At 34.6% G+C, this 57,671-nt stretch carries 63 protein-coding genes, 1 pseudogene and 1 riboswitch (1 of these 65 running past the window's edge); of the genes and pseudogenes, 22 read left to right on the forward strand and 42 right to left on the reverse strand.

Translation table 11 applies throughout. The features are described from left to right. Positions 1–382 precede the first annotated feature (382 nt). Positions 383–1,903: an aldehyde dehydrogenase family protein gene (locus ACOQFO_RS12125; RefSeq protein WP_421689928.1), complete on the forward strand. Its 1,521-nt coding sequence runs from the start codon at positions 383–385 to the stop codon at positions 1,901–1,903. A 40-nt stretch (positions 1,904–1,943) separates the two neighbouring features. Continuing rightward, positions 1,944–2,222: a DUF779 domain-containing protein gene (locus ACOQFO_RS12130; RefSeq protein ID WP_421690014.1), complete on the forward strand. Its 279-nt coding sequence runs from the start codon at positions 1,944–1,946 to the stop codon at positions 2,220–2,222. Between the two features lie 58 nt (positions 2,223–2,280). Here ACOQFO_RS12130 and ACOQFO_RS12135 read toward each other — a convergent pair whose 3' ends face one another. Beyond that, on the reverse strand, positions 2,281–2,817 hold the full coding sequence (locus tag ACOQFO_RS12135; protein ID WP_421689929.1) for a GNAT family N-acetyltransferase: 537 nt from the start codon (positions 2,815–2,817) through the stop codon (positions 2,281–2,283). A 124-nt stretch (positions 2,818–2,941) separates the two neighbouring features. Here ACOQFO_RS12135 and ACOQFO_RS12140 point away from each other — a divergent pair, with 124 nt between their 5' ends. From ACOQFO_RS12140 to ACOQFO_RS12150, 3 genes are all read left to right on the forward strand, one after another. Beyond that, positions 2,942–4,150: an MFS transporter gene (locus ACOQFO_RS12140; RefSeq protein WP_421689930.1), complete on the forward strand. Its 1,209-nt coding sequence runs from the start codon at positions 2,942–2,944 to the stop codon at positions 4,148–4,150. A gap of 61 nt (positions 4,151–4,211) precedes the next feature. Next, a complete protein-coding gene (locus ACOQFO_RS12145; protein WP_421689931.1) occupies positions 4,212–4,949 on the forward strand; it encodes an HAD-IIB family hydrolase in 738 nt (245 codons plus the stop codon). 127 nt (positions 4,950–5,076) lie between these two features. Further along, a complete protein-coding gene (locus tag ACOQFO_RS12150) occupies positions 5,077–5,805 on the forward strand; it encodes a DUF2087 domain-containing protein (RefSeq protein WP_421689932.1) in 729 nt (242 codons plus the stop codon). Positions 5,806–5,853: 48 nt separating this feature from the next. Here ACOQFO_RS12150 and ACOQFO_RS12155 read toward each other — a convergent pair whose 3' ends face one another. The 5 genes and pseudogenes from ACOQFO_RS12155 to ACOQFO_RS12175 all read right to left on the reverse strand — a co-directional run bounded on the left by ACOQFO_RS12155 (position 5,854) and on the right by ACOQFO_RS12175 (position 9,720). Then, positions 5,854–6,702 (reverse strand): GNAT family N-acetyltransferase, encoded by an 849-nt coding sequence (locus ACOQFO_RS12155; protein ID WP_421689933.1) that lies wholly within the window; start codon positions 6,700–6,702, stop codon positions 5,854–5,856. 78 nt (positions 6,703–6,780) lie between these two features. Next, positions 6,781–7,194, reverse strand: coding sequence for a hypothetical protein (locus ACOQFO_RS12160; RefSeq protein WP_421689934.1), 414 nt, complete (start codon positions 7,192–7,194; stop codon positions 6,781–6,783). A gap of 254 nt (positions 7,195–7,448) precedes the next feature. Beyond that, positions 7,449–8,401: pseudogene (locus tag ACOQFO_RS12165) on the reverse strand (ATP-grasp domain-containing protein). 187 nt (positions 8,402–8,588) lie between these two features. Then, positions 8,589–8,873, reverse strand: coding sequence for a DUF2564 family protein (locus ACOQFO_RS12170; RefSeq protein WP_421689935.1), 285 nt, complete (start codon positions 8,871–8,873; stop codon positions 8,589–8,591). Positions 8,874–9,171: 298 nt separating this feature from the next. Then, positions 9,172–9,720: a hypothetical protein gene (locus ACOQFO_RS12175; RefSeq protein ID WP_421689936.1), complete on the reverse strand. Its 549-nt coding sequence runs from the start codon at positions 9,718–9,720 to the stop codon at positions 9,172–9,174. Between the two features lie 798 nt (positions 9,721–10,518). Here ACOQFO_RS12175 and ACOQFO_RS12180 point away from each other — a divergent pair. Further along, positions 10,519–10,602: a putative holin-like toxin gene (locus tag ACOQFO_RS12180; RefSeq protein WP_408056607.1), complete on the forward strand. Its 84-nt coding sequence runs from the start codon at positions 10,519–10,521 to the stop codon at positions 10,600–10,602. Here ACOQFO_RS12180 and ACOQFO_RS12185 read toward each other — a convergent pair. The 3 genes from ACOQFO_RS12185 to ACOQFO_RS12195 form a co-directional block, all read right to left on the reverse strand. Next, positions 10,586–10,708: a hypothetical protein gene (locus tag ACOQFO_RS12185; protein WP_421690020.1), complete on the reverse strand. Its 123-nt coding sequence runs from the start codon at positions 10,706–10,708 to the stop codon at positions 10,586–10,588. The two genes, ACOQFO_RS12180 and ACOQFO_RS12185, sit on opposite strands and share 17 nt — an antisense overlap. 130 nt (positions 10,709–10,838) lie before the next feature. After that, positions 10,839–11,306 carry a hypothetical protein gene (locus tag ACOQFO_RS12190; protein ID WP_421689937.1) on the reverse strand — a complete coding sequence of 156 codons (468 nt, stop codon included), beginning with the start codon at positions 11,304–11,306 and terminating at the stop codon, positions 10,839–10,841. Then, positions 11,296–12,156 (reverse strand): ParA family protein, encoded by an 861-nt coding sequence (locus ACOQFO_RS12195; RefSeq protein WP_421689938.1) that lies wholly within the window; start codon positions 12,154–12,156, stop codon positions 11,296–11,298. Before ACOQFO_RS12195 ends, ACOQFO_RS12190 begins: the two co-directional genes overlap by 11 nt. A gap of 249 nt (positions 12,157–12,405) precedes the next feature. Between ACOQFO_RS12195 and ACOQFO_RS12200 the strand changes: the two genes are divergently transcribed. After that, positions 12,406–12,624: a hypothetical protein gene (locus ACOQFO_RS12200; RefSeq protein ID WP_421689939.1), complete on the forward strand. Its 219-nt coding sequence runs from the start codon at positions 12,406–12,408 to the stop codon at positions 12,622–12,624. 57 nt (positions 12,625–12,681) lie between these two features. Here the strand turns inward: ACOQFO_RS12200 and ACOQFO_RS12205 are convergent, their stop codons facing one another. Together ACOQFO_RS12205 and ACOQFO_RS12210 are read right to left on the reverse strand one after the other, a co-directional pair. Continuing rightward, a complete protein-coding gene (locus ACOQFO_RS12205) occupies positions 12,682–13,920 on the reverse strand; it encodes a YcaO-like family protein (protein WP_421689940.1) in 1,239 nt (412 codons plus the stop codon). A 37-nt stretch (positions 13,921–13,957) separates the two neighbouring features. Further along, positions 13,958–14,470, reverse strand: a complete 513-nt coding sequence (locus ACOQFO_RS12210) for a hypothetical protein (protein WP_421689941.1) — start codon at positions 14,468–14,470, stop codon at positions 13,958–13,960. A 332-nt stretch (positions 14,471–14,802) separates the two neighbouring features. On the opposite strand from ACOQFO_RS12210, the gene ACOQFO_RS12215 reads away from it, so the two are divergent. The 3 genes from ACOQFO_RS12215 (at position 14,803) to ACOQFO_RS12225 (ending at position 16,227) form a co-directional block, all read left to right on the forward strand. After that, a complete protein-coding gene (locus tag ACOQFO_RS12215) occupies positions 14,803–15,054 on the forward strand; it encodes a helix-turn-helix domain-containing protein (protein ID WP_421689942.1) in 252 nt (83 codons plus the stop codon). A gap of 413 nt (positions 15,055–15,467) precedes the next feature. Further along, a complete protein-coding gene (locus tag ACOQFO_RS12220) occupies positions 15,468–16,073 on the forward strand; it encodes a tetratricopeptide repeat protein (protein ID WP_421690015.1) in 606 nt (201 codons plus the stop codon). Continuing rightward, on the forward strand, positions 16,066–16,227 hold the full coding sequence (locus tag ACOQFO_RS12225) for a hypothetical protein (protein ID WP_421689943.1): 162 nt from the start codon (positions 16,066–16,068) through the stop codon (positions 16,225–16,227). The genes ACOQFO_RS12220 and ACOQFO_RS12225 overlap by 8 nt, the downstream gene beginning before the upstream one ends. 181 nt (positions 16,228–16,408) lie before the next feature. On the opposite strand, the gene ACOQFO_RS12230 is transcribed toward ACOQFO_RS12225, so the two are convergent. The 4 genes from ACOQFO_RS12230 to ACOQFO_RS12245 form a co-directional block, all read right to left on the reverse strand. Next, positions 16,409–16,957, reverse strand: a complete 549-nt coding sequence (locus ACOQFO_RS12230) for an NADPH-dependent FMN reductase (protein WP_421689944.1) — start codon at positions 16,955–16,957, stop codon at positions 16,409–16,411. Positions 16,958–17,083: 126 nt separating this feature from the next. Then, complete coding sequence (locus ACOQFO_RS12235; protein ID WP_421689945.1) at positions 17,084–17,650, reverse strand: NUDIX hydrolase; 567 nt, start codon at positions 17,648–17,650, stop codon at positions 17,084–17,086. A gap of 243 nt (positions 17,651–17,893) precedes the next feature. Next, positions 17,894–18,337 carry an NUDIX hydrolase gene (locus ACOQFO_RS12240; RefSeq protein ID WP_421690016.1) on the reverse strand — a complete coding sequence of 148 codons (444 nt, stop codon included), beginning with the start codon at positions 18,335–18,337 and terminating at the stop codon, positions 17,894–17,896. Between the two features lie 798 nt (positions 18,338–19,135). Beyond that, a complete protein-coding gene (locus ACOQFO_RS12245) occupies positions 19,136–19,363 on the reverse strand; it encodes a hypothetical protein (RefSeq protein WP_421689946.1) in 228 nt (75 codons plus the stop codon). Between the two features lie 161 nt (positions 19,364–19,524). Between ACOQFO_RS12245 and rlmD the strand changes: the two genes are divergently transcribed. Further along, the gene (rlmD, locus tag ACOQFO_RS12250; RefSeq protein WP_421689947.1) at positions 19,525–20,973 is read left to right on the forward strand and encodes a 23S rRNA (uracil(1939)-C(5))-methyltransferase RlmD; all 1,449 of its coding nucleotides are present in this window, start codon (positions 19,525–19,527) and stop codon (positions 20,971–20,973) included. Between the two features lie 52 nt (positions 20,974–21,025). Here the strand turns inward: rlmD and ACOQFO_RS12255 are convergent, their stop codons facing one another. After that, a complete protein-coding gene (locus ACOQFO_RS12255) occupies positions 21,026–21,289 on the reverse strand; it encodes a hypothetical protein (protein WP_421689948.1) in 264 nt (87 codons plus the stop codon). Positions 21,290–22,042: 753 nt separating this feature from the next. Between ACOQFO_RS12255 and ACOQFO_RS12260 the strand changes: the two genes are divergently transcribed. Both ACOQFO_RS12260 and ACOQFO_RS12265 read left to right on the forward strand, forming a co-directional pair. Beyond that, positions 22,043–22,669, forward strand: a complete 627-nt coding sequence (locus tag ACOQFO_RS12260; RefSeq protein ID WP_421689949.1) for a DUF4760 domain-containing protein — start codon at positions 22,043–22,045, stop codon at positions 22,667–22,669. A 318-nt stretch (positions 22,670–22,987) separates the two neighbouring features. Next, the gene (locus tag ACOQFO_RS12265) at positions 22,988–24,298 is read left to right on the forward strand and encodes a sensor histidine kinase (RefSeq protein ID WP_421689950.1); all 1,311 of its coding nucleotides are present in this window, start codon (positions 22,988–22,990) and stop codon (positions 24,296–24,298) included. A gap of 88 nt (positions 24,299–24,386) precedes the next feature. Here ACOQFO_RS12265 and ACOQFO_RS12270 read toward each other — a convergent pair whose 3' ends face one another. Continuing rightward, positions 24,387–24,971 carry a nitroreductase family protein gene (locus tag ACOQFO_RS12270; protein ID WP_421689951.1) on the reverse strand — a complete coding sequence of 195 codons (585 nt, stop codon included), beginning with the start codon at positions 24,969–24,971 and terminating at the stop codon, positions 24,387–24,389. A 133-nt stretch (positions 24,972–25,104) separates the two neighbouring features. Further along, a complete protein-coding gene (locus ACOQFO_RS12275; RefSeq protein WP_421690017.1) occupies positions 25,105–25,635 on the reverse strand; it encodes an amidase domain-containing protein in 531 nt (176 codons plus the stop codon). Positions 25,636–26,035: 400 nt separating this feature from the next. Between ACOQFO_RS12275 and ACOQFO_RS12280 the strand changes: the two genes are divergently transcribed. Next, complete coding sequence (locus ACOQFO_RS12280; protein WP_421689952.1) at positions 26,036–27,058, forward strand: DUF2804 domain-containing protein; 1,023 nt, start codon at positions 26,036–26,038, stop codon at positions 27,056–27,058. Between the two features lie 213 nt (positions 27,059–27,271). Beyond that, positions 27,272–28,579 carry an MFS transporter gene (locus ACOQFO_RS12285; RefSeq protein WP_421689953.1) on the forward strand — a complete coding sequence of 436 codons (1,308 nt, stop codon included), beginning with the start codon at positions 27,272–27,274 and terminating at the stop codon, positions 28,577–28,579. Positions 28,580–28,638: 59 nt separating this feature from the next. Here ACOQFO_RS12285 and ACOQFO_RS12290 read toward each other — a convergent pair whose 3' ends face one another. After that, complete coding sequence (locus tag ACOQFO_RS12290; protein WP_421689954.1) at positions 28,639–29,364, reverse strand: glycerophosphodiester phosphodiesterase; 726 nt, start codon at positions 29,362–29,364, stop codon at positions 28,639–28,641. 143 nt (positions 29,365–29,507) lie between these two features. Continuing rightward, positions 29,508–30,080, reverse strand: coding sequence for a TetR/AcrR family transcriptional regulator (locus tag ACOQFO_RS12295; protein WP_421689955.1), 573 nt, complete (start codon positions 30,078–30,080; stop codon positions 29,508–29,510). A gap of 107 nt (positions 30,081–30,187) precedes the next feature. On the opposite strand from ACOQFO_RS12295, the gene ACOQFO_RS12300 reads away from it, so the two are divergent. Then, positions 30,188–30,712, forward strand: coding sequence for a hypothetical protein (locus ACOQFO_RS12300; protein WP_421689956.1), 525 nt, complete (start codon positions 30,188–30,190; stop codon positions 30,710–30,712). Positions 30,713–30,790: 78 nt separating this feature from the next. On the opposite strand, the gene ACOQFO_RS12305 is transcribed toward ACOQFO_RS12300, so the two are convergent. Next, on the reverse strand, positions 30,791–31,360 hold the full coding sequence (locus ACOQFO_RS12305) for a hypothetical protein (RefSeq protein WP_421689957.1): 570 nt from the start codon (positions 31,358–31,360) through the stop codon (positions 30,791–30,793). A 262-nt stretch (positions 31,361–31,622) separates the two neighbouring features. On the opposite strand from ACOQFO_RS12305, the gene ACOQFO_RS12310 reads away from it, so the two are divergent. Next, positions 31,623–31,928: a DUF3784 domain-containing protein gene (locus ACOQFO_RS12310; RefSeq protein WP_421689958.1), complete on the forward strand. Its 306-nt coding sequence runs from the start codon at positions 31,623–31,625 to the stop codon at positions 31,926–31,928. Between the two features lie 54 nt (positions 31,929–31,982). On the opposite strand, the gene ACOQFO_RS12315 is transcribed toward ACOQFO_RS12310, so the two are convergent. From ACOQFO_RS12315 to ACOQFO_RS12330, 4 genes are all read right to left on the reverse strand, one after another. Continuing rightward, a complete protein-coding gene (locus ACOQFO_RS12315) occupies positions 31,983–33,104 on the reverse strand; it encodes an ABC transporter permease (protein WP_421689959.1) in 1,122 nt (373 codons plus the stop codon). Further along, a complete protein-coding gene (locus tag ACOQFO_RS12320; protein WP_421690018.1) occupies positions 33,091–33,792 on the reverse strand; it encodes an ABC transporter ATP-binding protein in 702 nt (233 codons plus the stop codon). Before ACOQFO_RS12320 ends, ACOQFO_RS12315 begins: the two co-directional genes overlap by 14 nt. A 325-nt stretch (positions 33,793–34,117) precedes the next feature. Next, positions 34,118–36,268 carry a heavy metal translocating P-type ATPase gene (locus tag ACOQFO_RS12325; protein ID WP_421689960.1) on the reverse strand — a complete coding sequence of 717 codons (2,151 nt, stop codon included), beginning with the start codon at positions 36,266–36,268 and terminating at the stop codon, positions 34,118–34,120. Next, positions 36,261–36,632, reverse strand: coding sequence for an ArsR/SmtB family transcription factor (locus ACOQFO_RS12330; protein WP_421689961.1), 372 nt, complete (start codon positions 36,630–36,632; stop codon positions 36,261–36,263). Before ACOQFO_RS12330 ends, ACOQFO_RS12325 begins: the two co-directional genes overlap by 8 nt. A gap of 420 nt (positions 36,633–37,052) precedes the next feature. On the opposite strand from ACOQFO_RS12330, the gene ACOQFO_RS12335 reads away from it, so the two are divergent. From ACOQFO_RS12335 to helD, 3 genes are all read left to right on the forward strand, one after another. After that, positions 37,053–37,658: a copper resistance CopC family protein gene (locus ACOQFO_RS12335; RefSeq protein WP_421689962.1), complete on the forward strand. Its 606-nt coding sequence runs from the start codon at positions 37,053–37,055 to the stop codon at positions 37,656–37,658. 3 nt (positions 37,659–37,661) lie between these two features. Further along, a complete protein-coding gene (locus ACOQFO_RS12340; RefSeq protein WP_421689963.1) occupies positions 37,662–38,753 on the forward strand; it encodes a copper resistance D family protein in 1,092 nt (363 codons plus the stop codon). 150 nt (positions 38,754–38,903) lie between these two features. Next, positions 38,904–41,159, forward strand: a complete 2,256-nt coding sequence (gene helD / locus ACOQFO_RS12345; protein WP_421689964.1) for an RNA polymerase recycling motor HelD — start codon at positions 38,904–38,906, stop codon at positions 41,157–41,159. Positions 41,160–41,255: 96 nt separating this feature from the next. On the opposite strand, the gene ACOQFO_RS12350 is transcribed toward helD, so the two are convergent. The 8 genes from ACOQFO_RS12350 to ACOQFO_RS12385 form a co-directional block, all read right to left on the reverse strand. Beyond that, entirely contained in the window at positions 41,256–41,396 is a 141-nt protein-coding gene (locus ACOQFO_RS12350) for a hypothetical protein (RefSeq protein WP_421689965.1), read from the reverse strand. Positions 41,397–41,560: 164 nt separating this feature from the next. Then, complete coding sequence (pstB, locus tag ACOQFO_RS12355) at positions 41,561–42,331, reverse strand: phosphate ABC transporter ATP-binding protein PstB (RefSeq protein ID WP_421690019.1); 771 nt, start codon at positions 42,329–42,331, stop codon at positions 41,561–41,563. A gap of 68 nt (positions 42,332–42,399) precedes the next feature. Then, on the reverse strand, positions 42,400–43,224 hold the full coding sequence (gene pstA / locus ACOQFO_RS12360; protein ID WP_421689966.1) for a phosphate ABC transporter permease PstA: 825 nt from the start codon (positions 43,222–43,224) through the stop codon (positions 42,400–42,402). A 1-nt stretch (position 43,225) separates the two neighbouring features. Further along, positions 43,226–44,119 (reverse strand): phosphate ABC transporter permease subunit PstC, encoded by an 894-nt coding sequence (gene pstC, locus ACOQFO_RS12365; protein WP_421689967.1) that lies wholly within the window; start codon positions 44,117–44,119, stop codon positions 43,226–43,228. 43 nt (positions 44,120–44,162) lie between these two features. Then, positions 44,163–45,008: a phosphate ABC transporter substrate-binding protein gene (locus ACOQFO_RS12370; protein ID WP_421689968.1), complete on the reverse strand. Its 846-nt coding sequence runs from the start codon at positions 45,006–45,008 to the stop codon at positions 44,163–44,165. 266 nt (positions 45,009–45,274) lie between these two features. Continuing rightward, complete coding sequence (gene thpR / locus ACOQFO_RS12375) at positions 45,275–45,850, reverse strand: RNA 2',3'-cyclic phosphodiesterase (RefSeq protein WP_421689969.1); 576 nt, start codon at positions 45,848–45,850, stop codon at positions 45,275–45,277. Between the two features lie 63 nt (positions 45,851–45,913). After that, positions 45,914–46,231: a DMT family transporter gene (locus ACOQFO_RS12380; protein ID WP_421689970.1), complete on the reverse strand. Its 318-nt coding sequence runs from the start codon at positions 46,229–46,231 to the stop codon at positions 45,914–45,916. Beyond that, positions 46,231–46,578 carry a DMT family transporter gene (locus ACOQFO_RS12385; protein WP_421689971.1) on the reverse strand — a complete coding sequence of 116 codons (348 nt, stop codon included), beginning with the start codon at positions 46,576–46,578 and terminating at the stop codon, positions 46,231–46,233. Before ACOQFO_RS12385 ends, ACOQFO_RS12380 begins: the two co-directional genes overlap by 1 nt. A 55-nt stretch (positions 46,579–46,633) precedes the next feature. Next, positions 46,634–46,727: riboswitch (guanidine-I (ykkC/yxkD leader) on the reverse strand. A 119-nt stretch (positions 46,728–46,846) separates the two neighbouring features. Between ACOQFO_RS12385 and ACOQFO_RS12390 the strand changes: the two genes are divergently transcribed. Further along, the gene (locus ACOQFO_RS12390) at positions 46,847–47,689 is read left to right on the forward strand and encodes a S1C family serine protease (protein ID WP_421689972.1); all 843 of its coding nucleotides are present in this window, start codon (positions 46,847–46,849) and stop codon (positions 47,687–47,689) included. Between the two features lie 953 nt (positions 47,690–48,642). Here ACOQFO_RS12390 and ACOQFO_RS12395 read toward each other — a convergent pair. From ACOQFO_RS12395 to ACOQFO_RS12420, 6 genes are all read right to left on the reverse strand, one after another. Beyond that, on the reverse strand, positions 48,643–49,647 hold the full coding sequence (locus ACOQFO_RS12395; protein ID WP_421689973.1) for an LLM class flavin-dependent oxidoreductase: 1,005 nt from the start codon (positions 49,645–49,647) through the stop codon (positions 48,643–48,645). Positions 49,648–49,987: 340 nt separating this feature from the next. Beyond that, the gene (locus ACOQFO_RS12400; protein WP_421689974.1) at positions 49,988–50,749 is read right to left on the reverse strand and encodes an amino acid ABC transporter ATP-binding protein; all 762 of its coding nucleotides are present in this window, start codon (positions 50,747–50,749) and stop codon (positions 49,988–49,990) included. Then, a complete protein-coding gene (locus ACOQFO_RS12405) occupies positions 50,746–51,429 on the reverse strand; it encodes an amino acid ABC transporter permease (RefSeq protein ID WP_421689975.1) in 684 nt (227 codons plus the stop codon). Before ACOQFO_RS12405 ends, ACOQFO_RS12400 begins: the two co-directional genes overlap by 4 nt. 62 nt (positions 51,430–51,491) lie before the next feature. After that, entirely contained in the window at positions 51,492–52,337 is an 846-nt protein-coding gene (locus tag ACOQFO_RS12410) for a transporter substrate-binding domain-containing protein (protein WP_421689976.1), read from the reverse strand. Next, complete coding sequence (locus ACOQFO_RS12415) at positions 52,334–52,873, reverse strand: thioredoxin domain-containing protein (RefSeq protein WP_421689977.1); 540 nt, start codon at positions 52,871–52,873, stop codon at positions 52,334–52,336. Before ACOQFO_RS12415 ends, ACOQFO_RS12410 begins: the two co-directional genes overlap by 4 nt. 285 nt (positions 52,874–53,158) lie before the next feature. After that, the gene (locus ACOQFO_RS12420) at positions 53,159–53,587 is read right to left on the reverse strand and encodes a MarR family winged helix-turn-helix transcriptional regulator (RefSeq protein ID WP_421689978.1); all 429 of its coding nucleotides are present in this window, start codon (positions 53,585–53,587) and stop codon (positions 53,159–53,161) included. 146 nt (positions 53,588–53,733) lie between these two features. Between ACOQFO_RS12420 and ACOQFO_RS12425 the strand changes: the two genes are divergently transcribed. Continuing rightward, the gene (locus tag ACOQFO_RS12425) at positions 53,734–54,249 is read left to right on the forward strand and encodes a CarD family transcriptional regulator (protein WP_421689979.1); all 516 of its coding nucleotides are present in this window, start codon (positions 53,734–53,736) and stop codon (positions 54,247–54,249) included. 133 nt (positions 54,250–54,382) lie between these two features. Here the strand turns inward: ACOQFO_RS12425 and ACOQFO_RS12430 are convergent, their stop codons facing one another. From ACOQFO_RS12430 to ACOQFO_RS12440, 3 genes are all read right to left on the reverse strand, one after another. Continuing rightward, entirely contained in the window at positions 54,383–55,300 is a 918-nt protein-coding gene (locus ACOQFO_RS12430) for a 1,4-dihydroxy-2-naphthoate polyprenyltransferase (protein ID WP_421689980.1), read from the reverse strand. A gap of 238 nt (positions 55,301–55,538) precedes the next feature. Then, positions 55,539–56,420 (reverse strand): GNAT family N-acetyltransferase, encoded by an 882-nt coding sequence (locus tag ACOQFO_RS12435; protein ID WP_421689981.1) that lies wholly within the window; start codon positions 56,418–56,420, stop codon positions 55,539–55,541. 98 nt (positions 56,421–56,518) lie between these two features. After that, a protein-coding gene (locus ACOQFO_RS12440; RefSeq protein WP_421689982.1) for an ABC transporter ATP-binding protein crosses the window boundary here: on the reverse strand, positions 56,519–57,671 show its 3' portion. It continues 680 nt past the right edge of the window; only the last 1,153 of its 1,833 coding nucleotides appear in the window; its start codon lies off the right edge, out of view; it ends in the stop codon at positions 56,519–56,521.

Below are 57,671 nucleotides of genomic sequence, written 5' to 3' on the forward strand. Positions count from 1 at the left end.
CAGTTCGGGAATTTGCCTCCGGCTTCCTTCAGATTCCACCTCACGGTGGACACCCTTGCCATTAGCTAACAGTTCCTACTGCCAAGCCTGTAGTGGACTTTCACCACCAAGTTATAGCCCATGCCGGGCGCACAATAAAAGCTACCCTTTTATGTTATGCACAAAAGGGTAGCTTTTTTCATCGTACCGCCTTCACTCGTATTGAAATTACATCTTAAAAACTTTTGTTTGAAAAATAACAAACACACAGACTGAAATGAAAAATTTTTTTCATATGTAAACGATTGTATTTTATTAAAAACTACACATTATAAATGCATAAGTATTTGCAACTAAAATGAGGCAAATACTTATAATCTAATTTATAATGGAGTGAAATAGTATGATATATGCAAATCCAAATACAGATGGTGCTTTAGTACATTTTAAAGAACAATATGAAAATTTTATTGGCGGCGAATGGGTTCCTCCAGTAAAAGGGCAATATTTAGATGTTATTACTCCTATCACAGGAAAAGTTTTTACTCGTGTACCCCGTTCTTCATCTGAAGATGTGGAGTTAGCTCTTGATGCTGCACATAAAGCTATGGATTCCTGGGGGAAGGCACCTGTTGCTGAACGGGCAAATGTTTTAATTAAGATTGCTCAACGCATCGAAGAAAACCTAGAAAAAATCGCCGTTGCAGATACTTGGGACAATGGTAAAGCAATTCGAGAGACACTCAATGCAGATATTCCTTTAGTAGTTGATCACTTCCGCTACTTTGCAGGAGCAATCCGCGCACAAGAAGGACGGATTAGTGATATTAACGAAGAATTAGTAGCGTATCACTTCTATGAGCCAATTGGTGTTGTTGGACAAATTATTCCTTGGAACTTCCCGCTTTTAATGGCCGCTTGGAAAATCGCACCTGCTCTTGCAGCAGGTAACTGTATCGTCATGAAACCGGCCGAACAAACACCAGCATCAATTAGCGTATTACTTGAAATCATTCAAGACGTATTACCAAAAGGTGTTCTAAACATCGTTCAAGGTACAGGTCTTGAAGTCGGTAAACCACTTGCAACAAATCCACGCATTGCAAAGGTTGCATTTACTGGATCAACTGAAGTTGGTCGTTCCATCATGCAATATGCAACGGAAAACATTATTCCTGTTACATTAGAGCTTGGTGGTAAATCACCTAACATCTTTTTCGAGGATGTAATGGATGCAGATGATCAATATTTGGATAAAGCAACTGAAGGTTTTGCCATGTTTTCTTTAAACTCTGGTGAAATTTGTACAGCTCCTACCCGCGCATTAATTCATGAATCGATTTACGATAAATTTATGGAAAGAACGTTGGAGCGCGTTAAAAATGTCAAAATAGGTAACCCACTAGACACAGAATCAATGATGGGTGCTCAAGCTTCGAAACAGCAATTAGATAAAATCTTATCTTACATCGAAATTGGTAAAGAAGAAGGAGCACAACTTCTAATTGGAGGTCACCAAAACAAATTAGAAGGGGAATTAGAAGGCGGCTACTATGTGGCACCAACAGTGTTTAAGGGGCATAACAAAATGAGAATCTTCCAAGAAGAAATCTTTGGACCAGTATTATCTGTCGCAACATTTAAAGACTTCGACGAAGCAATCCAAATTGCTAACGATACAGTATACGGTTTAGGTGCAGGGGTTTGGTCTCGTAGTGGAGAAATTGCATATAAAGCTGGTCGTGCTATAAAAGCAGGTCGTGTTTGGACAAACACTTATCATCAATACCCTGCTCACGCAGCATTCGGTGGTTACAAACAATCAGGTATCGGTCGCGAAAACCACCTTATGATGCTTGACCACTATCAACAAGTAAAATGTCTGTTAGTCGGATATAACGAAGGAGCAATGGGCTTCTACTAATACGGAAAAAGTAATTGCAACCGAAGCAGCAACAAAACTGATCGGGCAGTTACAGGCACAACATGGTGATTTGATCTTCATTCACTCTGTAGGCTGTTGTGATGGAACGTCACCCATTTGCATGACTAAGGGTGACTTCTATCTAGGCAGTCGAGATGAACAAATCGGAGAAGTTGTCTATATGCACAACTCAAACTTCTCTTACTGGCAACACTTACAGATTATCATTGATGTGTCAGACGGTTTGGGGAATTCCTTCTCTCTCGAAAGTACGGAGAATAAATCCTTTATTATTTGCGTAAAAGCACTTCAAGACTAATAAAACACCCTTCCAATATGAGTTGGAGGGTGTCATTTTATTTTTAACCAGGTCGGCATTAGACAATATAAGCCATTTCTAATCTTACTTCCTTACTTTTCACATCATCGTTTGTGTAGGACATTGTATTAAACCCAATGACCTCAAAACCATTCTTTAGATAGAATTGGATGGCTGGATAATTCGATGTCTGCGTTTCCAATGTAACTAGCCTAGCACCTAATTCAATCGCTCGCCTCTTAGCGGTTTCTATTAATTTCGTTCCAATTCCATTGTTCTTATACTCAGGATTTACATACAAGTCATGGATTAATAACGTATTATTCCATTCCATTTCTTGAATTACCACAATTGCAGCTTCTTGCCCTTCAATTTCTGCAATATAAACTTCTGAACCCTCTTTATAGGGCTCAAAGATTTCTTCTTCCATCTCTTTTACAAAAGGTGTCTCAAATGCTTCTTCCACTAAAGAAAAGTACCATCCATTCTCGACTTTTTCAGAACGGACTTTGTAATACTTTTCGGAAGTGTATTGAAAAATTACCTTCTTCCCTACCGGATATTCTTCTACATATATTTGTCGAATTGATACCATGAGTTTCACTCTCCCTATTCTTATAAGCACTTTGCAGTTTCATAATTTTCAGTTTATTATAAATTTAACACTATTCATAGTTAGATAGATAAATACACAAGTCAGATTCGTTAGGAGAAACCCGATGAATTATCCTAAAAATTATATTCTACTATTATTTGGATTTGGTGTTTCAAATCTTGGCAACTGGATTTACCTTATTGCACTAAACTTAGCTGTATGGCATTTAACTCATTCACCAGCGGCCGTTGCTGGGATTTATGTCGTTGGACCGATTGCTCGGATTTTATGTAGCTTTTTTGCAGGGTCTATTATTGATCGTTCAAATAAGAAACAAATATTAATATGGACTGATATTTTTCGAGGGATCATCGTATGTATCATGCCCTTTATTTCAACAATTTGGTTGATCTATACACTCATATTTCTTGCCAATATGGCTAGTTCATTTTTCGGACCAAGCAGTACTTTTATGATTACAAAAATTGTAGAGGAACAGGACCGTAAACGATTTAATGCCATCAACAGTATTCTAAGCTCTGGTTCCTTTATGATTGGCCCTGCTTTAGGTGGAGCAATCATTGCTTTGAGTAATACGTCTATAGCGATGTGGATTAATGGTTTATCTTTTTTCATCTGTGCAATTGCCTTATCATTTCTTCCTAATATTGAAGCAAACCAAAGCAACGCTAGACAAGTTATCACATTTGGAATGATAAGGACAGATTTTCTATATGTACTTCGATTTATTCGAGAAAATCGTTTATTACAGACATTTTTCATTGTCTATTCTCTCGCTTTAATGATTGCACATGCACTAGACTCTCAAGAAATGACCTTTTTAAAAGACCACCTTCTTGTTTCAGATACAATCTACGGAGTCGTTGTAAGTGTTGCAGGGGTTGGTGCAATATTAGGGGGAGCAGCAGCTGCAATCTATGTAAAAAAGATTTCCCTCGTCTCTTATATTGGCGCTGGATTTTCATTAACTTTATTAAGTTACTTAATTTTTTACATGTCACAAAACCTGTTGATAGCAATCATTTCATTCATTGCACTTGGATTCTTCATGGCATTTAGTAACACTGGTTATGCAACACTCTATCAAAAGTCTATACCGACAGAAATTATGGGGCGTTTCGGCAGCATTCTTAACCTGTTACAAGGTATTCTACAAATTGTATTTACGTTAGCACTTGGCTTAATAGCAGAATGGTATTCTGTACAAGCCGTGACAAGTATATTCGCATTTATAGGATTATTGCTGACAATCTATCTTTATATCCATCTAGTTAAACATAGACTTTACTTTCAATCAGGAGAAGAAAAGTAACACTTTCTCCCTTACTATATTTCCAAATTCTATTTATACTTATTAAAGGGAGGCGATTCAATTGAACTTTGTATTCGATATCGATGGAACACTTTGTTTTGATGGCAAGACAATTGACGGATCCATCATTGAAGCTTTAAATGAACTTTCAGATGAAGGACATGAAATTATCTTTGCATCCGCTAGGCCCATACGAGATTTAGTACCTGTAATTCCACCAAATTTCAAACAGGGAAAATTAGTTGGTGGAAATGGCTGCTTTGTTTCAGACAATGGAGAAATCACATCCAGCTTTTTTGATTCACAACTAGTAGAAAAATTGTACAAAATAATACATACATACGAGCTTACTTATTTGGCAGACGGAGAATGGGATTATTCATTTACTGGTCATAAGGACCACCCCATTTATAAAAATATCGATCAGAGTTCAGCTCAAAATCGAGAATTCACAAGTCTTTCGAAAATTTGTAAATTAGTTTTATTCAATCCAACGGAAGCTGTCATAGAGAAAGTAAGTAAATTACCCGTTACGGTGACGCCATATAAAAATGAAAATGCAATTGATCTAAGTCCTTTAGGGATAAATAAAGTCCATGGACTCGAAACCTTACATATTACAGATTTCATCGCCTTTGGGAACGACAGTAACGATCAATGTATGTTTGAAAAATCAGTATATAGTGTATGTGTCGGGAACAACGATGTGCGAACATATGCATCCCGATCAATCACAAAAGACCAAGTTGCCGAAACTATAAGAGAAGTGAAAAACAATTTAGTAGAAACAATTAAATAAAATCATTACAACCTCCAAAACTCACTTTCGGAGGTTTTTCCCTTTCAGAAAACAGATTCGACTGAATTCCCCATTTATAAACAAAGTATACATTCGTTTACAAATAAATGTTTATGGAGGTGCTGCTTTGAATATTCAAAACATAGCGATAGAAGAGCTGGTAAGAGGCTATCAATTACAAGATTCCCAATACCATTGTTTATTTTGTAGCGAAAGCTTTCATACCGACGAAATTTACCCCTATGAAGAAAAGCTTCTAATAGCAGAAGGAAAAATGAAGAAACATATTTTAACTGCCCACGAATCACCCTTTCATGCCATCCTTCAATTAGACAAAAAAACGACTGGGCTCACAGAAGTTCAAGTTGAAATGCTACAACATTTCTATGAACAAACACCTGATCAGGAAATTGTAAACAAAAGTAGCGTAAAAAGTATCTCTACTGTAAGGCAGCATCGCTTCAAGTTACGGGAAAAAGAGCGACAAGCAAAAATGTTCTTAGCACTAATGCAATTAGTTAATGACCCTGAAAATTACATGATTCATAAAGGAGCAAAACAAGTGGATGAACGCTATGGTATTGACCAGAAAGAAAGAGAAAAGGTACTAAAAACTTATTTTAAGAATGGACTAGATGGTGGAATTGACTTAATTCCAAGTAAAGAGAAGAAAAAGTTAATCATTCTTCAACATATTTTAAAGCGATTTGAAATAGGAAAAACATACAATGAAAAAGAAGTAAATGAAATTTTAAAAACAGTCAACGTAGATTTTGTATCATTACGACGTCACCTAGTAGAGTATGGCTTTATTGACCGGAGTAACGATGGCGCTTCTTATTGGATGAAAGAATAAAAAAATGCAGGAGATTCACCGATCATAAATCTCCTGCTCATATCTTTTCTATCCGTTCATTATCTTCTTCATTTGATACTGCTCAGTATATACCTGTAACCCCTGCTCTATAAAGTAATTAGATACCGGATTTGAAGCAGAGAAATTAATTGTCGTAATATTCACAGGTTCAGTAGTAATACTTGCAATAAATTTAGGAATGTACTCCACTTTCTCTTGATCTAGCAATTCTAATTGATGAAAAACGATTCGATCTAATTTCTTTTCATCATTCCAAACTCTTCGATAGATTGCATATCCAATAGGCTCATCAGCTTGATTATAAAACACCTTAGCTTCACCTTGTTTTGCACTTTTCCAACTGCATTGCCATGGCACATCTTCTTTATAAAACGAAAATCCAGCAAGCTGTTCTGGTCGGACTAAATCCTCTTTTATCCCAAGAGAATCGCTGACTGGCTTATATTCCCCAGTGATAAACAATAAATGATCGGTAATTACATATCCATATTTTTCATACAGTTTTATTGCTCGTTCATTTTCTTTAATTACTTCAAGAGTCGCAATATCAACGTTCTCTTGCTTATAAACTTCTAACGTTTCTTCCATAATTGCTCTCGAAACGCCTTTTCCACGATAGTCCGTTGCAACACCTGTCCCGCCATTCCAAGCAATTTTTTTGCCATCCACCTGTCTAAATCCATTCAAAACGATGCCTACAGGTTTGTTTTCGTCAAAAGCAACAATGGATTGACTCGGAGACAACCCTTCTCCAACTAATCTAGTTAAAAATGCTTCTGCATTTAATTTGATTTGTACGAAATATCCTTCAAATCCATCATTCCAAGCTTGCAATACATCCTCTAACGTACACTGTGATAATCTTTTGATCTCCATGTTTTTTCCCCAATTCTAAAAAAGTGTAGTGATTCAACTATAGAGAATTCTTTACTGAAGTGAAAAATTCCTTCTACCTTACGTATACTTTAAAAGGACGTCCACGATTTGTTGAATAGTGGCCTTTGTAGATTCATCAAATTCCTCAAATTTAAACGAGATGGATTGTGATTTCGGGTTGGTTTGGGGGCCAAGAGTGGTATCTTTGCGAAACGAAGTGATCGATTCAAGCTCTTTTAATAACTCTGATGATAAAGCTTGCCGTTCAAATCTCCAGTTAACAAGATTAGGCTCTCTTTGAGGCGTATTACTTCCTTCGTATTGGATAATCCCGACTCGTATGGACCGATCTTCAAGTTGTTCGTGATTGATAAATAATTCTATTACTTGTTTGCGATTTGCATAATATGGATATAATCCGGCTTCCTTCGACTTATCCCGGATATAATGAAAAAGTGGCGTAATTTTAAATTCATTCATTATATCGTACATTTACATTTCCCCTTTATGTTGTATGTTGTTTGAAAATAAGTAGTTAATCTTTTATATATGTTGAAATATTTGTTTAGATTCCGATAAATCCAAGAAAATTTCATTATTTCTTATAAATTGGGGGCATTTGATGTAGTTGGGGCAAATTCTATGTGGAATGGAGCACTTTCTAAAAACAAGTAAAAAAGAAAGCCTGTAAAAACAAGCTTTCTCTTATCGGTCATATTGGTTAAATGTATTACGAACAAATACTTTTAATTTCCCTTAACAGGTTCGTTTAATTTTTCTAATTCTTTACCTAATAATTTTGCTAACTCAAGCATTCCAAATTTTTGTTCTAACTCTTCCGCATCAGAATTGTAGTTTGTATTCGTATTCACATCGTAAGTGTATACTGTTCCATCTCCATCGACGATAAATTCAATCCCCGCAACATCAATACCGTTACCTTTTAAGAATTGTTTATATTTCTCAATAAGCTCTGTACGTGGATTTTCAACGATTCTGAATTTCATTTGATCTTTTGGTTCTTCACCAACCGGGCAATATAGGTCCCCTATTTGACAAGCATCCGCTGGACATAATTCAAATCCTTCAGACGTATCAACTCGCACAGAGTAAACATATTCCCCACCAACACACGAGTAATCGATGAATCTGGAGATTGAACATACTCCTGAACAAGTGTGATTCCATCGACTGATTCTTCAAAAGTTGGTTTATCTAGATGTTCTTGAAGTGCTTCTAATGAAAAGAATAGTTGTACCCCTAGACCTTTACCAGCACGATTATGCTTTGTGATGAAAGGAACTTTATTCAACGCTTTTGCTGCTTCTAAAATTTGTTCTTTCCCAACTGCTGCAACAGTTTTTGGTACACGGATACCATACTTCTCTAACTGTGTGTATTGTTTTACCTTACTTATTTCAAGCAGCAATGCATTACTTCCATTTAACACTTTTCTACCGTAAAATTCTAACCAATCAATAACAGCGGTAGCAAGTTCTGGGGCAAAACGGTGATTTCGTGTATGAGAAGAAGCACTCATTCGATTATAGAATACGCCTTCTGGTGGCGCTTCGTTCAAATTCACAATTCCTTGATCTAAATGCCATGATTCATACGGTATGTTTAATTCATCTAATCGTTTCGTTAAGTGCACTGTCCAGTCATCGTTTTCATGTATAATATAGACTTTTTTTGTCATTTCAAAAACCTCCATTATTATATCCTATAATATGTATTAGTTTAGTGGGTAATTCAGAATACAATAACATTATACATGAAATTTGTCATCCAACTCACAATAAAAAACTCCCGCAAAATCATTATTTGTGGGAGTAAAAAATTGTTCGGAGGAAATACTTTTGTAAATGGCTTTTTTTATCGGTAATTTAATGCTCCTCTAAAATTTCTTCAACCTCATCTAATTGTTGCTTCACCATATCTAAATGTTCTTTATTTGACTCGACCATATCTAAATGTTCATTGTGTTGCCGTGCATTTTCATATGCATTTTCGGCATGTTCAATCGAGTTAAACGCATGTTCTACGGCAATTTCCTGCGGATGTGACATCGCTTGTTTTACCGCACGATCTGCTCTTTGAACAGCGTTACCAAACAAAGTACTTGGATGATCCTGTTTCCAACTTCCACTTGAATGTTTCGGTTTTGTCAAATTGCCTCATCCCTTCATTCAGATTTATTGACTTGCTAAGGATAGTATTGAATGAAAAAGGTTGAAATATGTACATCCGAAAAAGCCAATACTTAGTTGAATGAACAATTGATTCTTCATACATAAGATGTATTTTTGCGAATCATACTATTAGTAATAAAAAAAGATATTTCATCGAACATAAACAAATTAATGCGTCCATTAGGAACTTGAATCTAACCTGGAGTTCCTTATGACGAGGTGCGTTGTTTAGTGGAGTTGATCACTTTTTAGAAGAGCTCACTATCAAGGAACACCCCTACTCATTCTCACTCATCCAACCAATAAAATTATTCAATAAAAACTCTTTTCCTACATCATTGTAAACAACCTTTTCATATTCTCTTCCGTTAAAAGTTCTCTTTTCATTTTCAATTCCGTAGCCTTCAGAATTTTCATTTGTAATGGTATTCACTTTACCTTCTTCATCGACCATTTCACTTAATATGCCGAGCTCTTTTAACTTTTTATTAATCATGTGACCTGTTATCTTTTTACTAACCTGTGGATCTATCACTCGGTTAACTGCTTTAGCAAATTCGTTTATCCCGATTTTTCCTGAAGGCAGTACTACATTTGCTAGTTGTTCTTCTGTAATAATGAATTTGGTTGGTTTTCTTGGAAGTAATGTTTTTTGTTCTATTTGCTTTGTAATGTAATCATTGAGGTAGAAGAGTGTACGTACGATTTTTGGGTGATTTAAGAAACTTTCTTCAAATATTGGGGAATCATCTATTGGGTTTACACCATTTGATAATTTGCTTAATATGACTTTCGATTCTAACAGTTTTTGAGCGTCAACTACCATATTTCTCACCAGTCTCCCTATCCCAGTTTAATAATCGGCTATAGTTATAACCGCAATGACGACAGATGATTAACAAATGATCAGATAAATAATTGTCATCTATAACCGCAACCGAATGGCATGAAGGACATTTAATATAATCAATAATTGATACCAATTCACAACCTCCTAGTTTTGTTTGTATATTCTTTTGTTTGTAATCACATTTTTGGTAATATCGGATTGTTTCGGGGGGGAAATATGTGAAAGATGAATGAAGGTACTTTTATTTTAGTTCGTTTCTACTTTTTGTCAAACTCACCTCAATGACATAAATCTCCCCAAAATCACAATTAAAACCCATCATTTCTTCAAAATGAACTTTTCAATGGATGATATACGCCATTTTCTATTGAAAATATTTTTTTCACATACATTTCACTAGATAAAGTGGAGATTTCGCGATAAATATTTAATTGCGCATAAGCCAACCACAAAGAAGTTTCAAAAATATTTAATATTCATATCATAAAAATATAAGTTTACTAATAGAATAAAAATAATAAATATGACTTGTTCTAATATCTTTTTGCGTTTTATGTTTTCGGAATAAATAATGGCCGAACCCGTAATCATTGGATTCAACCTACATCTATACTATTTCCCAATGTCTTGTCGCCTATATATTAGATAACCTTTTCAATCCTTTAGTCCTATTGTAAAATTATTCAAAAATAGGAACCTTTGTGCTAATATTAAGTTATAATAGTTTCGGGCTCAAGGGTGGTTGGCTCACTTCTGGTAGAGAGGAGTGATGCCATGACAGTCTCAGAAGCACTAATGTTGGCAATTTCATTTTCAACATTAGTCATTGCGATCCTGTCTTTTAACGTAAAAAAATAACCCATCCTTGAGTTGGTAGCTCAGATGGGTTAGGTAATTCCTTCTTTTCTGGAGCCAATCCCTTATTGGGACCGACTATTGCAAGGACTGTTTGATGTTGCAGCATCAAGCAGTCTTTTTTATTATTTATATTGTTAACCTAATTATACTAATTTTCGACAGAATTAACAAGAATGTATCCCCAATGCACATTTTATGCGAGATTTTCCGCTCTTATTACAACAAATTTCATTTTTTTAATTAATTCTTCTAAATGCTTTCCCCTTTTGTATTCTGTTACTTGCAACATCCACAATATGAGAAATGACTTTCTCCTTCTTTCTTAAACGCATAACTCTTTTCCCAGGGTCCATACCGAATTCTGAAACAATATCTTTTAGTTGATCGACTTCTAATTGATTTAAGCTCTCCAGAAGTACACTTTCCCCTTGTTCTTCTAATAACGTTTCTGGGTTAAATAGCGCTGCATTTCGTTTCCGTGAGCGCTTCTTAGGAATAGTGCTTGAAGTTGCGGTATTCTCATAGTTTGCTGCATCTTCTGTAGATAATCCTCTATCTTCTGTTCTGCTCGAATCTCCACTAATTTGATCTGATGGTTCATCTGCATTGAAAATCCCCCTAATCTTCTTTGCAAATTCTTTATTCGAATCCATTTCGTGTAGAATTACTTCAAGTAACTGTGTCAACTGGATTTTAGTTTTCATAACGTTCATACCTCTCAATAATTTCAATCGCAAGGGTAAAGAAAGCATCGAATTGACCACCATATCCCCATTTTTGTCGGAACGTCCCATATTCCATCGTGAAATCTGCAGCACTAGCCATTTGATTGTTATCTTTAAAAATTGCACGAAATAGCGGTGCATCGATTTCTTTTCTTAATTTTGTCAGATTGGTTTTATGAATAGTTGAATTTTCTCGATATTTTGTTACGACAATTCCTAAAGAATCTATTTGATTCCCAATCTCCCATGCAAAATCATTTACGCGATTAATAATTTGCGGGATGCCGTATGTAGAAAGTACATCGGGAATCGTTGGAATAATATAGCCATTTGCAATGCGAAGACCGTTCAAGGTAATGACTCCTAAATTGGGTGGACAGTCAATAATAATATATTCATATTCATTCATAATGGGTTGGATAGCTTTCCTTAAAATATCGTATGGATTATTTGAATAAAATTTTCCCCTTGGTACTCTTGTTAAATCATCTTGAATATTGATTAAATCGAGGCTAGAAGGGATTAAATCAAGATTTTGACAGGAGAGAATATTGGATACGTTTTTTTGGAGAGTTCTATTTAGATCGAAACGTACCTCTTCTGGATGTATTGCACTTTCAAACAACCGCGCTAACGTGTAGCCATTGTCATTTAAATCCTTCCACCGATGTTCACCTATTAACATCGTTGTGGCGTTCGTTTGAGGATCAAGGTCAATGAAAAGCACCTTCTTCTTAAACTCTGATGTTAACATTTCTGCTAGTCCAACACTTGTAGTTGTCTTTGCCACGCCACCCTTTAAATTAATAATCGGTATTACGATTGCCAATGGCTTAAGGTCCCCTTTCAATTCTTTTCTTCTAACAATATATGGCGAGTTTAAGTGACTATGTATTATTTCTCTTTAGTAATTTCATCCAAAACTTATCTTTTTACCGGAAGGAAAAGGGCCATTCTTGAAGAATATTTTATCTAGCACATATTTAATGCAATTCGATTTAGTAAGTTGGTTCATAAGAGGCACTAAGAAATTTTTCTGTATTACGTGTAGCAAGCGACAGATAAAGGGAGGCATTGGATGAAATATTTTGCAATAGCTTTTATTGTTGGGGTGTTTTTATTTATTTACATTGTATTTCCGATTATGGATGCTTTAGAAGTTCCAGGTTTAAAGGAATTACTAGCCTTGGCTATTTCTAATAATCGTCTACTCTTTATTATGATACTTGCTCTAATTATCGTCATCGTACTACTTTATCTTTTAAATAGTGTTAAGAAAAATAAATATGTCCAATAAATTCAAAAAGGTCGAATCCAAAATGGATCCGACCTCTTTTTCACTTATTACCTAAAATCACGGATACGGATGGGGTTTGGGATTTAATTCTGCCCCATTAGCTAATTTCTGTAGTCTTGATGATTCTAATAATGCCACTTTTTCATAAGGCAAAATCAATAAACTTGGTGTTACGACTCTTAAACTCTTAAGATTTAACTCTTTAATATCATCCGAAGTTAAATCTTTATAAAAAATGTCTGTTTGATTTGCAACAGAATGAATCATTTCAGTAAAAGTATATTCCTGTTCGATTGACGATAGTTCCTGCAGATCGCCTTGTGGATTAAGCACTTCTGTTAATGCCTCGTCATCATGCCCTTGGAAATAGTAATAAACAGAATCTTCGTTTGCTGTTTGATCTCCAGTTTCTGATTGATAGTCGCCTTTTTCTTGTAATGTAACATATCCACTAATCGCTTCTTCTATCGATTTTTTTATTGCTTTATTTAACTTTCGATTTGTAGAAGCAGCCATATAAAAACCTTTTGAATCTTTAGCTTTTAGAACTGTTAATATAGTAAAGCTCTTTATATCCGGTTGAGAGATATCATAAATTTGGATTGAGTAGTTGAGACTTTCAACTGTTTCGATTAATTTATTAATTCTAGTTGTTTTTACACTATTTAAAGAGATCTCAAAGTTTACCTTTTTCAACAACCAGAACAACATGAATGCATCTTTTTCTATACATTCGTTTAAAGCATTCTCAAAGGCAACATCAAAACATGGTCCAGAAGCCAATCCAGTTGAGACAACATCTCGGAACGTTTTATGGTATTCTGGTATTAGTAAATAGACCGTTTCAAACGGTAAATATACTTTTTCCTCCGTCATGTAGTTATTTGCTAATACCCAATTACGTTCTTTTTTTTCATCGAATTCTTCAAATCTATGTTGAGCGGCATATTGTTCCTTCGTATAACGGTTGAAGTGAACAGGTGAAATGCTTCGGTATTTTAATTCACTCATCGTTTGGTTTACTATATCTGCCGGATTCATGATCCCTGCACAGTATCGTTCAATCGCTTCTCCTACTGCATATTGTCTTGCTACATGATAATCCATTGAAAACCCAATCCCTGGGAAGATTCTTTTCCCACATTGTTGTTTAATAATGGCCATATAACGATGAAATTGATTGTTCATTGTATATAAAGGAACACTCTCCAACGTATGGATTAGCCCTTCTTGAAAGTTGTTTTTATCTTCTAATTGTTCCATAATTAGCACCCTTTCTGTTTTGTTACGGTTCACTGGAATCTTCCTAAACTGCATCACAAAACTTACACGGCTATTCTTTTAAAAAAAGTGGTCCCATATATAACTTTTCATCAGCTATACTAAATTGAATCCATGGGATGTTCATTTCTCTAGTAAACTCAGAAACTTCACTATAAAAAATCATTTCATGACGATAATCAAATGCAACCATCATATCTAAATCTTCATCTATATCTATTAGAGATAATTCATCTTCTTGAATAACGAGAATATCTTGTGAAAAATTTGCTGATTGAATGAAATGGCTTATTTCTTCCATAAAATTTTTAGTAACAATCACAACGCGATTCATTTCTTTTGAATGGAACTTACTGAGTAGACCTTGACTAAATAGTTTATATAAGGTGTTGTTTACTAATGAAATTGACTTTTCTGATAGTCTAGCAATATTCACTATTGCGTTTGTACTTTGATCTCTTCCTATTGTAGTCATCCATGGTGTCCTTTCAGATATAAAATCCTTTGATGTTGGAATTGCTAGATAGTCATTTTCAATTTTTCGCTCTTGATGTTTTTCTAACATACTCATTCCCTCCATTTCATTTTTTCTTTTTATATAGGTAGAAAGCTAAAGATTTTCATTTTAGGTGACAAACAATTCTCCTATGCTTATATTTAATTATAGATTGTTTCTGAATTTTTCAAATCGAACAAATTTTATAGACTACCCCCACTTAATTTGATAGTTTTGAGCAAAGTTTAGGAAAGTAAATTACTTTTCCTTATTTTTTATGAAAGTTTGACTCGGAAACATAGGTTAAAGTGGTAAAAAAAATCTCATTTGTGAAAATGCTGAATTCGATTTATCTTCTACCAACTTTATGTAATAATGAGATTAATTCGGAGGGATTAACTATGAAAATAGGAGATGTCATTAGATTCAAACGAATTGAACAAGGAATTAGCCAAGAAGATTTAGCAGCTGGCATATGTACAAATTCCTATTTAAGTCGTATTGAAAATAATCACGTAACACCCGATGAAGAGATCTACCGTTTGCTTCTAGGGAAATTAGGAGCGGACTATGATCAAGTGATCTACGATTCAGTCGAAATCGAAAACGATTTAGATGACTGGTATGCTCACTTAACAAAAAAACTCCTTTAAAAAAGGAGCTGTCCCATTATTTAAAACTGGAGAATAAGCTTAACCAAAGCCTAGTTATTAAATATAAGATTATTTATTCTCGTTATCTATTAACCATTCGAGAGTATGACAAGTCGAAGGAAATTTTAGATGACGTATATAATATTCTCCCTAGTTTAAGTAGTTATGAAAAGTTTATCTTCATTAATACGTATGTAGTATGTTTTACTTTTTTAAACAAAAGTGAAGAAGCTATTAGAATTTTTGAAGAGTACACACAAGATCACAATATAGATTATGGTTCAAAAGAGGAAAACGGTAATTTATATTACAATATTGCGCTCTGTTACAAACGAATTCGTTCCTATAAACCATGTATTGAGTACGCAAAGAAAGCTTTATATGAATATAGTGATCAATATCACTTGAACCGTATGGTGAATACCCTTGTTTTATTAGGCATTGCCTACAACAATATTTATGAATGGGATAGGTCAATTAAATATTATAAACAAGCCTTACATATCGTTGAACAGCTTCAAGATTTTTCTGATTCTATAAAATTAATAATTTATAACGACTTAGGATATTGTAGTGAGTGCCAGAATTCACATTATGATGCGATTAAATATTATCAGTCTGCTTTAACAATTCACCCTGATAACTATAGCGTACTCTCTAATTTAGCAAGAACCTTTTATAAAATTGGTGATTTTACAGAAGCAAAAAATTATTTAAACAAAGCAAATCATGTTATGAAACCAAATGAAGTTGATGACTTATATATTATTTCAAATAATCTATTAAGCTGTTTATTATTTGTTGAATACAAAGATATGGATGAAATTTTCACGATCTTGAATACCAATTTCCCGTTAATAATCAAAAATCGGATATATGAAATTATCATTTTTTATTCAAGGGAATTTGGTGCCATTCTAGAACAACACAAGTTTTATAAAAAAAGTAATGAACTATATAAATATGCATTCGACGCATATCAAAATCTCTTAAAAGGAGGTGAAAAGAACAATGTCTAAAAAATTCAAAAAAGTAGTTCTAGCACTTGCTTTAGTTAGCGGATTTGCAGTATTCACTGCTTCTCCTTCAGAGGCTTCTATTTATGAAATGGATCCAGGTCCAGCTTTAAAACCAGCAAGTATTGGTATTGGCGGGTTCACATTAGACCGCTAATTATTATTAAACCTTCTAAATTAAATTAATGCCACATTTCGTTAAAATGCCGATTTAGTCTGAACTCTAACCAAGTTCAGACTCTTTTTTGTTCTCATTAAAAAGCAATAAACACTTGGATAATGCCTATCCCCATTTAGAATGAGTTTAGCCATACGCCAAGTGTTTTTAGTCGAGTTAGTCAGCTTTTATTTTTCTGATCAACTAGTTTTTGAAGTTTGATGATTTCTTCCCCTAATTTTTTAATTCGTCTATTAATATTTGAGTCATGGATTTCATTTTCTTCATTGAAGTGATCATTCAACACATAAACATTACTTTCAGGTACGACCGCTTTTAAAAACGTGAGTATCGGTTTTAAATGATAATCCAATACAAGAAAATGTTTGTCTGTGCCTCCTGTCGCTATCATACCTGTAACTTTTTTGTGCAGTGCATCTACAGGAAAGTGATCAAGAAGATTTTTTAATGCACCAGTTATTGAAGCCTGGTAAATTGGTGTCCCTATGACTAGGCAATCAGCAGCAAGTATTGTATCGACGACCTTAACTGTATCAGCATTATAATAGCTTAACGGTGTTCCCTTCACAAATTCCACATCATACTCTTTTAAGTCAATTATTTCCGTTTCCACATTGGAATCGAACGATTTTGCTGCTCGTAATACTTTATGGACCACTGTGTATGTTTTGTATCCGGCTAAAGCACCAACAATGCCAACAAGTTTCATTTTTCAGTCTCCAATTTTTTCATATTTGACTCTATACTATTGTAAATCATTCAATCTGTGATTTTAATTTGTAGATTTTCGTATTTAAATCACTGTTTTTGTTAGGCATTACACCTTTTGCACATTTTACTGCTCTTGAAAAATTTTTAGCTTTTCATTTAACTTTCTATAAACGACTTTCATTTCCGGTTCTGTACTAGCTTCGACAGCTTCTTCTAAATTCATCCATTTGACGTCACTATTCTCATCTGGCTTAATATGTGTTAATTCATTTTCATCCGCTTCAAGTAAATATGTAACGTTTAAGTGCACATGTGTTGCGACATGTTTACCGCGCTTTTCGTGGGCAGGGACACCTAAAATTTCAATTGAATAAATGTCAGTTGATACAGGTTCTACATTGACTACCCCGGTTTCTTCTTTTGCCTCTTTTATAGCAACCATGAGAAGATCCTCTTCTCCATCGGCATGTCCACCAACCCATGACCATGAATTATAAATATTGTGATATGCCATTAATACTTTTGTTCGGTCTTTATTGACTAACCAAGCTGACGCAGTAAAATGGGCAAATTCATTTTCTCTCGTTAATAGGTTATCAAATGTGTCCATATAACGTAGAATTATTTCCTGATCCTTCTCTTCTTGTGCATTGTATGGGTTATACTCTTGGATTTGTTGTTTTAGATTCATATGGTACTCCTTCTATTCTCTATATTTGGACTAAAATACTTGTTTCATTATTAATTATACATGAATGGAATTAATAAAAGCCTACCCACAACTCGTGGACAGGCATTCAAAACAAGCTTGCAGGTCTTCACATATATCATCACTTGTCCTAGTTTTTTGGTCAATTACCTACACCCGCACATCAAAATAGTTTCCATCACGTAATTCGTTATGTTTAACTATTCCACTGTATACACCCAACTCTTACTCAAATAAAAATTGATAAATAAATCTTCGGTGGCTACCTACCATTTGTTCTGGCAATTCATTACTCTTAAAATATCGAACATCTACTGTTTCAGGTGTTTCAAATTGAATTTCACCCTTCGTCTGATCTGTGATAAATACCGCTGTTATCGAATAAAATTCGTCTCCGTTTGGGCTTTTTACATACGTATCCTCACCCGAAAACACTGCTAGCAATCTTAAACTTTCAACTTGTATGCCTGTTTCTTCGAATACTTCACGTATAGCCACTTGTTCAAAACTTTCACCGAGATTCATCAATCCACCAGGTAGTCCCCATCTTCCCTCAGGACGTTTTTGTAATAATACTTCTCCCTGATTGTTTAGAATGATTACTACAGAACCCGGTAAGATTAAAGGCTTCGTTCCGACATACTGCCTCAAATATTTGTAATACTCCATTTCTGTCATTATTAAATACTCCTTTTTAGAAGATGTTTTTTAATCTATTAAATCCCCATTATGTATCATATTTTGTTTCAAATATTATTTGTCTGCATTTGTCACGTCTTTACTTATATTATTCTAGCAGTAAAGATATAACTTACAATGACTAGTTCCGAAATAATCTAGTTATGTTGCTGCCTAATTTCCAGTTCAAATTTTTCTTTCATCTATAAGCAAATGCCCTTCTATCCGTTAACAATAGTGAATACACTATGTTAATTAATCTAAGTCATCCATATAAAATGAGATGGAGATCGAAAAGGACGTTGATTCCTGAATAGCAATTGGAATTGCCGTTGCAATCGCACTCTTACTCTTGAATAATAGCTGGACAGGTAAGAAGCAAAATGAGTAAGCAATTATTGTAACCCTTTCATACACCTCACTTTTGTCGACCCTTCTCCTTTAGGTCGACCTTTTTGACTTATTTCTACATGACCTTATGGACTTTCTTGCAAAACAGACATGAAGAGAAATTTTTTGAACTATTTCCTTGGAAATAATCGAAATTTGTTGTGAAATGAAAAATCATTATTTCATTTCACAAAAGAAAAAAAATGCATGGACAACCTATACCCATGCATTTTAAAATTTATTAAAATCTTCATATACCTTCCCTTTAATTTATTGACCATATTTTTATTGACGTGACCTCTTTTAGTATAAAACGAAAAAAAGTCCTTTATTGCACACGAATGCAAAAAAGGAACGGAATCCCTATCGTTATTATTTAAAGCGATTGCTTTATTGATCTTAGGAAGGAATATTCACAAACCAAATTAGTTTCACTACCATAAGAAGTGCAATTCCTGCCAATGCTTGTAATTTAAGTATTCTAATTGCCTGATCCGTTAACTCCGGCTCTTTTTTATACATCCATCTCTCACCAAATAAAAAACTTTCTTTTGGATCTAAATAACTCCAGATTAATAGAAGATAGACCGGAATCATTAATACGACAAAAATAATAAATTCAGCCATTTCCTCACCTCTTACTAATTTATACGAACGAATGGATGAATAGTTTCCAAATTTTTTAGAAAATTTTTAGTATAGTCCTCCTCCACCACATCCAATATCTGAATGATTCCAATATGGCTCATATTTCGTTATAATAATAGCTATGCGTTTTGGAATTATGCATGTTACATGCTTTATATAATAGATCGTTAGAAGGAGAGTCTCAATTGCACTATACAAAAGGAGAAGTTTTAGAAGTAGAAATCCGTCGTCTAGATGAAAGAGGTTCTGGACAAGCGGTTGTACATCGTGAGAAGGATGAATCAAAACCGAAGCAAAAAAGATTGAAGCTGACAATTCCTCAAACCTTACCTGGTGAAAAAGTAACAGCTACTTTAAAATACGGACAAAAAGGTAGAGTTGTCGCATCTGTTAATGAAATATTACAACCTCACCCTGAACGAATTGGTGCGGAATGTCCTCACTTTGATCTTTGCGGAGGATGTGTGTGGCAACACTGGGAATATTCAGGTCAGTTAAATCAAAAAACTGAATACGTGAAAGAAGTTGTTGCAGCTCAAGGTTTTGATCCTAACCTAGTTAAAGATACAATCGGCATGGACAACCCTTGGCACTATCGCAATAAAATGGAGTTTACTTTCTCAAAAGATGGTGAACTTGGTTTACATGAACAAGGTAACTTTAGAAATGTCATTTCTCTAGAAACTTGTTTGATAGCTCGAGAAGAAATGGTAGAAGCAGCATTAGAAGTTGGTAAATGGGCTAAAGATCATAATCTTCCTGGCTATAACAAAGATGAACATGAAGGATTACTTCGTCACTTAATGGTACGCCAATCATTTGCAACGGATGAAATGATGCTGGCCCTTTTTGTTACAGAAGCTCCTGAAGGTGAATTAGAAAATGCGGTACAAGATTTAATCTCTCGTATTACAGAGAAATTCCCGAAAGTACAAAGCTTATTGTGGTTAGAAAACAGAGATTGGGCAGACAGAACACAATCTGAAAAAACTCATGTATTAGCGGGTCGTGACTTTATTTACGATGAAATGTTAGGTTACCGCTATCGTCTATGGTTCGATACATTCTTCCAAACGAACCCAACTCAAGCACAAAAGCTTGTGGAATTAGCTTTAGAAATGGGTCAACCGAAAAAACATGAAAAAATGATCGATCTTTTCTGTGGAGTAGGTACTTTCTCTCTTCCATTTGCTAGCCGAGTTGGACAACTTGCTGGAATTGAAATCGTGGAGACATCTATTGAGTCAGCTAAACGTAACGCAAAAGATAACGGAATTGAAAATACTCACTTCCTAGCAAGAGATGCGAGACATGGATTGGTTGAAGTATTAGAAACTTTCGGTATACCTGATCTATTAGTGGTGGACCCACCACGTTCAGGTGCCGGCGGTAAAGTAATGCGTAGAATTGGACGTACAAAACCATCTCGACTAGTTTATGTATCTTGTAATCCTGATACATTTGCAACAGATATTAAAGAATTAGAGCCATTTGGCTATGAACTAGTAACAGTTCAACCAGTTGACCTATTCCCACATACTGTACACGTTGAATGTGTATCATTATTAGTAAGAAAAGAAGAAAATTAATAAAAAAGGGTTTCAAGTCTGGAATTTTACAGTTCCTAGACTTGAAGCCCTTTTAATATACATAAATAATAATCCACCAGATAGCAGGAATTAAGTTTATCGCAATCGACACACTTTTTTTATTCATATGAAAATACCAAGCAATGATTGTACAAACAATTAATACTACAGGATAGATCGATGTTAATGAAAAGATTACTATATTTTGAGTCGATGCCGAATGCATGATTAATACAAAAGCCATCAACCATAGAAAAACCCATGGAATAATAGCTACATAAAATACGATTTGCGTTGCTATTAAATACAGTCTCATTGTTCTCCCCCAAGGCTGGTAGTGTGTTTCACAAGCCAATCGCAAAGTAATCATTACTTTACTCTACGTTCAACCATGGACGAGTATGTTAAAACAATGAAACTTAAGAGACCGTATTTATCGATTATCATTTATTATTCAGTGCACCAGACATTATGATTTTTTCATGTTTGAAAGTTAATGCATAACATCCAGTATGCAAAGATCCAAATCATCGGTATAAGATTTAAACTTAGTGTGAAGATCGGCTTTTGTAAGTGGTTTTTCCAACTAAAAAAAGAACATCCAATGACTAATAATGGATAGGAAAGTATCGGCAATATGATTATCCATTCTACAAAACCAATTTGCCTAGCCCATATCTCGAAATAAGCAAATCCAGCAAACATCAACCAAATTGGCATAACTAAAAGATAGATTATTTGGGTCACTATGAAATAGATTCTTAAAAGGATTGTCACGCGATCCTCCAATCCGAAGATTTAACTCCCCTTCAATGATTTATTATCATCTTACGAATCTGTTTATCCAATTATGTTATGTTATGAGATTTTATATGTGGAAACTATATTAACCACTGATTGGCGAGTAAGGTTAAAAAATTCTCATAAGGTCTATTAAGCATTCTATAATTATGATCTTTTTGTAATCTATTACTCCTATTTACTATTTTTTTGCATTTTGAAGAATAGAATTCTCAAATAATAAACATACTAGAGATAAATATATTTTCATTGAATGGGAGTGTGAACTTTGGAAAATTGGAATCAATTACTTTTTACATTAGTGCAACAAAACCCTATTGAAACTGCAATTCTTTTATTCACCATATTTCTTCTAGCAATTGTTTGGTTACGGTTGAATAAAATGGTTAAAATCGACCAATTGAAGGATAAGCGAGATGCAACCGAGAAGGCCATTACTTATGCGGATCGTTTTACTGAAACGATCATCCCACATTTACGCAAATATAAAGCGAATGTCTTTGATCTTGCATATTACGACACATCCTTTGTTTCAGATGTCAAAGGGATTCATAATTTTAGATATGATTATCCATTAACGAGAGATCAAATTGCGACACGCGAAGAATTCCATATTCACGATGCATTGTACAACTTAAAAACAATTGCTACTGGAATACAGCACGGCCGTGTAGACAAAGAGGTTTGTTGCAAATTATTTGGACAAGAGTTTTGTGAGGCAGTAGAAATATACTATGATATGATTCTACATATTCGTAAAGAAGATAGTAGAGCATATGACCAAGTGATATCATTATATCAAGATTGGCGTAGGAAGTTCACAAAAATAAAACCAGGTAAAAGTATTGAATATGTCCCTGAAAAACGTATGAGTGAAAATCCCCTTTCTGTTTAAGACTGGGGATTTTTGCTATATTATTATTGGTTGAATAATAAATGTTATTAATTTAGCGATTAGATTATTTCATGAAATAGTATTTAACTATTCTTTATCGTTCAAAATGCCCAAAAGTTTAATATAAATTACTATTAGAAAGTGTTTATTTATTAGGAAAAACATGTTAAAATGTATCTATTATCTAACGATTCTTAATTTTTGTATAATTTATGCATTAATTAATATTATTTATGCATTCCAAATCACGTCTCGCAACTCCAACTTTCCGAACTCTATAAATACCGTAATATTTGATACACTATCTGAATGGGAGGTATGCTAAATTTGGTTCTCAATGCAATTCCTTTAATACAGTTCTCTATTTTTTTCTTAGCGCTTTTCTACACATTACAAATTAAAATGACATTTAGGAATATGCTATTTTGTGTTTTTTTAATTTTCCTTCCTTCTATAGCATTTTTATTTCTAGATTTAAAACAAGTAGTTATTATCTACCTTGCTATTTCAACTTTAGTATTTTTCAGTTTTGCTACCAAGTCATTAAGAGCCTTTATCGACTTCTGCTGCTTAGTATTTGGAGGAATAATTTCTGAACAGATCGCATACAAACTTTACTTTTTAATGGATCTAAGTCATCCAAAAAGTTCATACATATTTTACGCAATTATTATCGTTGCTTTCCTAACTTTTACTTACTATTACAAGAAGTTTATATTGAGAATGCATCCAACTGTAGCATTTTCATCGAATACAAAAGTATTTATTATCTTTGTTTCAGCTTTAACCATTTTTCTTATGTATTTAAATTTTTTATTGCCCCTATTTGGTCTTAATGAACAAGTTAAGTTAAAAATCCGCCTTGTAATTGAGGTAATCTGTTTTTCTAGTATGTTTGTTTTATATCGAACTTCAACTAAAGAATTTAAGATTAAAAATAATTTAGATCGACTAGAACGAGAAAATATACAGCATATCAATTACATGCAATCTTTAGAGACTATCAATAAAGAAATGCAAAAATTCAAACACGATTACTCAAACATTTTACTGACCATTCAGGGATATTTAGAGACTGAGAACTTACAAGGATTGAAACAATATTTCAAATCACATATTTTAAAAGCTGAACAGAGTACTTTTTTTAAAAATGAAGCTTTCAGTAATCTTGATAATTTAAAAGTCGTCGAATTAAAAGGACTATTATCTACGAAAGTGGTTCAAGCAAACCAACTTGGAATTAGGTTACACGTTGAGATACCTGAAACAATCGATTCAATTGAAATGGATATCATTGATTTAACTCGTATTATTGGGATACTAACTGACAATGCAATTGAGGCTTGCAGCACCCATGACGATGCTCAAATTAGTATTTCTTTCATGAAAACCAATCATAATACTATCCTAATTTGTATCGATAATACTATTGATGAATTTAAGATCCATTTAAATGATATTTATAAAGAGAACTTCTCTACGAAGGGGAAAAATCGAGGGCTTGGACTAACGAATGTAAAAGAAATATTAAAACGATATGATACAGTTAATTTAAATACACAAGTTGAAGATGGATGGTTTATGCAGGAGCTTGAAATTCCTATAAAAGAGTTGGCTTTATCGTCCTAATATTATTTTCTTTAAATAGTAATACGCTTCTCCATAATGGGGAAGCGTATTTTGTTGCAAAACTTCTTGTTTAAGAATCTGAATGTCGTTACTCTTCTTCTTTTAAGCGGAAAAATGTCACAAGTTCTCCTGATTTTTTACGTTCTCTCGGTTTTGGTAATTCATCAAAATAACCTAATTGTAGCATGGAAATAATTCTTTCCCCTGGTTTCGCTCCAATTGCTTCACGAAAAGCAGGTGCGTCTAAATAATCTGGTGTTTTCCAACAAGAACCAATCCCTCGGTCCCATGCTAAAAGTTGGATATTCTGAATCATCGTACTCGCCGCAGCATAATCTTCTAGCCTAATTTTTTGACGTACATCTTCAGGAACAATTATGAACAGAAAAGCTCCAGGAGTTGTAAACTTTTGAATTTGCTTTTCTAAAGTTACTGGATCCAAACTTTTCCAGTTAGGAATTGCTATATTTCTTAGTAACTGTTGTACATCTTTCAGTTCCTCACCACAAGCTGCAACCATACGCCAAGGCTCTCGATTTTGATGATTTGGTGCATAAACAGCATCATCGATAATTTCCATTAAGTCTTCTTGTTCCACTGGTTGACCATTGAACTTTTTTATAGACCTTCTAGTTACAATCGCTTCTTTTATGGATAAAGATTGTTCACTCATAACGTCGTGTTCTCTCCTTATTCTTCAATCATTATATAAATTTAATTACCATCAAATAACATTAACATATCAAATTATTATTGCAAGTCTTCTCATATATTGCGATTTTTTAGGGATATCCGACAGGTTTTTATTATTTAAAAACATCATCTATTTTATAAAAGTAATACTTCGTATTGGGAGTATAAGCTCTTGAGTTTCTGTAGTCAAAAAGACGGTCCGCACTATTGACCGTATGCGCATGAATATATGGAACTCCATTGATCATGCTTGTCACAATTGTAGTATGATTCGTTCTTCCATCTCCTTCAAAGTCATAACAGATAACATCACCTATTGTTAATTCTGATGGAGAATAGACTTGCCTAGCTGTAAGTCCTGACTTTGAATTGTCCAAATGTAGTTTAAATGCATGTGCAACTGACCAGCTATAACTCCATGTTTCTCTTGCAAAAACTCCTGGTCGATTGGATTGCCACCCATCTGTAATCCACCAACCTCTGCCGCGATTAGGCATTCCTGTCATTGGTGCCCCACCCGCTCTTAAACATTGCGAGATAAAATTTGTACAATCATCTGAAAAACTAGGATATCGTGGATTCCTTCCATTCCACCATGTTCTAGCATATTGTACAGCTGCTTGACGATTATAAACTGTTGGTATCTTCGCCCCTCCTCATTTACATCGTATGCATGAAGGAGGGGCAATCTTCATACCGGCATAATACTTTTTTGTAACTTTCATTATGTGTTGTGGGTTATTAGTCATTACTTCGCCATCCTCATCGCAGAATGAAATTCAAAATTAAAAATTTTGAATTTCATTTGTAACCAAATTGAAACATATTTTCTCATATAAAATTTACCTTTTTCAGTAAAAATGATGATATATTATCTAAATATAAATCATATTTTAAGTTGCAAATGTAAAGTGTAAAATTAAAGATGTTAAGCATCCGTTCACTCCCACTTTAGCTTCTTTTTTCCTATGTTAAAATGGTGGTGTATTTTCTGAACGGTTGCTACGGGGTAAAGGAAGAATTGATGTGAAAGGGTGTTTTGAATTGGCGCAGCACGCTGAACGAGAAATTATGGAGCTCACCCGTTTATGCGATAAAAATGGGAATTTAAATCCACTAGCTATTGGCTATGCTCGAAAACCATTAATTGATTGTAATTTATCAGGCCATTTTATGCGGAAGAAGAAATGGAATTATTGGTGCATTTTTGGGGAGGAAATTTTATTCTCTGTAACAGTCAGTCATCTAGACTATGCTGCGGTTTGCTTTGTTTATTTCTTAGAGTACGAAACACAACGGTTCATCGAAAAAACAATCACTATCCCACTTGGCGGCAATTTAAAAATGCCAACAAAAGTGCTTGAACCCGTACTATTCTCCAATTCTGAAATTAAAATCAGTGTGACAAACATACAATCGACTACTTATTTATCCGTCTCTTCCAGTAACTTTGAAAATGAATCCCTACAAGCTGAGCTCATTATTGAACATCCATTAGAAGACGAATCGTTAAATGTAGTCATTCCTAGAAACCGTAAGTTGTTTCAGTTTACGGCGAAGCATCACACATTACCGACATCTGGTTTTGTCAAAATTGGAAACCGTACTTATAAATTCAATGATGAGGAATGTTTTGCAGTTTTAGATTTTGGTCGAGGAATTTGGCCGCGGGAAGTTGTATGGAATTGGGCAATGGCTTCTCAATATGTAAGAAATCATCGTGTTGGTTTGAATTTTGGCGGGCAATGGACTGACGGGACTGGAATGACGGAAAATGCAATATTCATTGATGGAAAAATGACAAAAATCCATGAGGATGTTGTGTTTACTTATGATCGGACGAATTTTATGAAACCTTGGTATGTTACTACAAAATTTTCAGATCAGGTGATGCTCACTTTCCATCCATTTTTTGAACGAGTTGCAAAAAATGAACTGAAAGTCGTAAATTCTGAAGTCCATCAGTTAGTCGGCTACTATAACGGACAAGTAAAATTAGAGGATGGTAGAACATTTTTAATCCAACAAATGCTTGGATGTATTGAAGAACATGTGGCGAAATGGTAAAAAAAAATATAATGCAATCGCTCATCGTCAGAGTGATTGCATTTTTTTATCTATTTATATTAGAGCAAAAATAAACTACATGGTCACATTGAAAATATTAGCAATTAATAATATTTATAGTAACATATAGATAATCTATCACCATATCTTTAAGTGTTTATTATGATCTAGTTTAATAGCAGTGCTTAGCTTATTTCCACTTGGAGGAATTACATGATCAAAGAAAAAGAACACATTAAAAAGGAAAACAATGGACCTTTATATTCTGAAGAGGATGTTCAAAGGATCTATAAACGAACGCTTTTCATCGTTATTTTATCGCAAACCTTTGGCGGAGCAGGATTAGCTGCTGGAATTACAGTTGGGGCATTACTAGCACAGGATTTGATAGGGACAAATTCAGTTGCAGGTTTACCTGTCTTCTTATTTACATTAGGCTCAGCACTCTCGTCATTTTTAGTAGGGAATTTTTCACAGAATTTTGGAAGGCGGTACGGATTATCTGCAGGATTTATCACTGGTGGTGTTGGTGCACTTGGTGTGATACTTGCAGCAAATATCCATAACATTCCCCTTCTCTTTTTAGCTTTATTTGTTTATGGTGCGGGTACTTCAACAAACTTGCAAGCACGTTATGCAGGAAGCGATTTAGCGAACGTTAAACAACGGGCAACAGCGGTTAGTATTGCATTAGTAGCGACGACATTCGGTGCTGTTGCAGGACCGAATCTAGTTACACCAACTGGGAAATTAGCCGAAGCAATGGGCATGCATCCATTAACAGGACCATTTATGCTTTCAGCTGTAGCTTTCATATTAGCAGGTCTCATTTTCTTTATTTTCCTTAAACCTGATCCATTACTAGTAGCGAAAGAAGTCTTTAAAAGCAAGAGACAGTCGTCTAATCAAGGAAATACTACGAAACTATATCCTACTATAAATAAAATAGGAATCTTTAGTGGGGCAACGATTCTAATTCTAACTCAATTTGTTATGACATCAATTATGACAATGACACCTATTCATATGGCGGGTGGTCATGATCATAGTAATCTTAGTGCCGTAGGGATGGTAATCGGTTTCCATGTCGCAGCCATGTTCCTAACTTCTCCAATCACTGGCTATTTAACTGATAAATACGGCCGTACTGTGATGGTCTGTGCTTCTGGTATTACACTTGCCCTATCCGGAATCATTGCTTCTCTAACAACTGGGGAATCTATATTAATGGTAACAGTCGCACTTGTATTACTCGGTTTTGGATGGAACTTTGGATTAATTAGTGCGACAACAATAATTATTGATTCTACAACGGTTGAAACGAGAGCAAAAATTCAAGGTTCTGTTGATGTAGCCGTTGCAATTACAGGTTCAATTGCTGGGCTTTCCTCAGGAGTTGTTGTTGCGTATACAAGTTATGCTACTTTAGGTCATATTGGTTCATTTATGGCAGTATTGCTTATTCCACTTATATTATGGAGCCGATCGAAAAACAAGGTTAAAGCTAATCAAATTGGATAAATGAAAGAGCCATTCTCACAAGTAATTCTATAAGAATGGCTATTTTTATTTATATTAAGTTATTTTACAGAAGATAAAAACTCCAACATTTTCTCAGGTTCATCTGTAAAAATTGCATCAACACCAATTTGAAGTAATTGTGTAGCATATTCGACTTCATTCACCGTCCAAACACGAACGACCGAACCTTTTGAAATGGCTTCTAACACAGTTTTTCGTACAGCTGTTGGGAGGAAGACATGCAATGCATTTGCTGGAAGCTTTTCTTGATATTCAGCAACATCTAAAATCATATTCACAAATAACGCAGCATTTTCCACATCCGGTGAAAGTTCTGCTACGCGTTTAACTGCTTCATGATCAAAAGATGATATGACAACTCTCTCTAACATCCCCTGCTTTTCTACCTCATGAAGCACAAGCTCTTCTAGCCCAGCATACACAAATATATCTGATTTCAACTCAATATTAATATGGTGGTGAGTTTCTTTAAATATTTCCAGTACTTCTGCAAGTGTTGGAATCACTTCACCAGAAAACTCGTCAGTAAACCATGCGCCGTAATCAAACTTACGTAGTTCTTCCAAAGTCATATCCTTTACGTAACCTGTACCATTTGATGTTCGATCAATTTTCTCATCGTGAATAACAACTACTTGCTGATCAGCTGTTAAGTGAACATCAAACTCCACCCCATCTACAGGTAGTTCAGCTGTTGCCCGAAATGCTGCTAGCGTATTTTCAGGATATTTTGCGGAATAACCTCTATGTGCATAAATTTTCAACTGTCCATCCCCTCTTTTGAACAAAATTGTAAGTCTACTAACTTCATTATTCCGATACTGCCCACTTTGTTTCAACCCACTTTTTGTAAAAAAATGTGAAGGTACTCTTACCGGACAATGAGAACTACACGTTATTCTTTTCATTACTTAAATAGTCGATCCAATTCTCGTTCAACTAAATAACGTACACGGTCGTTGGAAATTGGTAAAACCCCCATTAACCGATGTAAAGCTAGTCCATCAATTAATGCATGAATGTGGGCCATTTCTTCCTCGAGAACAATATTCTCTTTTAAAAAACCGGCTTCATTCAGTTTCCCTAATAATTGAACGACACCCTGATAAACGGAGTCCTCCTTTAAATCATTTTTACGAATTTTATAAGATATATATTCTAACCATACTTGCATTTCAACGATGCGATCATCAGAAGGAATTAGCTCCATCAACATATTTAGCGCTATTTCCTTCGGGGGAAGTGGTTTCTCTGTATGTTCAAGTATTCGTTCTGTCACTTGTTCCTCAACAAGTTGCATTGCAAATTCGAGCAGTTCATCTTGCGTATTAAAATAATGCCGAACTGCCCCAAGTGATAAATTCGCCTCCTTCGCAATCGAACGTACAGAAGCCCCACCAAGACCATCTCTCGCAATTACAATCCATGTAGCTTTTGCAATTTGTGCTTTTCTTTCATCATGATTCACTATTTTTGGCATGTATTCATTATAACAAATAAATTTAATTAATACACTTGTATTGCAAAAACACTCATGTTATTATTTTAATACAAACGTATTAAATAAAATGTAAAGGAGAACTCTCAATGATTTTTTGGATTATTGCTGCTGAAATTGCTTTTTGGATCGCGATTGTCGCTGGTCTTGTTGCTCGCTATGTATTTAAGTTAAATAAAGTGAGTTTATTATTCTTCTTACTAACACCTCTAATCGACTTAGCATTAGTCGTTTTAACAACATTCGATTTACAAAGTGGTGCTACTGCAACAACTGCACATGGGATTGCAGCGATTTATATAGGGGTCTCTTTAGCCTACGGGAAATCCATGATTGCTTGGGCAGATGAAAAATTCCAAGTGTGGTTTTTAAAGAAACCAGCTACTAAAAAAATACTTTTAGGAAAGGAAAAAGGAATATATGAACTGAAGATGTGGTCAAGACACGTTTTGGCTTATCTTATCGGAAGTGCCCTTCTATGGCTGATGATCTTCTATGTTGGACATGAAAGTACAGAGGCGTTATTTAATGTGTGGAGAATTTGGTCTATTGCATTATTAATTGATGGCGCCATTAGCCTTTCTTATATTTTATTTCCAAAGAAAACAGCATAATAAGTTTAAAGGCAGACCACCTACACGTGAGTCTGCCTTTTTAATTTGAAATATTTAATTCCTTAATACAGAAACTTTCTAAATAACCGATAGGTATTCTTTATCTAATAAAGGATACTCATAGAGTGCACCTTCATATACTAAGTCGAATCTCGGATGCATGAAAAAATCATTTGGTGTAACAAGTGCAGAAGGTGTATCCCATAGTTTTACACCACTTTTATTAAACACTTCTGCTACGAATTGAGAACAAAAGAATTTATTTCTCTGATGAATCGGGTACCCGACTGCCACTCCGACAAGCCCCAACAAATTATATGAATACAATTCTTTATTACTATTGAAATTGTGAATTACATTTCTGATCCGAACATACTCACCTATTGAAACATCTATCTTTAATAATAAACATCTAGTATTATTAAAATAACGATACGTACCGAAATAAACATCCTCTTTTATAAAACCAGCTTTTAACGGATTCCTCGGATATTTTCGTCCAAAACTATAAATTTCATCAAGCTCTTCATCAAAAACAATCGATACATGATTGTAAGGGGCATCTGTAAACAATTTTATTAATCTTGTAAATACAGTACCAGTATCGGTCAATAAAACATATATTGCTTTTCTATTATTAATCTTCATAATTTATTCCCCTATCAAACTTACCAAGACTAATTTACACTAAACTAGATTTTCATCACTACTTATAACCTTTGAGAGTAGCAGTTACGACCATGTAAAACTTAGTCTTCTTTGATTATATCGGAAAGTTTATCGTTTATCAATAAATAATTAACGTTTATCAAAATGTTCAATGGTATAACTTTGGAAATTAATTGAAACTTATTGGAGAGGAAAAACGTATCCGTATTAATTCGAATTTATAATAATTGAGGTGTTTTTTATGTTCTTGCCAGCTTTTATTATTTGCCTTTTTGTAGGCTTGCTACTTTTCCTATTTGGTTTTTTAATTGGCAAAAAGAAACAACTTACCTTAATAGCAGGCTACGACGAAAAGACCTATAAGGGAGATAAAGAGAAACTAGCTAAAGCCGTCAGTTCTTTTTGTATACTTATTGGTGTTTTGACGATTCTCTTTCCAATTGGTTTAGAATTTATCGGTAATTTCATAGGGTTCATCTACACGATCATTGTCTTTGTAGGAACTATTGGATTAGTCATCTATGTAAATTTATTAAATAAAGCGTAATGACAAGGGAATCAATATTGATTCCCTTTATTCGTCTAACAAATTTTACTTAAACTATAAAATATATGTTACAAGCTCCGTAACCACTATTATTAACACGATGAATAAAACCGGAAACCCTGCTAGATATATAGAGAAAGTTTTTCCTGCCTGTAACCACTCTTGATCTTCAAGCTTATAAATAACAAAAATAGAATGACTTTTAATTTCAAAAACGAGCGATTCAATCCAACTTTTCAACATTATATATGCCAAACCCACTAATATAACATCTGCCCATAACGGAAGCGCAAAGGATAGACCGATAATCACCGTCACTAAACGAATATATCCCCAAACATACTTTCTATGACGTATAATCGTTTTGCTAAGGAGGTCTAATATGAAATCTTCATCCTTTTTAAATATGCGATCTTTAAATAGATATGGCGATCTTACTGGTAACTTTGAAGGCTTCAAACTTTTTAACTCTTGACTAGCTGCAAAAATCATCATTTGAAATTTGAAAGTAGACTGAATTTCCAGGTCGATTTGTTTATCAAAATGTTTAGTAGAACGAACGTATTTGATCCAATATACAAAGCACAATAGGATATACAGAACGCTGTAAGTCACAGTTGAAATTGGTTCTGCCAAAGTAACTGCAAATATAGTTAAGAGAACAATTTGAATGAAATTTAATAGAAACTGAACCAATTTTCTATTAAACCTTAAATGAATCAAAGTGAAGACCATATTTGCGATTAACAGCAAAAGACTTAAATCAATTAATCCACTAATATCCTGCTGATAATGAAAGATATAAACAACGGAAAAGAAACCAAGTAACAGCCCAATCTTTAATCCTTGTTTTATGATGGAATAGAAAAGTGATAGAGCTTTTAATTTTCGAAATTGCCTATGATGTTGAATTAAGAAAACTCTGTCTCCTGGCTCAATAAAGCTTCTGATGTAACCTCCACTAGTAATTAACATCAAAACAAAGATAACTAATGGCAGTGGAATTACTTCGAATACGCCAAATTCTCCTTTTAATACCGTTTCCCTATATAAGTAATAAATAAACAAAACAGCAGGAACAAGTAGATATAGAAGGACCGTCCAATCTGCAACACTTTTAAACAGTTTACTATTCAATTGCCATTGTTTTCGTACCCTTAATTTAAATATGTTCATGTTCAGCTTCCTCGATTAAATCATCAAATATATCAAGCAAAGGCTCGTCCTTATAACGTTGTAATTCTTTTAGCGTCCCCTTTTTCAATACAGTCCCATTATGGATTAAAACAAATTGATCACAAATTTTTTCAGCTGTATCTAACGCGTGAGTTGACATTAAGATGGCCGCTCCATTATTTTTATAGTCTTCAATAATTTGAATAAGTTTTCGAATTGCCTGTGGGTCCAACCCCATAAAAGGTTCATCTAAAATATAAAAGTCATAGGTTGGTGTTAACGCTAAAATGAGCATCACTTTTTGCTGCATACCTTTTGAAAAATTCGTCGGATACTCGTGTAATTTTCGCTCAAGACGGAACACCTTGCACAATTCTTCCGCGCGTTTTCTTAATTGAGCTTCATCTTGGTTGAGTGTTCGAATAAGGAAGTCGATATGCTCCGAAAGTGTGAAATACTCATAGATAATGGGACGTTCAGGGATATAGCCATACGTTTTGATTTCACACTCACCCTCCATAAAAGGAGCTGTATTCATAATCGCTTGAATCGTTGTACTTTTTCCTGCACCATTCGCTCCGATTAACCCTACTAACTCTCCATTTGGTATTTCAAATTCTATATTTTCAATAATAGCTTGATTCTCTAAGTATCCAGCCTTTTTTATATTTACTTTTACGATGTTAATCCACTCCTACTATATAAATAGATGTAGTCTATCATTGTTATTTAATAGTACGTATGGAGCTTCCAGAAGTTTCAATTATTCTGGTTGCTAAAGTCAATATTTGATAATTTCTGAAAGATATTGGAGCGAATTGATGGAGTTATTCGCCAGTTTCGTGGACTTATTCGCCAATTCTATGAAGATATTAGCCAGATCGCTGGAGTTATTCGCCAACCATAAGGATATTCGCCAATCCGAGACACTTATTCGACAGCCCAGAAAAAAACTCCACAAATAAGAAAAAATCAGCAGGCCAAAACCCGCTGATTTCCCTCTCGAAAAGAATCTATTCTTTTACTATCATTAACCTCATACTATTCAGGGACACTAATAATGTAGCTCCCATATCTGATAGAATTGCTATCCAAAGCGTTAACCATCCGGGCACAACTAATAATAGCGCTAACAGCTTAATGCCTATTGCAAATGCTATATTTGTTTTTATTATCGTTAATGCTTTTCTACTTAGTTTGATCGTAAATGGAAGCTTTTCTAAATCATCTGCCATAAGTGCAACATCTGCAGTTTCAAGAGCTGTATCTGTTCCTGCACCACCCATTGCAATTCCAACGGTCGAAGCAGCTAATGCAGGCGTGTCATTTACACCGTCCCCGACCATCGCAACCCTTCCGTATTCCGAACGTAATTGTTTAATCGAGTTTAGTTTATCTTCGGGCAGTAATTCAGATTGAATTTCAGATACACCGACTTGCGCTCCAATTGCTCTTGCAGCAAGGTCATTATCCCCTGTCAACATTACGGTCTTCTTAATTCCAAGATCATGAAGTTTTTCAATCACAACTTTACTTGAGTCTCTTACTTCATCCGCTACAGCAATGAAACCAAGTATATCTGTTTTCGTACCAACAATCATAATTGTTTTTCCTTCAGATTGAATTTCCGCTACCTTAGCCTTAATTGAATAAATATCCGTAAACTCTTTAAATAAATTCGGACTACCTACATAGTAAGTTGTTCCATTTATTGAACCTTTAATACCTTTACCAGTTATGGATTCAAAGTTCTCAACGTTTAAATCATAAGCAATCCCTAATTCATCTGCTTTTTTTGTAATCGCCGAAGCTAATGGATGACCTGATCGTTTTTCTAAAGATGCCACAATGGATAATACTTCATTTTTACTTACTTGATTATTCACTACTTCAAAATCTGTAACGACAGGTACTCCTCTTGTTAACGTACCTGTTTTATCGAAAGCAATAGCTTTTAATCCACCCATTTCTTCGAGATAAATACCGCCTTTAATTAATACTCCTTTTTTTGCTGCATTACCGATTGCAGATACAATGGATATTGGGGTAGAGATTACTAATGCACATGGACAGCCGACGACTAATACCGACAACCCTTGATACAGCCAAGACTCCCAGCTTCCATCAAAGAATATTGGTGGTATGACAGCAACCAAAGCTGCAATCACCATAATAATCGGCGTATAGTATTTTGCAAATTTATCGATAAAGGCTTGTGATGGTGCACGCTCTGCTTGTGCTTCTTCAACAAGATTAATGATTTTTGCAATTGTTGTATCTTTAACTAATTTAGTAACTTTAACTTCAAGGAGGCCTTCTTCATTTAACGTACCTGCGAACACTTCGTCATTTGTAGATTTTGAAACAGGTACTGATTCACCTGTAATCGTCGCTTGATTTACTGATGAACCACCTTTTACAACAACACCGTCCATCGCAATTTTTTGCCCTGGTTTGACGATCATAATGTCACCAATTGCGATAGACTCAACATCGATTAACATTTCATGGCCATTTCGACGAATAAGCGCTTCATTCGGTGCGATATCCATTAAGGAACGTATTGAATTCCGCGCTCGGTCCATTGAATATCGTTCAAGAGCTTCACTAATGGCGAACAATATAACGACAACGGCACCTTCCGCCCACTCTCCAATAAACGCTGCACCTATTATTGCAACAGTCATCAAAGTTTTCATATCAAAATCTAAACGGAATAAATTCTGTATCCCTACTTTAAATAAAGAATAACCACCAATGACAATGGCAGATAAGAATAGCAATACTGTTACAAGATTATCTTCACCATTTAGAAATGTAGATGTATAACCCAAAGCAATTAGTAAAGCTGAAAATAGTAACTCCTCATGCTTTTTTATGAATGAAATTTTAGGTTCCTTTTTTAATTCATTCGAAACTTTCGCTGATTGCCCCGCAACTTTTTCTGGGATTATTGTTAAGTTTTCAAAAGCTCCAGCCTTTTCTAAATCCTCAACTGTAGTTTCGCCAATGACTGATATTTTGGAAGCCCCAAAATTAACTTTTGCATCTTGAACTCCGGGAAGCTCTTTTACATTTCTTTCAAATTTTCCAGCACAGTTTATACAGGAAAAACCTTCAACACGATATACATTTTCATTTCCTACTTCGTTTATTTCATTCAACTTTAGTACCCTCCTTTTGGTGGGCAAATGCTACCTCTATTAGTTTTTTCACATGTTCATCATCTAATGAGTAATAGACTAATTTACCTTCTTTTCGGTATTTCGCTAATCCAAGATTCCTTAAAAGTCTTAAATGATGGGATGCTGTAGCAGTTGTTGCACCTACAATATTAGCCACATCACATACACACAATTCCTCTTCTTGTGCGAGTGCATAAGCAATTTTAATTCGTGTATCATCAGATAATGCTTTAAATATTTTCGCAACCTCTAGAGGATTTTCTTTCTTTAATTTATTTTGAACGCGTATCACTTTCTCTCCATCTACACACGTAACTTCACAAGTATCGATTTCTTTTACCATTACAATCACCCCCATATATTCAAACGATTATTTGATTATTTAATTAATTATATACATTTAATAAAAGTTAGTTACACCATCAAATAGTACGCCATTCAATATTCAAATGTTCATTTGAATATTAATTCCATAATATACCTAGTTATTAAAAGAGTCAAATGTACATTTGACTATAAAACGTGAATTTTTTGTACATGAATGGCGCATTTACATTTTGGATAAGATGTTTAAAAACGTAGTATTTTTACATATTTACTAATGGAAATCATAAATTGTGAAACAAAACTTCACACTATTGTTCTTAGTTTGTCACGTCGGAATAGTTGTTCAGTTTAGATTATTATTTTAAGATGGAACAGCTAAATGGTATACAAATGCATTTTTGTTAATGAAAAATCTAAAAAATCATTGGAGGTTCTTATGTTTAAAAAAATATCTTTCGTAACATTTGTCCTTTTATTTACTTTTGTTAGTACTGTATTTGCTCATACTGGATTGCAAAGTTCAGATCCACAAAATGGTGAAGTAGTAAATGAGCAACTAGATCAAATTACTTTAACTTTTGAAGGAAATATTGAACAAGGTAGTACTTTTACACTTCTTAACTCAAATGGCGAATCTATATCGGTTGCCAACATCTCTGTTAATGGAAATGTTTTAAGTGGTAGCCTTACAGATCCTCTCGAAAATGGGGTATACACAGTTGATTGGAGTGTAATTGGCGGGGATGGCCATCTTATTGAAGACAGTTTCCAGTTCACAGTTGATCTACCTGTAGCAGAGACTGTAGAAGAAACAGAAGAACCTGTGGAGGATGATTCTGAAGCGGAAGTGACAACGCAAAATGAAAACGATTCACAAACTGAAACAAACGTTGAAGAAAATGAAACAAATCAAGCAAACACAACTGAAAATACAGCAGCTGAGCAATCTAAAGAAAACTCATATTTAATCCCGATTATTATCGGTGCATTGGTCTTAATTATTCTAATTAGTATTGTATTTTTAGCGAAAAGAAAGCGATAAAAAATGTTAGTCATTACGGTAATCAGTCAAGCTTTGATTTATCTTTGTGTTGGATTGTGTATTGGCCATTTCATTTTATCAATCGTCAAAAGTTCAATCCAACCTAAGATTGAAGTGCATTTAAATATTTTAAGAATATCTATCATTGGAATAGTTATTTTTTCATTTGTCCCTATTTTGCAGAATGTGTTGTTTCTATCTTCTCGAATTGGATTTATTGAAGCTTTAAAAACAGCTATTTTTACATTTGAGATTGGTAAAGCGTGGATTCTAATCTTTTTTATTTCCATTGTTTTTCTAAAATTCATCCACACGTTTGATCAACAAAGAAATAAATTATACGGTATTTTTGGACTATCAATTTCCATTAGTTTAATTTTAATATTAGGCTGGTTTAGTCATGCTAGCTCTATTGATCGAGTTTGGGGTTTTATAGGAGACACTTTACATTTACTTGCCGTTAGTGTTTGGGTTGGAACTTTAATTGTTGTCAGTTGGTTTTCAAAAAATCATGAGAACTGGTTTAGATTTTTAAAGTGGTACACGCCTATTGCGATTGTTTGTTTATTAGTAACCATTTTTACAGGCGTACTCCTCATGAATTTCATGGTGGACTTTGAAGAATACACAAATTCGTGGTTGATTCCATATGGTCAAGCTCTATTGTGGAAGCATTTACTCATCATTCCGTTACTTGTTTATGCGTTCATAAATGGTATTTTTATTCATTGGAGATTAAAGAAAATCTCTGACTTCAATCCAATACCTTGGGCTAGAATCGAGAGTATTATTATCTTACTCATATTTTCCGCTACTGCTGTATTAGGTGAACAATCACCACCTAAAGTAACGCCGCTTAAAAGCGAAAATCTTTCATCCTTATTTCAAGCTTTCTATCAAGGACAGGTGGCACCTGATATGATTGTGAACCTGAGCTTGAATTGGACGAGCGTTTCTTTACTTATTTTGTCGATTTTATTTTTAGCACTTATTATTTTTTCATATATTAGAAAAGTACCTGATTTGTTTTCATTTTTAATGAGCCTTTGTTTAGTATTTTGTATTTATTTATCACTCATGTTTAGTATTCAATAGTTTTTTAACTGCTCCTAAATTAGGGTGCAGTTTTTTCTTTTGTATAAAATGCTTATTTAGTAAAAACTTCACTTCATATGGGATTTTTAGTAAGATTAACATTACGATTAAAGTTCGATTCAACGCTTAATACGATTGGAGGATTCGCAAATGACTGAGACGAAACAAAATGCACTAGATTCAATGGCCCTTCATCCAGATTTTCAAAAAGAAGTAGAAAGGCTTGCATACACAAAAGGCTACATGGAATATATCTTGAGAAAATCTCAAGAAGATCTCTTATCTGCAAATTCAAAAATTAAAGAATCGATGGCCAACGTTGAATATCTTGACTCCAGTGATAGCTTCATCAACATTTTGACGAACTCCCGCTTTTTTGAACTAGCCCGAACACAAAAAGAAAGTTTAGAAGCTGTTAAACAAAAGCCTTACTTCGCACGCATTCATTTTCAGCGTCCCGATGAACCAGAAGAACTACTATATATTGGGAAAACTTCAATCATTCATAGTGAAACCTTTGAACCAATTATTGTAGATTGGCGTTCGCCTGTAGCCAATGTTTATTATGATGGTCGTCTTGGGGATGTTACCTACCGAGTGCGCGATGAAGAATATTCAGGTCACCTATATTCTAAACGACAATACAAAATTGAAAACGGAGAACTATTAAGTTATCAAGATATTGATTTAACAACGAATGATGAATTGCTTCAAGAGGCACTCTCCGGAAAAGCAGATGTTCGTTTAACTGAAATTGTTGCGACAATTCAAGCTGAACAAAATGAAATTATCCGCGCACATTTACGTCAACCGATTCTTGTTCAAGGGGCTGCCGGAAGTGGAAAAACAACTATTGCCCTTCACCGTATTTCCTACTTTTTATATACGATGGGTGAAAATTTCAACCCTGAACAATTGATGATTTTAGCTCCAAATAAATTGTTTATCGAGTATATCGGTGAAGTATTACCAGAGCTTGGTGTAGATCGAATATGCCAAACAACCTATGCAGAGTATGTACAAAATGCAACTGGTATTAAGCTGAAATTACAGGATCCAAATGAACTGTTAGAAAAAATAATTGAAGACCCTGCCCCCCTTCCCTCTTTCAACATTCCAAAAATAAAGGGCTCGCTTCAATATAAAGATATACTTGATCGATTAATTAAACGACACGAACGAAATTTAGCCTCTCTCTTTGATGAGGACATATTCATTGAAAAATATAGAATTATGCGTGGAAGTCACTTGAAAAAGTTATTTTTAGAAGAGTTTGCTTACATGCCGATTGAAAAAAGGCTTGAACGCATTAAAAAAGTTGTTCAAACAGAGGTTAAAAGAAAATCAAAAGCAGTACTAACTTCATTACATGCACGCTATGATGAAATGATTGGAAAAGCCTTAAATGGATTCCGAGATCCTGAAAAGCGAAAACGTAATGTGACAAGATTTATTGACGAACGGGATGCACGTATTCCTAAAATAAAAGAAGAAATCAAATCCACCGTCTCCAATTATATGCGCCGATTCGAAAAGGCGAAGATAAAAACGATGTACCGAAACTTCTTAACAGATCGAGTATTAATTCGTGAGTTAGCAGGTGAATGGTCATTTGAGGAGCAAGAGCAATTTATACGTGCCCATATAAAAGAAAAGTGGGCATTGGAAGATTTGGCTGCAATCTATTATTTGCATGCGAAAATAAAGGGCATTAAAGATGAGTGGAAGATGCGAGTCGTCTTTATTGATGAAGTACAAGATTATAGTTTATTCCAACTTGCTGCATTAAAAGCAGGACTTGAAACAGACATGTTTACTATGGTTGGAGATTTAGCACAAGGGATTCATAGCTACCGTTCATTGACTGAATGGGATTCCGTTTTAGAACTATTCCCACGTGCTAACTACTTCACTTTACAAAAAAGTTATCGAACAACAATTGAGATTATGGAAGTGGCAAATAAAGTTTTATCGAAAATGGATGAAAATCTACCTTTAGTAGAACCCGTTGTACGTCATGGTAATGAGCCAACATTTATTCAAAGTAATGAATTCGACCCTCAGCAATTTCGAGAAATCTATGAAGCAATCAGGAAAAATGGTCATCGTTCGATTGCTTTAATATGTAAAACTTCAGATGAAGCAGCCTACTTTGCAGAAACTTTGCTTAGTGATGGTCTTGATGTAGAGTTACTAACTGAATCCTCTGAGCTTGGCCAATCAAAATTACTCGTTCTACCAAGTCACTTAGCCAAAGGTTTGGAGTTTGATGCAGTCATTGTAGCAGCCTTTTCATTCCCTTATCTTGATACGTCGATTGACCGAAAGCTGTTGTATGTGGCGTTAACGAGAGCTATGCACGAGTTATATTTAGTTGGTCCAAGTGAAGGGACATTTTTGCTATAAGAAAATCTGGTTCGATATTTAAAATCTCAGTCATTCCGCACACATAATAAGAGGACAAAATAAAAAAGCTGTTCTAATAACCCAACTAGAACAGCTTTACTCTCTTGGAGGCAAACGGAATGATTTATGCTTTTTACTAAGTTTTTTACTAAAGAATGTTCGAATGGAACGTAATATAGAACCCTTTACCTTTTTCTTCATGTCTACTTTTGCTTGTGGTAATGCTGGCATTCTCATAATACAATTCCTCCCTTCACATATATTATATTGCTACAAAATGGAAAGTATTCGACTTTTGAGGAACTTTTTCAATTTTATGCGTGACCATAACAAAATGGTGTAAAATTTAACAACAAAAATAAGGCATAGTTCATCGCATTGTGAACTATGCCTTAATTCTTTTATCCGAAACGTCCTGTTATATAATCTTCTGTTCTTTGATCTTTTGGTACAGAGAAGATTTGGTCTGTTTTATCATATTCAACAATTTCTCCATTTAAGAAGAATGCAGTTCGATCTGAAACACGTGCTGCTTGTTGCATATTGTGAGTAACAATTACAATTGTATAGTCCTGTTTCATATCTGCAATTAATTCTTCTACTTTTAAAGTTGAAATTGGATCTAATGCAGATGTTGGTTCATCCATTAAAATAATTTCTGGTTTCATTGCTATGGCACGGGCGATACAAACACGCTGCTGTTGACCACCTGATAATCCAAGGGCTGATGACTTTAATCGATCTTTTACTTCATCCCAAATTGCAGCACCACGCAAACTCTCTTCAACGATTTTGTCTAATTCTTTTTTATTTTTTATACCTTGACCTCTAGGGCCATAAGCTACATTATCGTATATGCTCATTGGAAATAGGTTTGCCTTTTGAAATACCATTCCAACTTTTGTTCTTAACTTAATGACATCATTTGATTGGTAAATATTTTCGTTATCAATCACAATATCCCCAGTAATATTAACGCCGTCAATTAAATCATTCATACGGTTAAGGGTTCTTAAGAAAGTAGATTTTCCACACCCTGATGGTCCGATTAAAGCTGTTACTTCTTTTTCTTTTATGTCTAAAGATAGAGAATATAACGCCTGTTTATCACCATAAAATAAATTTAAATCTCTAACACTGATTTTCGTTTTCTCGTTCGATTGTTCCACCATCTGTGTAAGTTCTTCTTTCACTTCAATGTTGTGTTTACTCAATACTGTCGTCATAACCATTCACCTCTCTAATAATTAGCCTTATTGAAAATTTTCGAAATAAGCGTTGCTAATAAGTTTAAAACTAAAATAATCACGATTAACACAATTCCAACAGCAGCAGCAAGTTCAATATCTCCAGCCTCTTGTGTTACTAAGAAGGAATGAACCGTTAAAGTTCTGGCAGATGAGAAAATACTTTCCGGTAATGCAGCTACTGTTCCTGCTGTTAAAAAGATCGCCGCCGACTCTCCAACAATTCGTCCAATGGAAAGAATAATCCCAGCTAAAATCCCTGGCATAGCGCTTGGAAGTATTACCTTATATAATGTTTGAAGTTTTGTATTTCCTAATGCTAAAGATCCTTCACGATAACTTTGCGGTACCGTTTTTAACGATTCTTCTGTTGTTCGAATGATTACAGGTAAGATAATGATTGTTAGAGTTAATGAAGCTGAAATAATCGACATTCCTAGCTTAAGTGTTGCTACAAAGAAAACCGCACCGAACAAACCATAAATAATTGAAGGAATCCCAGTTAAACTTTCTGTTGCAAAACGAATTAACTTTACTAAACGACCTTGTTTTGCATACTCTTGCAAATAAACTGCCGCTAAAATACCGATTGGTGTCGCAATGGCTAATGAAATTACAATTGTATAAATTGTCGTAATGATCATTGGCCAAATTCCACCGCCACCTGTTGGCGAATATTCACCAAAGATAAAATCGATACTGATTAGTCCAATTCCTTTGTAAAATATATATCCAACAATCGTTACTAGGATGGCAATAGTTAAGAGAGCAGATAACCATAATAGTCCACGTAACACATTATCTTTAAAGCTTCTCAACTTAATGACCACCTTTCGCACTAATTTTCGCTAAAACAAAATTCAGTATTAAAATGAATGAGAATAACACAATACCTGTTGCAAATAACATTTCTTGATGAACACCAGCAGCGTATCCCATCTCTAACGCAATATTCGTAGTTAGAGGACGAATACTGTCAGTTAAACTTGTTGGGATGATTAAGCTGTTACCAGCCACTAAAATTACGGCCATTGTTTCACCTATCGCTCTACCCATTCCTAAAACAACTGCAGTCAAAATTCCTGACTTCGCAGCTGGTACAACTACCTTGAAGATTGTTCCAATCTGGGATACCCCTAAAGCTAATGAACCTTCACGATAAGTTTTTGGAACTGCTCTTAATGCAGTTTCAGAAACCGTAACAACTGTCGGAAGCATCATAATTGCTAATACTAAAATAACCGTAAGCAAACTTTGCCCTTTTGCTAATCCTAGAGTATCTTGTAGAAATGGAACAATTACTGCTAAGCCAAATACCCCATATAAAACAGATGGTATACCTGCAAGTAATTGAACAGCTGGCGAAATAATTTTCGCTAACCTTTTTGGAGCAATTTCAGCTAAGAAAATAGCTGTAAATAATCCAATCGGTACCCCGATAATTAATGCACCGATTGTGGCATAAATTGAGGCAACAATCATTGGGAATATTCCAAACTGATCTTCACTTGGTACCCAGTCGTTCCCAAATAGAAAATCTATAAAACTATATCCTTCTACTACAAATGGATTTATCCCCTTGATGAATACAAATCCAATTATTAATAACAAACTTAGTACTGATAGAAGGGCACAAAGTAAGAAAACTCTTCCTGATAACTTTTCTAGCATATATTTTCTTTTATTTGATTTTTGAACTGGTGTGCTAGACATTCTTCATTCCTCCAAAAATTCTAACGTCGTAGTGAAGAGTGTGTTATTTAATCGGTATAACACCTGATTCAGAAACAACTTGTTGACCTTCTTCACTTAAAATATAGTCAATAAATTGTTGTCCTTTTTCACTAAGATTCTCTTCTTTAAAAACAAACAAGAATGGTCTTGATAATTGATATGTTTCATTTAGTACATTTTCTGCTGTGGCTTCTACACCATTAATTTTTATAGGAGAGATTGTTTCGTCAATATATTCAAAGGAAATGAAACCTACAGCATGCTTGTTTGTTGCAACAGTTGTTTTGATGTTTCCATTTCCGCTCGCAACAATTGAATTTCTGATAAGCTCCCCAGAAGAAAACCCGACAATCTCCTGAAAGGCATCACGTGAACCAGAGCCATCTTCTCGTGAGACAACAACAATTTCCATATCATCTCCACCAAGCTCTTTCCAGTTTGTAATCTCACCAGTGAAAATTTGCTTCACTTGGTCAAGTGTGAGATCATCTACCTTATTTGTTGGATGTGCCACCACAACGATTCCATCATAAGCAACAATTTGTTCGACTAAACCGTTTGCTACTTCCTCTTGCTTTAAATCACGAGATGACATACCGATTTCTGAAACACCATTTGTGGCATTAGTAATACCGGCAGAAGAGCCGATTTGATTGACCTCTATATTAATTGCTGAATCTTTTTCTTCGTATTTCTCTGCTAACTTCTCAGATAATGGACCTACTGATGTAGACCCCGAAATAGCAAGTGTATATTTATCTCCATTAGATGTTTCACCGTCATTTGTTGAAGGACCACACGCGGATAATAGAATAGATAATGACAGTGTCAAAAATCCAATTGTTTTTACTTTGTTAAATTTAAACATGAGATTAAAACCTCCATGACTTCTATTAGCAACTTTAGAATAATGTCTGTATGTAAATTTACTACTACATTTTTGTAAAGGTTTTGTAAATTTATTAAAGGGAAGTAAATCTGATGTGAAGATTGTTTAAATTTGGATAAGATTATGTAAATATTTCCTGTTAAGGGGTGTATTTTTGTGACTTACAACTAAATTAAAAAAGGGTGCCTCAGAAGAAAAAACAAAACTTCTGAAACACCCTATTCAAATTCTTATGTTTATTTTTATCAGTCGGCTTTTTTTAATGTAAATTTTGCAAATTCCTTATATTTCGGTGTTTGATCTAAATGCGTTTCATATAAAATAATCTCACTTACTGGGAATGTAAATTCCTCTCCCCTGCTGTTTTTTAGTGAAGTTAGCTTATCTCTATTAAACGGTTCATCTGATTTCCATTTCCTCGCTAATGTGATATGCGGTTTAAATGGCTTTTTATCTAACTCAAATCCAACTTTCGAAGCTGTGTCATAAACGAGTTTTTGGACGGAATTTAAATCTTTAGAATATTTCACATCTGCCCAGAAAATTCTTGGCGATTTCTCAGGACCGAATATGCCTAATTCATTTAATGTAAGTTCAAATGTATATTGGTTTGATAAGATTTCCCTTACATCATTGATAGCCTTTTCTAACATTTCTTTTGGTGCAAAACCTAAAAATGCCAACGTAATATGATAATCTTCTGGATGAACCCATCTATTAAAAGGAAATTTTGGTTCATGCATTTGAACCCAACGATCTAAATATGACTTCACTTCATAAGGTAACTTAACAGCAAAGAAATAGTGATGTTTGTCTGCCATAACTTCATTCCTTTTCTATATATTGCAACTTTTAAATAGTAGCATTCGCATGTATTGATTAATTTAACCACTGACAATTTTTAAACCGATTGCAGATATGAGAATTAGCGCAATAAATAAGATTCTTTTCCAATTATTTGATTCTCCATAAAAGAGCATCCCCACAATCGTGCCTCCTACCACGCCAATTCCAGTCCAAATAGCATAAGCTGTCCCCATCGGAATTGTATTCATAGAATACTCCAATAAAAATAAACTACCACCAAATCCTAAAATTAGGAATACAAGAGGTTTCCAATTCCGACTAACACTTAACTGATTCATCATTGCAACACCGAATGTTTCAAGTAACCCAGCAATAATTAAAGCAAACCAAGCCATTATTCACGAACCTCCTTTTCACTTGCTTCTTCCTGATCAGTAACTAATTTCAACCCGATCACTCCAACTAGTAAAAGTGCGATAAAGAATATTTTCATGAACTGGATTGATTCTCCGAAGAAAAGTATTTCAGAGACGACAGCACCTACTGTTCCTAATCCAACGAATACCGCGTAAGCAGTTCCGGTAGGTAAAGCTTGTGTCGCTGTTATAAGAAAATAGTTACATGCAATAATCGCAATAATAGTTCCAGACCACGTCCATAAACTGCTCGAATGGGCAAGCCCTATTACCCAAAGCACTTCAAAAAGAACTGCAATAAGCAGCTTTATCCAATGTTTGTTCATTTTGTACCTCCTAATTTACCGAACAAAAAAAGCCAAAGAGATTACTATTTATAGTATCTCCCAGGCTTTTATCCTTCCGTGTTACACGAATCCGTGCGTTTTCTCTCGGACCAGACCTCGTGTTGAGCGGAACCCTAGAAAACCTTTTATACAATTGATTCGTATTATCGCACAACCTTCTAATCTATTCAAGTCTTACTAATCCTTTTCAATCTTCTAACCTATCCGTTATGATAGTTTTAATAGAACTTGGGTAGGTGGTGATGGTATGGCGAAGGAAAAGGATGAATATGGACAAGAGCATGAGCAAGACCCGATTAGCGAAGAGGAGTTAATTGAACTTGTTCTTGAAGCTCAGAAGGAAGCTCTAGAAAAAGCTCGGCAAGAACGACTGGCCCGACTTGCAGGAAAACCACTTAAACCAAAACGACAACCTCCTTTTGCGAGATTCATTGCATGGCTCATTGCCATCACACTTGCTTTTAGTACATTCGCAGTGATTTTTGAGATATTTTCGATTCCAGCGGTTGAATTCATCAAAAAATCCGCCGCTCTATCGTTCCAAAGTGATATACAAACTTATAAAAAATCCGTCGTACAAATCTCAACTCATGATAGTAAAGGAACAGGATTCTCAATATCTGAAAATGGGCTAATTATTACAAACGCACATGTCATTGAAGATGCTCTTTCTTTAACTGTGTATTTCCCTGAAGACGGTATATATGAAGCAGAAGTAATTGAGAGCTATCCTGAAATTGATATTGCATTTTTACAAGTAGAGGGTAGCGATCTCCCTAATTTACAATTAGCGGAAACTTATGAATTCACCTCAAACGAGTTCGTTTACTTCATCGGGAACCCTTTATTCTTTTCTGGAATTGCAAATGAAGGCTGGGTTCTTGGCCCAAAATCCCTTTCTGATTGGGAAGATGAAGTATATATGATGGATGCCCCCGTCTATAAAGGAAATAGCGGAAGTCCTGTCATCAACATGGATGGCGAAGTAATTGGCGTAGTTTTCGCAACAATGGATGATAAAGAACATGGGAATGTAGGGTTGTTTGTTCCGATCGATTTGGTGAATGAAAGATTAGAGGGGATTGAGTAGTTGAGGGGATAAGGGGAAGGTTTTGGGGAGACGATTTCAGGACAGGATTTTGGATTCGCTTCTGGAAGTAACACGTAATTTCGGTTTTCGTGACAGGGGTTCGGAATTCGTAATTAGGGTTTTCGTGAACGCCTTGGCTTCTTGAAAGTGGAAAGTAAACTCTCGTTTCGTGACAGAATCTTGGAATTCCTCCCGAAAATGGCACGCAAACCTTGGTTTCGTGACAGAATTTGAGGTTCCCCTTCAAAGTGGCACGTAGTTTTGCCTTTTATTTTGACAACATTAATTGCATTTTCCGATTTCTGTCTAAATAACCTCTTTATTTGGACAACTTTAATCGGATTCTTCAATTTTTGTCTAAATAACCCCTTTATTTCGACAACTTCAATCGAATTCTGCGATTTCTGTCTAAATAACCCCTTTATTTCGACAACTTTAATCAGATCCTACAATTTTTGTCTAAATAACCACTTTATTTCGACAACTTTAATCGAATTCTACGATTTCTGTCTAAATAGCCCCTTTATTTCGACAACTTTAATCGAATTCTATGATTTCTGTCTAAATAACCCCTTTATTTCGACAACTTTAATCGAATTCTACGATTTCTGTCTAAATAACCTCTTTATTTGGACAACTTTAATCGGATTCTACGATTTCTGTCTAAATAACCCCTTTATTTTGACAGCTTCAATCGGATTCTTCAATTTCTGTCTAAATAACCCCTTTATTTCGACAACTTTAATCAGATTCTTCAATTTCTGTCTAAATAACCCCTTTATCTCAACAACCCTAGTCAGATTCTACCTTTTCTGTCTAAATAAGACCCCTTATCTCGCTAACCTAAATCTAGTAGCCCAAGAGTGTTCAGTAAAACTCACACCTACCCTTCATCACCACAAAAAAATATCGGGAAAAGTGCCCATACTCACACCTCTCCCGATACATTTCCATCACTTACCTAACCCAAACTCCTCAGCAAGCAGTCGGTACACTTTCAATCTCATTTCTTGTGAATGAGGGATTGTGCAGATCATCACTTCATCGAAACCATAGATTTCTTGTTCTTGTCTTAAAAAATCCCCAACTTCTTTTGCTGTACCAACGATATTCAGTTTACGGTTTTCTTCAAGCCACATTTTATCCATTTCTGTTAATGGGTAATCTTTTGCTTCTTCAGGTGTTAAGCGTGGTGGATTTACTTGTCCGCGCATGAATAGCATTCTCGCAATATTTGCCGGTTTTGCCTCATACTCTGCTTCTTCTCTTGTTTCACCAACTGTCACAAAATAAGAGACCATAATTTCTGGTTTTTCCATAAATACAGAAGGGACAAAACTTTGACGATATGCATCAAAGACGCCTTTATTCATGAAACCATTGAAGAATTGCGCATAGGAGTAACCCACTCCCCTTCTACCTGTTTCAACTGCACTATTCCCACTTGACCCTAAAATCCAAGCTTCCGGCAGGGGAACATGATTAGGAGAAGCAGTAACCCTTTTGTAATATGGATTTTCTGGCACTTCTTCATTGATAAATGCTAATGCCGCATCGATTTTCTCATATATATTATCTACTTCCGGTCTGCGTCCATCAGCCAAAGCATACATCGCATATTGGTCGCCTCCTGGTGCTCTACCTATTCCAAAATCAATGCGCCCCGGAGCAAGGGCACTTAGCGTTTTAAAGTTTTCTGCTACTTTATATGGTGAATAGTGCATGATCATTGTGCCGCCAGTACCCACACGAATTCGTTCTGTTTTTGCAGCGATATAAGCTGCTGTAATTTCAGGTGCTGAGCTTGCATAACCTTGTGTACTATGATGTTCAGCCATCCAAATTCGTTCATATCCTAATTGCTCTGTAATCATCGCTAATTCAACTGCGTTTTTTAATGCATCTTGGGCAGTGTTTCCTTTTGTAATTGGCGCTTGATCTAATACGCTTAATCTCAAGACTGGAATCCCCCTTTTATAAGAATCATCTTGAATTAATTACGAACTTTTCGAATGATTCTTCTTCCTATATAGTAATTGTAGCGAATGTTTCAATATAATTTCCACTTTGTTGACTTACATACACTTTTTCCCCACTTCAATACCAACATGTATATAAAGATTATGCGCCATTCTACTTGATTTTACTTTTAAGCAATCACTAATTTACCGTTCTCCCTCAAATAAAAGTAGCTCATGCATATTATGTTCAAATTCAATTAATTAAATTTTTACAATAACAAACAGACTGGAAAAGATCATATTCTCTTTTCCAGTCTGTTGTAAATTATTCAGCATATTATATTCCTTCACCATCTACGTAATGGTGGCCTAAGTATGTTTTTAAAAAACGACGAGTACGTTCATTTTTAGGGTTTTCGAAGATTTCTTCTGGTGTTCCTTGCTCAATAATGTTTCCATCTGCCATAAAAATAACACGATCCGCCACTTCTTTAGCAAAATTCATCTCATGGGTAACAACAATCATTGTATGTCCTTGTTTAATAACTGCTTTCATAACATTCAGAACTTCCTCTACAAGTTCTGGGTCGAGAGATGATGTTGGCTCGTCAAATAGTATGACATAAGGGTCAAGCGCAAGTGCCCTTGCAATACCAACTCGCTGCTGTTGCCCCCCAGATAGAGCAACTGGATAATTATTTTCCTTTCCTTGTAATCCAACCTCTGCTAGTAACTTTTGAGCTATTTCTTCCGCTTCTTTACGAGGAATTTTTTTAGTTAAACGAAGGGGATCAGATATGTTCTTCAGGGCTGTTTTATTTTTAAATAGATTATAAGATTGGAACACCATTCCTGTCTTTTTACGTAATTCTGATACTTGATCTTTCGTATAGTTGTCTAAATCAACTTTAACTCCATCTATTTCAATTGTCCCTTTGTTTGCTTCTTCCAAAAAGTTAAGGCAGCGAAGTAAAGTGGATTTCCCGGAACCAGAAGGACCAATTATTGCGAGTACTTCTCCATCAGCAATTTCTAGATCAATGCCCTTTAAAATTTCTACATTTCCATATCTCTTATGTAAATTTTGCACTTTTATCATTTCGCTGCCTCCTTTTTATACGGCTTTTCAACATATGCTTCTAATTTAGATTGTAAGAATTGAAGTACAGCAGAAATGACCCAATAAATAACCCCTACCATTAAATAAGCTTCTAAAAATTTAAAAGTTACAGCTGCTTCAAGTTTTGCACGAGCCATCATATCTACTACCCCAATTGTAAATGCCAGGGAAGTATCTTTAATCATCATTATGTAATAGTTACCTGTTGGTGGAATTGCAATGCGTGTCACTTGAGGTAGTATCACTGTTCGAAGAGCTTGCCACTTTGTCATATTTACTGAAATACATGCCTCGTACTGTCCTTTATCAACCGCTAAAAATGCAGAACGAAATACTTCTGATAAATATGCTGCATTACGTAAGCTTAATGCGATAATTACAGCTGTGACTGCGTCAATTGAACTTAAACTTGGAAAAAGTTGTGGCAATCCAAAGTAGAAGATAAAAATTTGGATCAATGTTGGAATCCCTCTAAAGTAAGAGATAATCACCATTAATATTTGATAAAGTACTGGATATTTATTGTTAATAATGACAGCAAAAATCATCCCAAAGACAATAGCAAGTAAAAACGAAAGTGTACCCATATATAGAACTATAGGTAAAAACTCTATAATTCTTGGAAAGAGACTTAACATATATTGAAAATCAAAATTCATAAGATCCCTCTATTCATTTTAGTAGATGAAGAAAGGCTACTCACAAAGAGTAGCCGGTATTTTTATTTTTCATGTGGAATCGTTACGTCAATTGCACTCCACTTATCTGATAACTTTTTAAGTGTTCCATCTTCTTGAAGTTTTTGGATTTCAGCACTGAATGCCTCTAAAAATTCTTTGTTTTCTTCAGAACGAACGAATGGGAAGCCATAATCAAAGTTAATTAAATATTCCTCACCATAAAGTTTTAATGGAAGTCCTTCATCTTTAATACGGGAAGCTGCTGTAATTTTCACATCAATAAATGCATCCAAACGACCTAATGCAACTTCATTATATGTTCCACTAACATCTTGATAAGGTGTTATGATAATTTCGTTTCCATTCGCTTGGTTCCACTCTTCTAAAAATTGGTGTAAGTTATTTCCTAATAAAACACCTACTTTTTTACCTTTTAAATCTTCAATACTTTTAATATCATTATTATCTTCATGAACTACTAGAGTAGCACCAGAATATGCATATGGAGTAGAGAAATCGTATTTTTCACGACGTTGCTCTGTCATTGCAATTAAGTTTGCCACAGTATCAATTTGTCCAGCATCTAACATTCCGAAAATACCTGAGAACTCTGCAAACGTCCATTCAATTTCATAGCCTAAAGCTTCTCCTACAAGCTCTAAGACTTCTACATCATAGCCTTGTGCTTTCCCATTTGCATCAACTGAGATGAATGGTGGGTATATACCAGAAGAACCTACTCGTAAGATTTTCTTTTCAGTACTTGTCTCAGCCCCGTTTGCTGAACCGTTTGCTGAACCGTTTCCTGTATCACTACTACCACATGCAGCCAATACAAAGATTAAACCTATTAATATAAATAACCCGGAAAATTTTTTTAGTTTCATAACTCTACTCCTTCTTCAAGTAACTGTTTCTCAATTACTTCTCTTAATTCATCTTCAAATATTTCACGTGGATATTGGAACTCTAAATCATTAATAAACACTGTTGGTACCATCTTCACATTTCTTTCAATTGCTTCTGCAGTTATTTTAAGGCTTAGTTCAATATTTTGTTCTTCTTCTTTCAAACCAAATTTTTCTTCGATATATTGTTTAATTCCATGACTTGAATACTGATCCCATGTACTTTGTTCTTTAAATAATTGACTAATCACATCTAAAGTTTTTTGTGGGTTATTGTAATCTAAGTTCAAATTAATCAATGTACCTGGGAGTAACATTTCTCGTGGCTTATCATAATGTTTTACAATAAGCGCAACTTTATCCTCTTTAATATATTTATCTAATACTTTATCTACTAATTCATAGAACGAAGCACAATAAGGACAAGCTAAATTTAGAAATACCTCAATCTTTACTGGTGCTTCTTTACTTCCTAATACTAAAAAATCATTTTTCAATACAGTCAAAATTTTCACCCTTTTTAAAAAATAATATTTATTAAACAATTACAAATATAACTAAAACTATAGGAATTGTAAATATTTTTTTCCAGTAAATATTATTTTATTCTAGCAACTGGAATACACATTGCTCTTCGGTTCACATCGGTAACTTAAACTTCGGATTGAATGGATAAAAATGTAAGTTATAATGAGCAAAAAAACAGCTACCAGAGAATCATATCTCTTGGTAGCTATGTTCTTATAAGATTTTATGAAAATCGAATTGAGTTCTATCAAAGACTTTAATGGTTGTTATATTTATATACCCCAATCCATCTGCAATATATCCTTTAATACATTCAACTTTTCTTGTCCGATCGTTTGGGCAACTTTTTCTTCAAATTTTAGTCTTAGCTCTTCGTTTTTAATGCAGCAGTGCTCCCCTAATGTCGTTAGGCTTACACATTTATCTCTTTTGCTATGTTCAGAATTGGTTACTTCGACTAACCCTTTCTCTTTTAAACTTTTAATATTTTTATGTGTTGCTTGCCTAGTGATCGTCACGTTTCTCGTTACTTCTGAAATAGTGGTTTTATGACCATAAATCTTATACATTATGTACCATTCTGTATAGGAGATTTTAATATCGCTTTGCTCTTCCCACATTTTTTCAATTGTGTCTCGTAGTTGACGATGTTTCTCACTCATTAAGCTTACTAAACCGGAACTGTTTAAATGATTAATCAACACAGCACCTCTTCTATCTATTATTTATAAATTTAATATAGAAGAGCTCCAAACAATTTGTCAACTAAATTGACAATTTTACCTTTTCATGTTACACTTATATTGTAAACTTAGTTGACAAAAATACTTGGGTAGGTGGCGTCTCTATGTATAGTGTTGGTGATTTAATCATGTATTCTTCACATGGTATTTGTGAAATTGACGATATTACAGAAAAAAGCTTTTCAAACCAAACAAAAACTTATTATGTTTTACATCCATTGAACAACCAAAATCTTGTTATAAACATTCCTATTCATAGCGACAAAATCAACTTACGAGATGTTGTCGATCAGGACACTGCACTTCGAATCATTGACTCATTTAAAAAACCTGGAGTGCAATGGATTGAAAAGAGTAATCATCGCATTCATCTTTACTCAGAAACCATTAAAAACGGAGATCGATTTGAGATTGCACGAATTATAAATACGATGATGGTAAAGAAACAAGATGATGAGTTACTCGGTAAAAAACTTGGTTCGCAAGATATGAAATTATTAACGACGATTCAAAATATATTATTTGTTGAACTAGCACTTTCATTAAAAACTACAAGTGATGACATATACCAACGAGCTATTAAATGTTTAAAAGAACAAGAAGATAACATACTAATTTAGATACAGGTTATTTAGTTTTTATTTGATTCCAATAAGCAAAGTTTTAAGGATTTGATCTACATGTCACAGTATAAAAACAAAAAAAAGAAGTAATCTTTAACCTAAACAAAAGGAAAGATTACTTCTTATTTTTTTATATATTAATAAAATAATTAATTAACAGCCCGATTGATAATAAGAAACTAAACAATGTATTTGTTAATGCAGTTGATTTCATTGCTATTTTCATAAACTGTGGCTCTTTTGCACCTTTTCGGAATGCTTTAATAGCTGAAATTGGTTTAGGTAAGCTTAATAAAACAACCAGTGCCCATATACTTAAGTCTCCTAACATAATTAGGATAATTATCCATAAATACGATATGAAGAACGAATTTGCTAACGCCATAATGGCAGTATCTCTACCTAAAAGAATTGCTAACGTCTTTCTTCCACCTTTTGTATCTTCTTCAATGTCTCTAATATTATTAGACATATTAATAGCTCCAACTAAAATCATCGCTGGTATCGAAATCATGAAGCTCACTAAAGTGACTGTACCCGTTTGGATAAAATAAGAAATTAAGACGAAACCAGATCCCATTAATGCTCCGGCAAATAGTTCACCAAATGGTGTATATGCTATTGGAATCGGCCCACCTGTATATAAGTAGCCGATTGCCATACCAAATAATCCAACAGCAACTAGCCACCAACTACTGTTTGCACAAATATAAACACCGATAATTGCTGCGAAAACGTATAATAATATAGCAACCATCAGCACATTTTTTGGTTTTAAACCATGTCGAACAATTCCTCCGCCAATACCGACAGATTCCGCAGTATCTAGACCTCGTTTGAAATCATAATATTCATTAAATAAATTTGTCGCAATTTGTAACGCAAGACACGCGATCATCATCGCAGCAAACATTAGCCAGTCGATTTCTGTATCATATAAAGCAATAACAGTTCCCAAAATTACCGGCGCAAAGGTTGCAGTCAATGTATGCGGACGTGTCATTTTCCACATTAATTTTGCTGAACTCTTTTCTTTTTGAATTTCCATTGATTTATTCAACTTCCCTATATATTTTATTTATATTTTCATCATACAAAATGCATTCAATCTTAATATTGAACCCAACATGACTCTCTTTTTCCATCAATACATTATAACAAATTTTAATAGAAGTGCTAGTGAAGGTGTTTTCTGAAAAGTTCTAGCTTATTGTGACCACCACAGGAGCAATATACTTAGAAAAAAGAAGCTCCTTAAAAGTATACCTTTAAGAAGCCCCCTTCACTTAATCTCTATTACTACTATAAACAAAATAATCGACTTGCGTTGACTTTAAAAATCCTGCTTTTTCGTATACGGATAGTGCACGTTCATTTTCCACTTCGACATCTAACATTATAAAATGTTCACCTTGTCTATATGCAAAATCCTTTGCCCAATTTAATAACGCTGTGCCAATCCCTTGACCTTGCATTTCTGGATGTACTGCAAATGCAGTGATCCATTGCACGTCACCATCTTTAGTAGTCGTTAGTGTTCCAACTACCTCTCCGTCCATTTCAGCAACCCATAAAATACTACCTTCTGTTGTCGTATTATGTTCGATTAAATCTAACGATTCTTCACGTAAGTCACCGAATGCCTCACTAAAGATATGGACTAATGCATTATTATCTAACTCTGAATATTGTCTTATATTTAGATGATCTGGGATAGTCGCATTTTCAGCTTTCGCTTCAAAAGTCGCTTCAGAAAAACTATAGAGAAAGCCGAAACGTTTTAGAAACTTTCTACCAAAGGAATTGTTTTCATGAACTAGGGCAAGCTCCCCTTCTGCACCACGTTCATGTAACCCTTCATGTAATACTTTAAACAAAGCTGTACCAATACCAATTTTTCGATACATAGGAGCAACAACCATTGACCATTCATATGTTTGAAGGCCCATTGTATCAATAGCACTAGCCACACCAACTAGTTGATTTAGATCGTTATCATAAGCTAATACGAAAAAACCTTTACTATATAATTCTTTGCTTTCACGTAAATTCATCAAAGAATAATAACTTACTCTATCTACTAAACCGGCTTCATCACAAAGTGTTTTGACTTCTTCATACGTTTCAATATCTATAGGAAATGATGCTTTTATTATTGAAAATTTCATCGCTAAACTCCAATTCTCTTTTACATACTAACTAATTTTAGAGTTGTATAGGATGTAGCGCAACCAGGAATTTTTGTGTTGTTTACTATAAAATTCTCTTATTCCCTAAAACTATCTATCTGTTCCAACATTTTGGCATAAATACCGCCCAACTCAATAAGCTCCTGTTGTGAGCCAGATTCAACTAATTGCCCCTCGTTCATAACAAAGACGAGGTCGGCATGTCGAATTGTATTAAGTCGGTGTGCGATGACGAAACTTGTTCTTCCTTTCATCAGCAATTCTAATGCCTGTTGTATTTTCACTTCTGTCACCGTATCTATACTACTAGTGGCTTCATCTAGTAATAGAATAACAGGGTTTGCAACAAGCGCTCTTGCGATAGATAGTAGTTGCTTTTGTCCATGGGAAATTTCACTACCATCACTTGCTAAAATGGTGTCATAACCCTTCGGTAATTTCATAATAAAATCATGGGCATTGGCTTTTTTACAAGCTTCTATTATTTCTTCATCTGTTGCATCTAACTTACCGTAACGAATATTTTCATAGACAGATGCTTCAAATAAAAATGGATCTTGTAAAACAAAGGCCATCTGACTCCGTAGTGTTTCACGATTAATATCACGGACATCTTTCCCGTCAAATAGGATGGAACCTTCTCCGACATCGTAAAAACGAGCAATTAACTGCATAATGGTCGTTTTCCCAGCACCAGTTGCACCTACTAAAGCAACTGTTTGCCCTGGTTTTACATGGAAGTTAACACCTTTTAACGTTTCTTTGTCTTCGCTTAATTCATATTTAAAATGAACATCCTTAAACTCTACTTCGCCTTTCAGTTGAGTATCCTTAGGCAGTTTCCCATCATCAATATCTGTTGTTTCATCCATAATCGAAAATACACGTTCTGCTCCGGCAATGGCAGATAGTACGGTATTTATCTGGTTTGCTAGATCGTTTAAAGGTCGGGTAAATTGTCTTGCGTACTCAGTAAAAATAACAATGATACCTATTGAGACATGACCATAAAACGCTAAAATTCCACCAATACCCGCAACAATTGCAAAGCTAATATTGTTTAAGAAGTTCATAACCTTCGGAATATAGCCTGAGTATGTTAATGCCCAGAAACCTGTTCTTCTTAACCTTGCATTCTTTTCACGGAATTCTTCAATAACACGCTCTTCCTGAGAAAAGGCTTTAACAATCGCTTGACCAGATATCGTTTCCTCAATCATCCCATTTAGT

Origin of the sequence: Ureibacillus sp. MALMAid1270, assembly GCF_049202975.1 — a bacterium.
GTDB lineage: Bacteria > Bacillota > Bacilli > Bacillales_A > Planococcaceae > Ureibacillus.

Coding starts and splice junctions, on each gene's coding strand:
- ACOQFO_RS12230 (WP_421689944.1), bottom strand. CDS start 16,957: ATGAAACTTGTTGGCATTGTTGGTGCTTTAGCCGGATACAAAACATAC.
- ACOQFO_RS12435 (WP_421689981.1), bottom strand. CDS start 56,420: ATGAAATTTTCAATAATAAAAGCATCATTTCCTATAGATATTGAAACG.
- ACOQFO_RS12210 (WP_421689941.1), bottom strand. CDS start 14,470: ATGTTAGAAAAACATCAAGAGCGAAAAATTGAAAATGACTATCTAGCA.
- ACOQFO_RS12425 (WP_421689979.1), top strand. CDS start 53,734: ATGTATAGTGTTGGTGATTTAATCATGTATTCTTCACATGGTATTTGT.
- ACOQFO_RS12185 (WP_421690020.1), bottom strand. CDS start 10,708: ATGCTGCAACATCAAACAGTCCTTGCAATAGTCGGTCCCAATAAGGGA.
- pstC (WP_421689967.1), bottom strand. CDS start 44,119: ATGTCTAGCACACCAGTTCAAAAATCAAATAAAAGAAAATATATGCTA.
- ACOQFO_RS12125 (WP_421689928.1), top strand. CDS start 383: ATGATATATGCAAATCCAAATACAGATGGTGCTTTAGTACATTTTAAA.
- ACOQFO_RS12315 (WP_421689959.1), bottom strand. CDS start 33,104: ATGAACATATTTAAATTAAGGGTACGAAAACAATGGCAATTGAATAGT.
- ACOQFO_RS12285 (WP_421689953.1), top strand. CDS start 27,272: ATGATCAAAGAAAAAGAACACATTAAAAAGGAAAACAATGGACCTTTA.
- ACOQFO_RS12300 (WP_421689956.1), top strand. CDS start 30,188: ATGATTTTTTGGATTATTGCTGCTGAAATTGCTTTTTGGATCGCGATT.
- ACOQFO_RS12190 (WP_421689937.1), bottom strand. CDS start 11,306: ATGAAAACTAAAATCCAGTTGACACAGTTACTTGAAGTAATTCTACAC.
- ACOQFO_RS12295 (WP_421689955.1), bottom strand. CDS start 30,080: ATGCCAAAAATAGTGAATCATGATGAAAGAAAAGCACAAATTGCAAAA.
- ACOQFO_RS12200 (WP_421689939.1), top strand. CDS start 12,406: ATGAAATATTTTGCAATAGCTTTTATTGTTGGGGTGTTTTTATTTATT.
- ACOQFO_RS12155 (WP_421689933.1), bottom strand. CDS start 6,702: ATGGAGATCAAAAGATTATCACAGTGTACGTTAGAGGATGTATTGCAA.
- thpR (WP_421689969.1), bottom strand. CDS start 45,850: ATGGCAGACAAACATCACTATTTCTTTGCTGTTAAGTTACCTTATGAA.
- ACOQFO_RS12340 (WP_421689963.1), top strand. CDS start 37,662: ATGTTAGTCATTACGGTAATCAGTCAAGCTTTGATTTATCTTTGTGTT.
- ACOQFO_RS12160 (WP_421689934.1), bottom strand. CDS start 7,194: ATGTACGATATAATGAATGAATTTAAAATTACGCCACTTTTTCATTAT.
- ACOQFO_RS12245 (WP_421689946.1), bottom strand. CDS start 19,363: ATGGCTGAATTTATTATTTTTGTCGTATTAATGATTCCGGTCTATCTT.
- ACOQFO_RS12220 (WP_421690015.1), top strand. CDS start 15,468: ATGGTGAATACCCTTGTTTTATTAGGCATTGCCTACAACAATATTTAT.
- rlmD (WP_421689947.1), top strand. CDS start 19,525: ATGTTACATGCTTTATATAATAGATCGTTAGAAGGAGAGTCTCAATTG.
- ACOQFO_RS12215 (WP_421689942.1), top strand. CDS start 14,803: ATGAAAATAGGAGATGTCATTAGATTCAAACGAATTGAACAAGGAATT.
- ACOQFO_RS12235 (WP_421689945.1), bottom strand. CDS start 17,650: ATGAATCTAAAACAACAAATCCAAGAGTATAACCCATACAATGCACAA.
- ACOQFO_RS12330 (WP_421689961.1), bottom strand. CDS start 36,632: ATGGTAAAAGAAATCGATACTTGTGAAGTTACGTGTGTAGATGGAGAG.
- ACOQFO_RS12390 (WP_421689972.1), top strand. CDS start 46,847: ATGGCGAAGGAAAAGGATGAATATGGACAAGAGCATGAGCAAGACCCG.
- ACOQFO_RS12310 (WP_421689958.1), top strand. CDS start 31,623: ATGTTCTTGCCAGCTTTTATTATTTGCCTTTTTGTAGGCTTGCTACTT.
- ACOQFO_RS12140 (WP_421689930.1), top strand. CDS start 2,942: ATGAATTATCCTAAAAATTATATTCTACTATTATTTGGATTTGGTGTT.
- ACOQFO_RS12400 (WP_421689974.1), bottom strand. CDS start 50,749: ATGATAAAAGTGCAAAATTTACATAAGAGATATGGAAATGTAGAAATT.
- ACOQFO_RS12380 (WP_421689970.1), bottom strand. CDS start 46,231: ATGGCTTGGTTTGCTTTAATTATTGCTGGGTTACTTGAAACATTCGGT.
- ACOQFO_RS12430 (WP_421689980.1), bottom strand. CDS start 55,300: ATGGAAATTCAAAAAGAAAAGAGTTCAGCAAAATTAATGTGGAAAATG.
- ACOQFO_RS12410 (WP_421689976.1), bottom strand. CDS start 52,337: ATGAAACTAAAAAAATTTTCCGGGTTATTTATATTAATAGGTTTAATC.
- ACOQFO_RS12350 (WP_421689965.1), bottom strand. CDS start 41,396: ATGAGAATGCCAGCATTACCACAAGCAAAAGTAGACATGAAGAAAAAG.
- ACOQFO_RS12225 (WP_421689943.1), top strand. CDS start 16,066: ATGTCTAAAAAATTCAAAAAAGTAGTTCTAGCACTTGCTTTAGTTAGC.
- ACOQFO_RS12135 (WP_421689929.1), bottom strand. CDS start 2,817: ATGGTATCAATTCGACAAATATATGTAGAAGAATATCCGGTAGGGAAG.
- ACOQFO_RS12405 (WP_421689975.1), bottom strand. CDS start 51,429: ATGAATTTTGATTTTCAATATATGTTAAGTCTCTTTCCAAGAATTATA.
- ACOQFO_RS12370 (WP_421689968.1), bottom strand. CDS start 45,008: ATGTTTAAATTTAACAAAGTAAAAACAATTGGATTTTTGACACTGTCA.
- helD (WP_421689964.1), top strand. CDS start 38,904: ATGACTGAGACGAAACAAAATGCACTAGATTCAATGGCCCTTCATCCA.
- ACOQFO_RS12270 (WP_421689951.1), bottom strand. CDS start 24,971: ATGAGTGAACAATCTTTATCCATAAAAGAAGCGATTGTAACTAGAAGG.
- ACOQFO_RS12335 (WP_421689962.1), top strand. CDS start 37,053: ATGTTTAAAAAAATATCTTTCGTAACATTTGTCCTTTTATTTACTTTT.
- ACOQFO_RS12180 (WP_408056607.1), top strand. CDS start 10,519: ATGACAGTCTCAGAAGCACTAATGTTGGCAATTTCATTTTCAACATTA.
- ACOQFO_RS12385 (WP_421689971.1), bottom strand. CDS start 46,578: ATGAACAAACATTGGATAAAGCTGCTTATTGCAGTTCTTTTTGAAGTG.
- ACOQFO_RS12265 (WP_421689950.1), top strand. CDS start 22,988: ATGCTAAATTTGGTTCTCAATGCAATTCCTTTAATACAGTTCTCTATT.
- ACOQFO_RS12255 (WP_421689948.1), bottom strand. CDS start 21,289: ATGAGACTGTATTTAATAGCAACGCAAATCGTATTTTATGTAGCTATT.
- pstB (WP_421690019.1), bottom strand. CDS start 42,331: ATGGTGGAACAATCGAACGAGAAAACGAAAATCAGTGTTAGAGATTTA.
- ACOQFO_RS12305 (WP_421689957.1), bottom strand. CDS start 31,360: ATGAAGATTAATAATAGAAAAGCAATATATGTTTTATTGACCGATACT.
- ACOQFO_RS12240 (WP_421690016.1), bottom strand. CDS start 18,337: ATGGAGTATTACAAATATTTGAGGCAGTATGTCGGAACGAAGCCTTTA.
- ACOQFO_RS12175 (WP_421689936.1), bottom strand. CDS start 9,720: ATGGTAGTTGACGCTCAAAAACTGTTAGAATCGAAAGTCATATTAAGC.